The sequence below is a fragment of the Pseudomonas sp. UBA3153 genome, from assembly GCF_002364635.1.
Lineage (GTDB): Bacteria > Pseudomonadota > Gammaproteobacteria > Pseudomonadales > Pseudomonadaceae > Pseudomonas_O > Pseudomonas_O kuykendallii.
On record NZ_DEYR01000002.1, the window covers coordinates 1 to 56,145 of the forward strand.

The 56,145-nt window shown below is 64.5% G+C and carries 48 protein-coding genes and 6 pseudogenes (1 of these 54 only partly in view); 26 read left to right on the forward strand and 28 right to left on the reverse strand.

All coding sequences use genetic code 11. The features are described from left to right. Positions 1-488: 488 nt before the first annotated feature. Positions 489-2,534, forward strand: a complete 2,046-nt coding sequence (locus B2X67_RS00170; RefSeq protein ID WP_286784242.1) for an AsmA family protein — start codon at positions 489-491, stop codon at positions 2,532-2,534. 57 nt (positions 2,535-2,591) lie between these two features. Here B2X67_RS00170 and dbpA read toward each other — a convergent pair whose 3' ends face one another. The 4 genes from dbpA to yrfG form a co-directional block, all read right to left on the reverse strand. Further along, positions 2,592-3,971 carry an ATP-dependent RNA helicase DbpA gene (dbpA, locus tag B2X67_RS00175; RefSeq protein WP_286784243.1) on the reverse strand — a complete coding sequence of 460 codons (1,380 nt, stop codon included), beginning with the start codon at positions 3,969-3,971 and terminating at the stop codon, positions 2,592-2,594. 224 nt (positions 3,972-4,195) lie between these two features. Then, entirely contained in the window at positions 4,196-5,614 is a 1,419-nt protein-coding gene (mdtD, locus tag B2X67_RS00180; protein ID WP_286784244.1) for a multidrug transporter subunit MdtD, read from the reverse strand. 60 nt (positions 5,615-5,674) lie between these two features. Beyond that, positions 5,675-6,571, reverse strand: a complete 897-nt coding sequence (locus B2X67_RS00185; RefSeq protein WP_286784245.1) for a LysR family transcriptional regulator — start codon at positions 6,569-6,571, stop codon at positions 5,675-5,677. A 3-nt stretch (positions 6,572-6,574) separates the two neighbouring features. Next, positions 6,575-7,249 (reverse strand): GMP/IMP nucleotidase, encoded by a 675-nt coding sequence (gene yrfG, locus B2X67_RS00190; RefSeq protein WP_282343850.1) that lies wholly within the window; start codon positions 7,247-7,249, stop codon positions 6,575-6,577. A 100-nt stretch (positions 7,250-7,349) separates the two neighbouring features. Between yrfG and nudE the strand changes: the two genes are divergently transcribed. The 6 genes and pseudogenes from nudE to B2X67_RS00220 all read left to right on the forward strand — a co-directional run. Continuing rightward, complete coding sequence (nudE, locus tag B2X67_RS00195) at positions 7,350-7,916, forward strand: ADP compounds hydrolase NudE (protein WP_282343848.1); 567 nt, start codon at positions 7,350-7,352, stop codon at positions 7,914-7,916. Beyond that, positions 7,913-8,734: a 3'(2'),5'-bisphosphate nucleotidase CysQ gene (cysQ, locus tag B2X67_RS00200; RefSeq protein ID WP_286784246.1), complete on the forward strand. Its 822-nt coding sequence runs from the start codon at positions 7,913-7,915 to the stop codon at positions 8,732-8,734. The genes nudE and cysQ overlap by 4 nt, the downstream gene beginning before the upstream one ends. A gap of 62 nt (positions 8,735-8,796) precedes the next feature. After that, positions 8,797-9,312 (forward strand): sigma-70 family RNA polymerase sigma factor, encoded by a 516-nt coding sequence (locus B2X67_RS00205; protein ID WP_286784247.1) that lies wholly within the window; start codon positions 8,797-8,799, stop codon positions 9,310-9,312. Next, complete coding sequence (locus tag B2X67_RS00210; RefSeq protein WP_286784248.1) at positions 9,312-10,250, forward strand: FecR domain-containing protein; 939 nt, start codon at positions 9,312-9,314, stop codon at positions 10,248-10,250. Before B2X67_RS00205 ends, B2X67_RS00210 begins: the two co-directional genes overlap by 1 nt. Positions 10,251-10,350: 100 nt before the next feature. Then, a pseudogene (locus B2X67_RS00215) lies at positions 10,351-12,213 on the forward strand (TonB-dependent siderophore receptor); the annotation flags it as partial. Positions 12,214-12,215: 2 nt separating this feature from the next. Next, positions 12,216-12,776, forward strand: a pseudogene (locus tag B2X67_RS00220) (PepSY-associated TM helix domain-containing protein); the annotation flags it as partial. Here B2X67_RS00220 and B2X67_RS00225 read toward each other — a convergent pair. From B2X67_RS00225 to rfbB, 11 genes are all read right to left on the reverse strand, one after another. Then, positions 12,752-14,662 (reverse strand): beta-ketoacyl synthase, encoded by a 1,911-nt coding sequence (locus B2X67_RS00225; RefSeq protein WP_286784249.1) that lies wholly within the window; start codon positions 14,660-14,662, stop codon positions 12,752-12,754. The pseudogene B2X67_RS00220 and the gene B2X67_RS00225 sit on opposite strands and share 25 nt — an antisense overlap. Positions 14,663-14,891: 229 nt before the next feature. After that, positions 14,892-15,821 carry a carbamate kinase gene (gene arcC, locus B2X67_RS00230; RefSeq protein WP_090225493.1) on the reverse strand — a complete coding sequence of 310 codons (930 nt, stop codon included), beginning with the start codon at positions 15,819-15,821 and terminating at the stop codon, positions 14,892-14,894. A 55-nt stretch (positions 15,822-15,876) separates the two neighbouring features. Next, positions 15,877-16,887, reverse strand: coding sequence for an ornithine carbamoyltransferase (locus B2X67_RS00235; protein ID WP_090225495.1), 1,011 nt, complete (start codon positions 16,885-16,887; stop codon positions 15,877-15,879). A 53-nt stretch (positions 16,888-16,940) separates the two neighbouring features. Further along, positions 16,941-18,197, reverse strand: coding sequence for an arginine deiminase (gene arcA, locus B2X67_RS00240; protein ID WP_286784250.1), 1,257 nt, complete (start codon positions 18,195-18,197; stop codon positions 16,941-16,943). A gap of 25 nt (positions 18,198-18,222) precedes the next feature. Next, positions 18,223-19,653, reverse strand: a complete 1,431-nt coding sequence (arcD, locus tag B2X67_RS00245; protein WP_286784251.1) for an arginine-ornithine antiporter — start codon at positions 19,651-19,653, stop codon at positions 18,223-18,225. Between the two features lie 163 nt (positions 19,654-19,816). Further along, positions 19,817-21,190 carry a sigma-54-dependent transcriptional regulator gene (locus B2X67_RS00250; RefSeq protein ID WP_282344586.1) on the reverse strand — a complete coding sequence of 458 codons (1,374 nt, stop codon included), beginning with the start codon at positions 21,188-21,190 and terminating at the stop codon, positions 19,817-19,819. After that, positions 21,187-22,995 (reverse strand): sensor histidine kinase, encoded by a 1,809-nt coding sequence (locus tag B2X67_RS00255; RefSeq protein WP_286784252.1) that lies wholly within the window; start codon positions 22,993-22,995, stop codon positions 21,187-21,189. The genes B2X67_RS00250 and B2X67_RS00255 overlap by 4 nt, the downstream gene beginning before the upstream one ends. A 442-nt stretch (positions 22,996-23,437) precedes the next feature. Then, the gene (rfbD, locus tag B2X67_RS00260) at positions 23,438-24,310 is read right to left on the reverse strand and encodes a dTDP-4-dehydrorhamnose reductase (RefSeq protein WP_286784253.1); all 873 of its coding nucleotides are present in this window, start codon (positions 24,308-24,310) and stop codon (positions 23,438-23,440) included. After that, positions 24,307-24,852 (reverse strand): dTDP-4-dehydrorhamnose 3,5-epimerase, encoded by a 546-nt coding sequence (rfbC, locus tag B2X67_RS00265; protein WP_286784254.1) that lies wholly within the window; start codon positions 24,850-24,852, stop codon positions 24,307-24,309. The genes rfbD and rfbC (B2X67_RS00265) overlap by 4 nt, the downstream gene beginning before the upstream one ends. Then, on the reverse strand, positions 24,849-25,721 hold the full coding sequence (gene rfbA / locus B2X67_RS00270) for a glucose-1-phosphate thymidylyltransferase RfbA (RefSeq protein WP_286784255.1): 873 nt from the start codon (positions 25,719-25,721) through the stop codon (positions 24,849-24,851). The genes rfbC (B2X67_RS00265) and rfbA overlap by 4 nt, the downstream gene beginning before the upstream one ends. Then, positions 25,718-26,800: a dTDP-glucose 4,6-dehydratase gene (rfbB, locus tag B2X67_RS00275; RefSeq protein WP_286784256.1), complete on the reverse strand. Its 1,083-nt coding sequence runs from the start codon at positions 26,798-26,800 to the stop codon at positions 25,718-25,720. Before rfbB ends, rfbA begins: the two co-directional genes overlap by 4 nt. A gap of 514 nt (positions 26,801-27,314) precedes the next feature. Here rfbB and B2X67_RS00280 point away from each other — a divergent pair. After that, complete coding sequence (locus B2X67_RS00280) at positions 27,315-28,325, forward strand: glycosyltransferase family 2 protein (RefSeq protein ID WP_273230510.1); 1,011 nt, start codon at positions 27,315-27,317, stop codon at positions 28,323-28,325. A 106-nt stretch (positions 28,326-28,431) separates the two neighbouring features. Here the strand turns inward: B2X67_RS00280 and rfbC (B2X67_RS00285) are convergent, their stop codons facing one another. From rfbC (B2X67_RS00285) to B2X67_RS00300, 4 genes are all read right to left on the reverse strand, one after another. Next, positions 28,432-28,980 carry a dTDP-4-dehydrorhamnose 3,5-epimerase gene (rfbC, locus tag B2X67_RS00285; protein WP_273230512.1) on the reverse strand — a complete coding sequence of 183 codons (549 nt, stop codon included), beginning with the start codon at positions 28,978-28,980 and terminating at the stop codon, positions 28,432-28,434. A 30-nt stretch (positions 28,981-29,010) separates the two neighbouring features. Further along, positions 29,011-30,321 carry an NAD(P)H-dependent oxidoreductase gene (locus B2X67_RS00290; RefSeq protein WP_286784257.1) on the reverse strand — a complete coding sequence of 437 codons (1,311 nt, stop codon included), beginning with the start codon at positions 30,319-30,321 and terminating at the stop codon, positions 29,011-29,013. A gap of 115 nt (positions 30,322-30,436) precedes the next feature. Then, the gene (gene rfbF, locus B2X67_RS00295) at positions 30,437-31,213 is read right to left on the reverse strand and encodes a glucose-1-phosphate cytidylyltransferase (protein WP_090225516.1); all 777 of its coding nucleotides are present in this window, start codon (positions 31,211-31,213) and stop codon (positions 30,437-30,439) included. 46 nt (positions 31,214-31,259) lie between these two features. Next, the gene (locus B2X67_RS00300) at positions 31,260-32,309 is read right to left on the reverse strand and encodes an NAD-dependent epimerase/dehydratase family protein (RefSeq protein ID WP_090225517.1); all 1,050 of its coding nucleotides are present in this window, start codon (positions 32,307-32,309) and stop codon (positions 31,260-31,262) included. 334 nt (positions 32,310-32,643) lie between these two features. Between B2X67_RS00300 and B2X67_RS00305 the strand changes: the two genes are divergently transcribed. Then, positions 32,644-32,991, forward strand: a complete 348-nt coding sequence (locus B2X67_RS00305; protein ID WP_286784258.1) for a hypothetical protein — start codon at positions 32,644-32,646, stop codon at positions 32,989-32,991. 4 nt (positions 32,992-32,995) lie between these two features. On the opposite strand, the gene B2X67_RS00310 is transcribed toward B2X67_RS00305, so the two are convergent. From B2X67_RS00310 to B2X67_RS00320, 3 genes are read right to left on the reverse strand one after another with little or no spacing between them, the layout of a single operon-like run. Continuing rightward, positions 32,996-33,757: a molybdopterin-dependent oxidoreductase gene (locus tag B2X67_RS00310; RefSeq protein WP_286784259.1), complete on the reverse strand. Its 762-nt coding sequence runs from the start codon at positions 33,755-33,757 to the stop codon at positions 32,996-32,998. Continuing rightward, on the reverse strand, positions 33,750-34,358 hold the full coding sequence (locus tag B2X67_RS00315) for a cytochrome b/b6 domain-containing protein (protein ID WP_286784260.1): 609 nt from the start codon (positions 34,356-34,358) through the stop codon (positions 33,750-33,752). Before B2X67_RS00315 ends, B2X67_RS00310 begins: the two co-directional genes overlap by 8 nt. Positions 34,359-34,415: 57 nt before the next feature. After that, positions 34,416-35,024, reverse strand: coding sequence for a hypothetical protein (locus tag B2X67_RS00320; RefSeq protein WP_286784261.1), 609 nt, complete (start codon positions 35,022-35,024; stop codon positions 34,416-34,418). A gap of 202 nt (positions 35,025-35,226) precedes the next feature. On the opposite strand from B2X67_RS00320, the gene msrP reads away from it, so the two are divergent. Genes msrP through B2X67_RS00340 form a run of 4 tightly spaced genes read left to right on the forward strand, consistent with a single transcriptional unit; the run spans position 35,227 to position 38,916 of the window. After that, on the forward strand, positions 35,227-36,237 hold the full coding sequence (gene msrP, locus B2X67_RS00325) for a protein-methionine-sulfoxide reductase catalytic subunit MsrP (RefSeq protein ID WP_286784262.1): 1,011 nt from the start codon (positions 35,227-35,229) through the stop codon (positions 36,235-36,237). A 2-nt stretch (positions 36,238-36,239) separates the two neighbouring features. Continuing rightward, entirely contained in the window at positions 36,240-36,863 is a 624-nt protein-coding gene (gene msrQ / locus B2X67_RS00330) for a protein-methionine-sulfoxide reductase heme-binding subunit MsrQ (protein WP_286784335.1), read from the forward strand. Then, positions 36,863-37,552 (forward strand): heavy metal response regulator transcription factor, encoded by a 690-nt coding sequence (locus tag B2X67_RS00335; RefSeq protein ID WP_286784263.1) that lies wholly within the window; start codon positions 36,863-36,865, stop codon positions 37,550-37,552. Before msrQ ends, B2X67_RS00335 begins: the two co-directional genes overlap by 1 nt. Then, the gene (locus B2X67_RS00340) at positions 37,531-38,916 is read left to right on the forward strand and encodes a heavy metal sensor histidine kinase (RefSeq protein ID WP_286784264.1); all 1,386 of its coding nucleotides are present in this window, start codon (positions 37,531-37,533) and stop codon (positions 38,914-38,916) included. Before B2X67_RS00335 ends, B2X67_RS00340 begins: the two co-directional genes overlap by 22 nt. A 27-nt stretch (positions 38,917-38,943) precedes the next feature. Here B2X67_RS00340 and B2X67_RS00345 read toward each other — a convergent pair whose 3' ends face one another. Further along, entirely contained in the window at positions 38,944-39,366 is a 423-nt protein-coding gene (locus tag B2X67_RS00345) for a hypothetical protein (RefSeq protein WP_286784336.1), read from the reverse strand. Between the two features lie 228 nt (positions 39,367-39,594). Between B2X67_RS00345 and B2X67_RS00350 the strand changes: the two genes are divergently transcribed. From B2X67_RS00350 to B2X67_RS00365, 4 genes and pseudogenes are all read left to right on the forward strand, one after another. Next, positions 39,595-39,819, forward strand: a complete 225-nt coding sequence (locus B2X67_RS00350) for a DUF2188 domain-containing protein (protein WP_273230529.1) — start codon at positions 39,595-39,597, stop codon at positions 39,817-39,819. Between the two features lie 5 nt (positions 39,820-39,824). Next, on the forward strand, positions 39,825-40,070 hold the full coding sequence (locus tag B2X67_RS00355; RefSeq protein WP_282344715.1) for a DUF2188 domain-containing protein: 246 nt from the start codon (positions 39,825-39,827) through the stop codon (positions 40,068-40,070). A 19-nt stretch (positions 40,071-40,089) separates the two neighbouring features. Then, positions 40,090-41,147: pseudogene (locus B2X67_RS00360) on the forward strand (UV damage endonuclease UvsE). Positions 41,148-41,382: 235 nt separating this feature from the next. After that, positions 41,383-42,078 (forward strand): annotated as a pseudogene (locus B2X67_RS00365) (DDE-type integrase/transposase/recombinase); the annotation flags it as partial. A 78-nt stretch (positions 42,079-42,156) separates the two neighbouring features. Here the strand turns inward: B2X67_RS00365 and B2X67_RS00370 are convergent. Next, positions 42,157-42,577: pseudogene (locus B2X67_RS00370) on the reverse strand (transposase); the annotation flags it as partial. Positions 42,578-42,642: 65 nt separating this feature from the next. Continuing rightward, positions 42,643-43,761 (reverse strand): glycosyltransferase family 4 protein, encoded by a 1,119-nt coding sequence (locus B2X67_RS00375; protein ID WP_286784265.1) that lies wholly within the window; start codon positions 43,759-43,761, stop codon positions 42,643-42,645. A gap of 149 nt (positions 43,762-43,910) precedes the next feature. Between B2X67_RS00375 and B2X67_RS00380 the strand changes: the two genes are divergently transcribed. The 8 genes and pseudogenes from B2X67_RS00380 to B2X67_RS00415 all read left to right on the forward strand — a co-directional run. Further along, positions 43,911-44,342: a glycosyltransferase gene (locus B2X67_RS00380; RefSeq protein ID WP_286784266.1), complete on the forward strand. Its 432-nt coding sequence runs from the start codon at positions 43,911-43,913 to the stop codon at positions 44,340-44,342. A gap of 478 nt (positions 44,343-44,820) precedes the next feature. Then, positions 44,821-46,242 (forward strand): hypothetical protein, encoded by a 1,422-nt coding sequence (locus B2X67_RS00385; protein ID WP_286784267.1) that lies wholly within the window; start codon positions 44,821-44,823, stop codon positions 46,240-46,242. Further along, the gene (locus B2X67_RS00390; RefSeq protein WP_286784268.1) at positions 46,235-47,122 is read left to right on the forward strand and encodes an ABC transporter permease; all 888 of its coding nucleotides are present in this window, start codon (positions 46,235-46,237) and stop codon (positions 47,120-47,122) included. The genes B2X67_RS00385 and B2X67_RS00390 overlap by 8 nt, the downstream gene beginning before the upstream one ends. Next, positions 47,119-47,829: an ATP-binding cassette domain-containing protein gene (locus B2X67_RS00395; protein WP_273230544.1), complete on the forward strand. Its 711-nt coding sequence runs from the start codon at positions 47,119-47,121 to the stop codon at positions 47,827-47,829. The genes B2X67_RS00390 and B2X67_RS00395 overlap by 4 nt, the downstream gene beginning before the upstream one ends. Positions 47,830-47,833: 4 nt before the next feature. After that, the gene (locus B2X67_RS00400) at positions 47,834-48,796 is read left to right on the forward strand and encodes an FkbM family methyltransferase (RefSeq protein WP_286784269.1); all 963 of its coding nucleotides are present in this window, start codon (positions 47,834-47,836) and stop codon (positions 48,794-48,796) included. Positions 48,797-48,801: 5 nt separating this feature from the next. After that, entirely contained in the window at positions 48,802-50,082 is a 1,281-nt protein-coding gene (locus B2X67_RS00405; RefSeq protein WP_286784270.1) for a sulfotransferase family 2 domain-containing protein, read from the forward strand. Then, positions 50,082-51,362: a hypothetical protein gene (locus B2X67_RS00410; protein ID WP_286784271.1), complete on the forward strand. Its 1,281-nt coding sequence runs from the start codon at positions 50,082-50,084 to the stop codon at positions 51,360-51,362. Before B2X67_RS00405 ends, B2X67_RS00410 begins: the two co-directional genes overlap by 1 nt. A gap of 92 nt (positions 51,363-51,454) precedes the next feature. Continuing rightward, positions 51,455-51,732: pseudogene (locus B2X67_RS00415) on the forward strand (IS3 family transposase); the annotation flags it as partial. A gap of 159 nt (positions 51,733-51,891) precedes the next feature. On the opposite strand, the gene B2X67_RS00420 reads toward B2X67_RS00415, so the two are convergent. Beyond that, positions 51,892-52,395: a glycosyltransferase gene (locus B2X67_RS00420; protein WP_376747734.1), complete on the reverse strand. Its 504-nt coding sequence runs from the start codon at positions 52,393-52,395 to the stop codon at positions 51,892-51,894. Between the two features lie 191 nt (positions 52,396-52,586). Between B2X67_RS00420 and B2X67_RS00425 the strand changes: the two genes are divergently transcribed. After that, entirely contained in the window at positions 52,587-52,739 is a 153-nt protein-coding gene (locus B2X67_RS00425; RefSeq protein ID WP_286784273.1) for a hypothetical protein, read from the forward strand. A gap of 294 nt (positions 52,740-53,033) precedes the next feature. Here B2X67_RS00425 and cysN read toward each other — a convergent pair whose 3' ends face one another. After that, positions 53,034-54,944, reverse strand: coding sequence for a sulfate adenylyltransferase subunit CysN (cysN, locus tag B2X67_RS00430; protein WP_286784274.1), 1,911 nt, complete (start codon positions 54,942-54,944; stop codon positions 53,034-53,036). Then, a protein-coding gene (cysD, locus tag B2X67_RS00435; protein ID WP_286784275.1) for a sulfate adenylyltransferase subunit CysD crosses the window boundary here: on the reverse strand, positions 54,944-56,145 show its 3' portion. It continues 268 nt past the right edge of the window; the window shows 1,202 of its 1,470 coding nt (coding positions 269-1,470); the start codon falls outside the window, past its right edge; it ends in the stop codon at positions 54,944-54,946. Before cysD ends, cysN begins: the two co-directional genes overlap by 1 nt.

Below are 56,145 nucleotides of genomic sequence, written 5' to 3' on the forward strand. Positions count from 1 at the left end.
CTGTCGGCGACTTTGCCACCGATACGCTCGAAGCCGCTGTCGGCTTGGGGATTGACGATCTGATGGTAGGCGCTGGCGGCCTTGGCTTCGCCCAGGAACGGTTGGGGCGACTGCGGAAGGGCGAAAGCGGTGGAGGTCAGGGTGGCCAGAATCACGCTTGCAAGGATTTGAGTTTTCATTTGAGTGGCTCCTCATGGGGGGCAATAAGTGGGGTACGGAGCCAATACTACTCAGGAAAATTCGATCAAAAAGTCGTTCCAGGGAATAGTAAAGATCGACTTCATTGATGCTTGGTGAAAATCCAGCCATTTCAGTCAGTTAAGGCTGCACCAAAGCGATTCGCCGGCCCTTTCGGTGCCCTTTGGGCGTGCATTTTCGGCCGCCGTCCATGGGGTGTTGGCGAAGCTTCCGGGGAGTCATCGCCGGGGTTTTCCAGTCGATAGGTAGGAGCGCTGCATCCGTCCGCGGCGCCTGGCTGGAGGGAGCGCATGACGCGTGCAAAGAAGATTCTGATCTGGAGTGTTGCCGGGCTGCTGCTGTTGCTGGCCGCGCTGGTGGTGTTCGTCGCCACCTTCGACTGGAACCGCGCCAAGCCGACGATCAACGAGAAGGTGTCGGAGGCGCTCGGACGGCCGTTCGCCATCGACGGAAATCTCGCCGTGGAGTGGCGCCGCGAGCCCGACGAGAAAGGCTGGCGCGGGCAGGTGCCCTGGCCGCACGTGAGCGCCGAGAAGCTGCGCGTCGGCAACCCTGAATGGGCCAAGGGCGATCATCTGGTGGCGCTGGAGCGGGTCGAGGCGAGCCTGTCGCCGCTGGCCCTGCTGTCGAAGACCGTGCGCATTCCGCGCATCCAGCTGACCGCCGCCGGTGCCGAACTCGAACGCCTCGCCGATGGCCGCGACAACTGGACCTTCGATCTGGGCAGCGACGAGCCGAAGGACGAAGAGCCGTCGCCCTGGACGCTGGACATCGGCACCATCGGCTTCGACAAGGGCCAGGTGCGCTATGACGACCGAACCCTGCAGGCCAAGGTCCAGGTCGACGTGCAGCCGCTGGGCAAGCCGATCCCGTTCAGCGATATCGTCGGCAAGGCGCGGGCCGACGCCGGCACGCAACAGGGCGCCGCGGCGCAGGATTACGCGTTCGCCTGGCAGGCCAAGGGCAGCTATCGCGCACAGCCCGTGAGCGGCCAGGGCAAGGTCGGTGGCCTGCTGGCCCTGCAGGACGCCGCCCAGCCGTTCCCGGTGCAGGTGGATCTGCGCGCCGGCGCGACCCGCGTGCAGGTGGAAGGCACGCTCACCGATCCGAAGAACCTCGGCGCGCTCGACCTGCGCCTGCGGATGTCCGGTGACAGCCTCGGCAACCTGCAGCCGCTGATCGGCGTGGTCCTGCCGGACAGTCCGAAATACGCCACCGACGGGCGCCTGATCGCGCGGCTGCGGGACGCCGACGGCGCCAGCTACGAGTACCGAGAGTTCAACGGCCGCATCGGCGACAGCGACATCCATGGCAGCCTGACCTTCGTCGCGCGCCAGCCGCGGCCGAAGCTTTCCGGCACGCTGACCTCCAACCAGTTGCTGTTCAGCGACCTGGCCCCGTTGATCGGCGCCGACTCCAACGAAGAGAAGAAAGCCCGTGGCGAATCCAGTGTGCAGCCGGCGGACAAGGTGCTGCCCTACGAGCGGTTCGAGACCGAGGCCTGGCGCAGCATGGACGCCGACGTCAGCTTCACCGGCAGGAAGACCGTGCATGGCGAGACGCTACCGATCAGCGACCTGACCACCCATGTGCTCCTCAACGACGGCGCGCTGAGCCTGGAACCGCTGCGCTTCGGCATGGCCGGCGGCACGCTGGATACGCACATCGTCCTCGACGGCCGGCAGACGCCGTTGCGCGGCAGCGCGCAGCTCAAGGCGCGCCAGCTCAAGCTCAAGCAGCTGTTCCCGTCGGTGCAGGCGATGCAGAGCAGCCTCGGCGAGCTGAACGGCGACGCCAGCATCGCCGGCACCGGCAACTCGGTGGCGGCGCTGCTCGGCTCGGCCAACGGCGACCTGCGCCTGCTGATGAACGACGGCGTGGTCAGCCGCGGCCTGATGGAAATCGCCGGGTTGAACGTCGGCAACTATTTGGCGAGCCGGTTGTTCGGTGATGACGAGGTGCAGATCAACTGCGCCGCCGCCGACCTCGGCATCAAGGACGGCCTGGCCAGCAGCCGGGTGTTCCTGCTCGATACCGAGAACGCGGTGATCCGCATCGACGGCTGGGCGAATATGAAGACCGAGCAGATGGATTTCGACATCGTGCCCCAGTCCAAGGGCGTGCGGATCATCTCGCTGCGCTCGCCGCTCTATGTGCGCGGAACCTTCAAGGAGCCGAAGCCTGGCGTTCACGCCGGGCAGCTGGTGGCGCGCGGGGCGGGGCTGATCGCGCTGGGCGTGGCGGTTGCGCCGGTGGCCGGGCTGCTGGCGCTGGTGGCGCCCAGCGGTGGCCAGGCCGACCAGTGCGCGCCGGTGCTCCAGCAGATGAAGAAGTGAGCCGCAGCGCCGTCGGACGGACATGGCGGGCGCTCGACGGCCCGCCATGCGCCCCCCTCAGAGCATCCGCACCTTGAACGACTTGCCCTTGATCCTGCCCTCGGCGAGGCGCTTGAGCGCCTGACGGGCGATCCCGCGTTCGACGGCGACGAACGCCTGGAAGTCGAAGATCGCGATCTTGCCGACCTGGGCGCCGGGAATGCCGGCCTCGCCGGTGAGCGCGCCGAGGATGTCGCCGGGGCGGATCTTCTCCTTGCGTCCGCCATTGATGCACAAGGTTGTCATCGGCGCCTGCAGCGGCGCGCCATCGCGGGGTTTCAGGCTGTTCAGCGGGTGCCAGTTGAGCGGCGCCTTCTGCAGCGTCTCGATGGCCTGGGCGCGATGCGCCTCGGCGGGGGCGACCAGGCTCATCGCCAGGCCCTTGTTGCCGGCGCGCCCGGTGCGGCCGACCCGGTGGATGTGGATTTCCGGATCGCGCGCCAGTTCGACGTTGATCACCATGTCCAGCGCATCGATGTCCAGCCCGCGGGCCGCGACATCGGTGGCCACCAGCACCGACAGGCTGCGGTTGGCGAACATCGCCAGCACCTGGTCGCGGTCGCGCTGCTCCAGGTCGCCGTTCAGCGCCATCGCCGAAATGCCGTGGGCGCCGAGGTGCTCGACCAGCTCCTGGCACTGCTGCTTGGTGAAGCAGAAGGCCACGCAGGATTCCGGTCGGTAGGCCGCGAGCAGCTTGAGCACGGCATCCATGCGCTGCTCGGGCGCGATCTCGTAGAAGCGCTGCTCGATCTGCTCGCCATCGTGCAGGGCTTCGATGCGGACCTGCTGCGGGTCGCGCATGAACGCCGCGGAGAGCTGCTTGATCGCCGCCGGGTAGGTGGCGGAGAACAGCAGCGTCTGCCGCTTCGCCGGGGTCTGCCCGATGATCTCGGCGATGGCGTCGTAGAAGCCCATGTCGAGCATGCGGTCGGCTTCGTCGAGGATCAGCGTATTGAGCCCGTCGAGTTTCAGCGTGCCCTTCTTCAGGTGCTCCTGGATGCGTCCCGGCGTCCCGACGATGACGTGGGCGCCGTGCTCCAGCGAGCCGATCTGCGGGCCGATGGAGACGCCGCCGCAGAGCGTGAGGATCTTGATGTTGTCGGCGGCGCGAGCCAGCCGGCGCAGCTCCTTGGCGACCTGGTCGGCGAGTTCGCGGGTCGGGCAGAGCACCAGGGCCTGGCAGCCGAAGTAGCGCGGGTTGAGCGGGTTCAGCAGGCCGATGCCGAAGGCGGCGGTCTTGCCGCTGCCGGTCTTGGCCTGGGCGATCAGGTCCATGCCCTTGAGGATCACCGGCAGGCTCTGCGCCTGGATCGGCGTCATCGACGCATAGCCGAGCGCCTCCAGGTTGGCCAGCATGGCCGCGGAAAGCGGTAGGGAGGAAAAAGCGGTCGTGGTCACGGAAGCGGCCTGGGGTGCGGAAATGTCGCGCAGTGTAACAGGCGCGCCGCCCGCGGCTCAGGCCGCCAGGCGGCTCACGGGCGCGAGCCCGGGCCGGCAGCGTAGCAAGATCGTCGGTACTGCACCCCTCTCCCATTCATGGGAGAGGGGCTGGGGGAGAGGGAGGAGGCTGATCGGGTTCGACCACCGCTGACGTGAACGGCCTTACGGGCCTGAACCGCGCCTCAGCCTTCCACCTCGATCTTGCTGTCGATGTCCGTGCCGTTGCGGCCCTGGCGCTCATCGAGCTGGAGGAAGATGAACGCGGCCAGCATCGACAGCCCGCCGATGCACAGGAAGGTCATCTGGAAGGCGTGCAGCACCGAGCCGCCGTCGTCGAGGGTGAAGCCGCCGAGCAGCGCCGCGGCCGAGGCCACGCCGAGGCTCATCGCCAGTTGCACCACCACCGAGAGCAGGCTGTTGCCGCTGCTGGCTTCCTCGTCGCGCAGGCCGATCAGGGTGATGGTGTTCATCGCGGTGAACTGCAGCGAGTTGATCGCGCCGATGAAGGCCAGCTGCACCAGCAGCAGCGGGTACGGCATGCCCTCGCCGGCCAGCGCCAGGCTGGCGATCAGCATGCCGAGCAGCAGGGTGTTGCCGGTGAGGATGGTGCGGTAGCCGAGACGGTCGATCAGTGGCTTGGCCAGCGGCTTCATCGCCATCGCCGCGGCCGCCAGCGGGATCATGCTCATCCCGGCCTGGGCTGGCGAATAGCCCATCGCCACCTGCAGCAGCAGCGGCGTGAGGAACGGCAGGGCGCCACTGCCCAGGCGCGCGAACAGGTTGCCGAGGATGCCCACGGCGAAACTGCGGTTGGCGAACAGGCTGGGGCTGAACAGCGGTTTGTCGACCTTGCCGGCACGCAGCCAGTAGGCGGCGAGGCAGGCGAGGCCGCCGACCAGCAGGAGCATCACCCGCACGTGTGGCAGTTTCAGCTCGCCGAGGCCCTCCAGGGCGATGGTGATCAGCACCATCGCGGCGCCGAACAGGGCGAAGCCGACGCCGTCGAAGCGCGTGCGTTCGGCGCCGCGCAGGTCCGGCATGTAGCGCAGCGCGGCCCAGCAGCCGAGTGCGCCGACCGGCAGGTTGATCAGGAAGATCCAGTGCCAGGAGGCGTATTCCACCAGCCAGCCGCCGAGGGTCGGGCCTATCAGCGGGCCTACCAGGCCGGGCAGGGTGATGAAGCTCATGATCCGCACCAGGTCGCTGCGCGGGTAGGCGCGCAGCACCACCAGGCGTCCCACCGGCATCATCAGCGCGCCGCCAATGGCCTGCAGCACACGGGCGCAGACTAGTTGGCTGAAGTTGTGCGAGAGGGCGCAGAGCAGCGAACCGACGCTGAACAGCAGGATCGCGGCGAAGAAGATCCGCCGCGTGCCGAAGCGGTCGGCGATCCAGCCGGAGGCGGGAATCAGCAGCGCCACGGTGAGCATGTAGGCGATCACCACGCCCTGCATGCGCAGCGGGTTCTCGGCGAGGTCGGCGGCCATCGCCGGCAGCGCGGTGATGAGGATGGTCCCGTCCAGGGTCTGCATGAAGAAGGCGATGGCCACGATCCAGGGCAGGAAGCGGGCGGTGCGGGCGTCGAGCGTAGGCAGAGGCATGGCGATCCGGATCAGAAGGGCGTGCTGTTTAGATAGCGTGCGCAGGCGGGGTTCCGGCGGTCAACCGCTTCCGGCTGCCTCCAGAAGCTCGATCATCTGCGCGAAACAGGCATCGGCGAGCGCCGAGCGCGGCTCACTGTGACGCATGATCAGGCCCAGCGGCGCCAGCGTATGGGCGTCGTCGATCGGGTGCAGGCAAAGATTCTCCACCAGCCCGGCGAGCCCGCTGTCCAGCGGCATCACCGCGCAGCAGAGGCCACCGCGCACCGCCTGGAGCAACTGGTGCACCGCGTCGGTCTCCAGCAGCGGCTGTACTTTCAGCCCACGGGAACGGAACGCGTGGTCGATGGACTGGCGAAAGTGCATGCCGCCGGACAGCATTCCCAGCGGCAGCTTGATGAGCGCGTCCCAGCTCAGCGCGCCAGCACCGAACGTGAAGTGGGCCGGATCGTAGAGCAGGCCCATGCGCGTCTCGAGCAGCGCCAGGCTGTGGAAATGCCGCGCATCCAGCCCGTCCAGGTAGGAGAGGCCGAGGTCCAGCCGGTTGCTCGCGAGCTGTTCGAGGATTTGCTCCGAACTCAGTGCCGAGAGCTGGAAGCGCAGGCTCGGGTGGCGCTGGTTGAGGCGTCGCAGCAGCGGCAATGGGTCGAAGCTGGACAGCGGCACCATGCCCAGGCGCAGGGTGCCGACCAGGTTGCCGCGGCAGGCGGCGGCCTCCGCCTGCAGGCCGTCGACCGCCGCCAGGGTGGTCCGCGCCCAGGCCAGGATGCGTTCGCCCGGCTCGGTGAAACCCTCGAAACGCTGGCCGCGCCGCACCAGCTCCAGGCCGAGTTCCTCTTCCAGGCCGCGCAGGCGCATCGACAGGGTCGGCTGGGTGATATGGCAGCGCGCCGCGGCCTGGCCGAAATGGCGCGTCTCGTCGAGGGCGATGAGAAAGCGCAGCTGCTTGATGTCCACGGCTCAGGCCTCCGCCAGGGCGCCGGGCAGCACCTGGCGATAATCCTCGACGGCGGCGAACTCCTCGGTGTCGCGCAGCTGGCCGCGGCTGTCCGGCTGGCGCACGGCGAGCAACTGGGCGACGCCGAACTGTCGCGCGCTGCGCAGGATCGGCAGGCTGTCGTCGATGAACAGGCTGCGCGCCGGATCGAACCCGAAGTCCTCTTGCAGGGCGAACCAGAACTGCTGGTCTTCCTTGGGAAAGCCGTAGTCGTGGGAGCTGATGAGGCGGTCGAAATAGGGCGCCAGGGCGACCTTCTCCATCTTCAGCGACAGCGAATCGCGGTGTGCGTTGGTGATCAGCGCGACCCGCTTGCCGGCGGCGCGCACGGCGGCGAGGAAGGTGTCGGCGTCGGGCCGCAGGGCGATCAGGTGGGCCACTTCACGCTTGATCTCGCGGATCGACAGGCCCAGCTCGCGGCTCCAGAAATCCGTGCAGTACCAGTTCAGCGTGCCGGCATGCTCGCGGAACAACGGCAGCAGCTCCGCGCGGGCCCGTTCGGCGGACACGCCGTGATGCTCGGCGTAGCGCCGCGGCAGGTGCTCCAGCCAGAAGTGGTTGTCGAAATGCAGGTCGAGCAGGGTGCCGTCCATGTCGAGCAGCACGGTATCGATTTCGGACCAGGGCAGGGTGGTCATGGCGGGTTCCTCGCGGCCGGTCGCGCTGGGCGGTGAATCTCCGACGGGGATAATCGGGAAAGGCGCGGTATGATACCCGTTCGCGCCAAGGAGTCAGCCCATGCGTCAGAAACCCACCGTACTCGCCCGCGAGATCGTCGCCAAAAGTCGCCTGTTTTCCGTCGAGGAGCTGCAGTTGCGCTTCTCCAACGGCGTCGAGCGGACCTACGAACGGCTCGCCAGCAAGGGCGTCGGCTACGGCGCGGTGATGATCGTGGCGCTGGCCGACAGCGACCATGCGCTGCTGGTGGAGGAGTATTGCGCGGGCACCGACGACTACCAGTTGTCGCTGCCCAAGGGCCTCATCGAGCCGGGCGAGGACGTGCTGGTCGCCGCCGAGCGTGAGCTCAAGGAAGAGGCCGGCTTCGGCGCGCGGCGCCTGGAATACCTCACCGAGCTGTCGCTGTCGCCGGGCTACATGAGCCAGAAGATCCAGGTGGTGCTGGCGCGCGACCTCTACCCGGAAAGCCTGCCGGGCGACGAGCCCGAGCCGCTGGGCGTCAGCCAGGTCAACCTGCGCGAACTGTCGAGCCTGGTGCAGCACCCGCAGTTCAGCGAGGGCCGCGCCCTGGCGGCGTTGTACCTGGCGCGCGACCTGCTCGGCCAGCGCGGCGAGTTCGTTCTGTGAGCGCCGCCCTACTGGCAGAGGTGATCGAGCTGGTGCAGCGCGCCGGCGCGGCGATCATGCCCTACTGGCGCAGCGACCTGGCGGTGCGGGAAAAGTCCGACGCCTCGCCGGTCACCGCCGCCGACCTCGCCGCCCATCAGGTGCTGGCGGACGGCCTGCGCGCGCTCGATCCGACGATTCCGGTGCTGTCCGAGGAGGATTGCGAGATCGCCCTGGGCGAGCGCGAACGCTGGCAGCGCTGGTGGCTGGTCGACCCGCTGGACGGCACCAAGGAGTTCATCGCCGGCTCCGAGGAATTCACCGTCAACGTCGCCCTGATCGAGCGTGGCCGCGTGCTCTTCGGTGTGGTCGGGATTCCCTGTTCCGGGCGCTGCTATTACGGCGGCGCCGGCAGCGGTGCGTTCATGTGCGAGCGCGATGGCGCGCCCATGCCGATCGCCGTGCGCGCGCAGCCGGCGGAGCGTTTCACCGTAGTCGCCAGCCGTCGCCATTCCAGCCCGGCGCAGGAACGCCTGCTGCAGGGGCTGAGCGAGCGCTTCGGCGACCTGCAACTGGCCAGCGTCGGCAGCTCGTTGAAGTTCTGCCTGCTGGCCGAGGGCGCGGCCGACTGTTATCCGCGCCTGGCACCCACCTCGCAGTGGGACACCGCGGCGGCCCAGGGCGTGCTCGAAGGCGCGGGCGGCGAGGTGCTCGGCATCGCCGGCGAGCCGCTGACCTACGAACCACGCGAGTCCTACCTCAACCCGCATTTCCTCGCCCTGCCGAAGGCGGTGGACTGGCGCGACGACCTGGTGCGGCTGGCGCAACGGCTGGACTGATCGCCGCTGGAAGCCCTTTATGATATTAATTATCATTTGCCCGAAAGGGTCGGGGGATTTCTATGAACAGCGAAGGCATAGTCAGGCCGAACGACCTGCAGCGGCTCTATGCCGATCACCACGGCTGGCTGCAAGGCTGGCTGAGGCACCAGCTCGGATGCGCGCATAACGCCGCCGACCTCGCCCAGGACACCTTCCTCCGCGTGCTCGCCCGCGATCACGACGTCGCCACCATCCGCGAGCCACGTGCCTACCTGCACACCATCGCCAAAAGCCTGCTGGTCAACCACTGGCGGCGCCGGCAGATCGAGCAGGCGTATCTCGATGCGCTTGCGCTGCAACCGGAGACACTGGCGCCCTCGCCGGAAACCCGCGCGCTGATCGTCGAGACGCTGCTGCAGGTGGATACGCTGCTGGCGCGGCTGCCGGAAAAGGTCCGCCGCGCCTTTCTGCTCTCCCAGCTGCACGGCCTCACCTACGTGCAGATCGCCGGCGAGCTGGGCGTCTCCGAGCGGATGGTGAAGAAGTACATGGCGCAGGCGATGCTGCAGTGCCTGACGCTGATGGACGACGCCTGATGAGCCAGAATTTCCGCGTGTTGCAGGAAGCGGCGGACTGGTTCGCCGTGCTGCATTCCGGGCGCGTGGGCGAGGACGAGCGGCAGGCCTGGCAGGCCTGGCTGGCGCAACCGGATCACGCCCATGCCTGGCGCAAGGTTGAACGTCTCAGCGGCCAGCTGCAGCGTCTCTCCAGCGAGCCCGGCGGTCGCGCGGCCGCCAGTATGCTCGGCAGCCGCTGCGGTCGCCGGCAGGCGTTGAGGACCCTGAGCGTGCTCTGCGGCGGTGGCGCGCTGGCCTGGCTCGGCGTCGATCGCCTGGGCGCGCGCGGCTGGTTCGCCAGCCAGCGCAGCGCGGTTGGCGAAATCCGCGACCTGCGCCTGGCCGACGGCTCGCAGCTGTGGCTGAACACCGACAGCGCGGTCGACATCGCGTTCGACGATGCCGCGCGGACCCTGTCGCTGTACCGCGGCGAGATCCTCGTCGACGCCCCGACGGAACGCCGGCCGTTGCTGGTGCGCAGTGCCGAGGGCGTGCTGCGCAGCGAGCGGGGCGCGCACTTTTCGCTGCGCCAGCTCGACGGTGAAACCCAGCTCAGCCTGTATGCCGGCGACTTCATGCTGCGCGGCGCAGGGTCGGCGGCGACGCCGCTGTCGGCCGGCCGGCAATGGCGGTTTTCCTCCGCCGGGGCGGTCACCAGCGGACCGCTGCAACGCGCCGCGCAGGCCTGGTCCGGCGGCATGCTGCTGGCCGACGACATGCGCCTCGACGCGTTCCTCGCCGAACTGGGCCGCTACCGCCACGGCTACCTAGGCTGCGATCCGCGCATCGCCGGGCTGCGCGTGGTCGGCGCCTTCCCGCTGGCCGATACCGAGCGCGTGCTCGATGCGCTCGCCGGCACCCTGCCGGTGCGCGTGCAGCGTCGCTTGCCATGGTGGGTGAGCCTGGAGCCGGCCTGATGCGCGGCAGCAAAAAAAATCGTTCGGGCGGTTCCCCTTTTTCGTTCTCGCTTGGCTTTAGAGGCAATCACCGCCCTTCAACGAGAACAAAGGTCCTGCCATGCGCTCCCGCTCTCTGCCTTGCACACCGCGTCCGCTGACGCGCGCCGTCCGTGCCGCCGTCATCGCGCTGCCGCTGAGTATTCTCGCCGCACCGCCGGCGAGTGCCGCCGAAACCGACGCCCGCCGCTACGAGATCCCCGCCGGGCCGCTGTCCAGCGCGCTGAGCCGCTTCGCCGGCGACGCCGGGGTGCTGCTGTCGGTGGATGGCAACCTGGTGCAAGGCTTGAACTCCAGCGGGCTGCGCGGTGAATACGCGGTCGACCAGGGTTTCGCCGCGCTGCTTCGCGGCAGCGGCCTGCGCGCGGTACGCGATGCCCAGGGCAACTATTCGCTGGTGGCGGAAAGCGCACCGGTCGAGCTGCAGACGCTGCACGTGCAGGGCAGCCTGGGTAACGCGCTGGGTTCGATGGAGGGCTACAACGCCACCCACAGCAGCGTGGCGACCAAGACCAGCCTGCCGTTGCTGGAAACCTCGCAGAGCGTCTCGGTGGTCACCCGCCAGCAGATGGACGATCAGGGCTCGCAGACGGTCGCCCAGGCCCTGCGCTACACGCCGGGCCTGATGAGTACGCCCTACGGCGCCACGACCCGTTACGACTACGTGGCGCTGCGCGGGATCAACGACGGTTCGGTGGACAACCTGTTCCTCGACGGGCAGAAGATGCTCGGCGACAGCGGCACCTACAGCAGCCTGCAGGTCGACCCCTATTTCCTCGAGCGCATCGACGTGCTGAAGGGGCCGTCGTCGGTGCTCTATGGGCGCAGCAATCCGGGCGGGCTGGTGGCGTTGACCAGCAAGAAGCCGGAATACGAGGCGCACCGCCAGCTGCAGCTGACCCTGGGCAGCAACGACTTCAAGCAGGGCGCCTTCGACTTCACCGGCCCGCTGGGCGACGAGCAGCGCATGGCCTACCGGCTGGTCGGGGTGGTCAAGGACGCCGACAACCAGGTGGATGGCATCGAAGAGCAGCGTTACGCGCTGATGCCCTCGTTGAGCATCGATTTCACCGACGACACCCGCCTGACCCTGCTGGCGATGCTCCAGCACGACCCAAAAAGTGGCTATCACGGCGGCCTGCCGGCCGACGGAACTGTTTATCAGCACAACGGGCAACGCATCTCCACGCACTTCTTCGAGGGCGAGGACGACCGCGAGAAATTCGAGCGCGACCAGCAGATGCTCGGCTACCAGCTCGAACACCGCTTCAACGACCTGGTGTCCGCGCGGCAGAACTTCCAGTACCTGGATTCGCGCGTGGATTCCGAACAGGTCTACCAGTACGGCTACACGACCCAGTATGGCTACGGCGCCGATGGCGACCTCTATCGCGCCTACACCGGTGCCCAGGAGGCGTTGCACGCCTGGAGCGTGGATAACCAGATGCAGTTCGAGTTCGCCACCGGAGCGCTCGAGCACACCCTGGTCACCTGCCTCGACTACCAGCGGCGCAAGGCGCGGGTGAACTACGACGGTGGCACCGCCAGCGCGGTCAACCCCTATACCGGGGTGCGGCCCGAGGTGACCTACAGCTTCTACCACCAGTACGACGAGAGCCGCCGCCTGGAGCAGACTGGCCTCTACCTGCAGGACCTGATCGCCCTCGACCGCTGGCGCTTCTCCCTCGGCCTGCGCCAGGACTGGGTGGAGACCTCGTTCGAGCAGACCAATTCGATCTACGGCGACCAATCGGACAGCGACAAGGAGAGCAAGCTCACCGGGCGTATCGGCGTGCTCTACGCCTTCGACAACGGCCTTTCGCCCTATGTCAGCTACTCGGATTCGTTCAACCCCAACACCTCGCCGGCCTACAACGGCACCACCGGCAACTTCGACGTGACGCTGCTCAAACCCACCGAGGGCGGCTGCTGCTGACGCCGGTGGCGCTGAGCAGCGTAGCGATGAACCTCGCCGAACCGGTGTTCAAGCCCGTGGTTTCGCTGCTTTCACCGGTCGCTCCGAGCGTCTACGAAGCCCGCGCGCGGCTGCCGAAGGAGCAATTGGGCGCCACCACCTACGGCTACGATCAGGCCTATGGCTACGCCGAGGCGCATGGCCGGCGGCTCAGCCTGAGCGCGCCGATCACCGAGCTGTACTACAGCTTCGAATACCACTTCTACGGTGCCGGTTTCGGCGACCACGCCAGCGACCAAGGCAACGCCTGGCTGTTCTTCGACGGCAGCGACGGACGCCTGCTCGGCCAGGAGATTCCCGGCCAGGGCAGTTGGGGCGAACGCTTCTATCGGTTGCAGCTGCCGATCCACGGCGGACGCATCTTTGGCTTCGCGGGACGGGTGCTGATCGCCGTGCTCGGCCTGGCGATCGCCGTGCTGGCGCTGACCGGGCTGGTGATCTGGTGGCGTAAGCGCCGCGCGCGCCTACATGCGCGCGGCCGGACGCGTCAGTCCTCGAGCATGTCGCGGTAGCGCGCGTCCTGCTTGTAGGCGAGCGGCTTGGCGAAGCCCGGCACCTTGACGCCGTCGGCACTGATGTCGATCTCGCTGTCGTCGATGAGGTCCTGGCCGAAGTTGTAGATGACGTCGAACTGGCCGTTCAGCGCGCGGCTCTCGTAGGCGGCGGCCGCCGCGCGGGTCTGCTCGCGGCGCTCGCTGTAGGCGGCGAAGGCCGCTTCGCCGTGGCGTTTGCGCAGCATCTTCTCGACCAACCGCGGGGCCAGCACGTAGGCGCTGGCGTTGTTGCCGCCGAAGCCCTTGGAGTTGATGAAGCAGACGTCCAGCGCCTGTTCGCCCACCGCGGCGTCCTCGGTGAGGATGCGCAGGTGCTCGCGGTGCACATCGTCGGCCACCGCGTCGATGGTCTTGATGCCGGGAATGATCCCGTACTTGAAGCTGCCCAGGGCTGAGATCAACTGGTCGCCGCTGGCCGGCGCCAGGGAATGCCCGACGAACGCCTTCACCGCGGTCACCGGCCAGTCCTCGATGCCGAACGCCGCGGCGACGCGGTCGAGCAGCTGCGACTCGGTGACCCGGTTGGCCGGCGTGCTGGAGCCGTGGGCGTGGATGAAGCTGCGCTGGCGCACGCCGTCGAGGCCGACCAGCTGGCTGGCGGCGGCCACGGCCTGGGCCATGGTCAGGTAGTTGCCGGGACCGGGGGCGGAGATCGACTTCTTGAAGCCGTCGGCGTTGATGAACACGTCCGGCACAGCGCCGTGGATGTCGGCGCCCAGCTCCAGCGCCAGCTCGTCGTCCATCAGCACCACGTACTGGCTGGATTCGGCCAGGGTGAAGCCGCAGTTCTGCCCGAACGGGCGGCTGGAGCGGCGGAAGTCGACGTCGTCGCGGCCTTCGATCAGGCGCAGGTTTTCCTCGGTGGCCAGCGCGCCCATGGCCGCGTAGCCTTCGATGCATTCGGGAAGGATCGGGGCTTCGCTGTTGCCCACCACGACGACCCGCGAGCGGCCCGAGGCAATGCCTTCGATGCCTTTCTGCAGGTTGTAGAGGAAGGTCGCGCAGGCGCCGGTGATGGTCCCGGTTTCGCCGACGCTGCCCAGCACGTAGGCGTTGATGAAGTCGGTGGGCATGCTGTTGAAACCGAGTGGCAGCTGCTTGGCGCTGACCCGGTGCCCGCGCAGGCGCGACTGCAGCAGCCCGCCGTTGCCGTACTCGTCCATCTGGGTCATCAGGCTGCCGGAGAACACGGCAATTTCGCCGGGCGCGACGCGTTCGACGATGCGCGCCCAGTCGATGCCCACCGAGCGCAGCGCGTCGGTGACGCCGACCACGGTCATCTGCAGGCCGCGGGGGTGGAAGCGCGAGTTGTACAGTTCGCCGGGCTCGAAGCCGGTGGGCAACTGGCCGGCGGATTTAACCGGCAGCTCGCGGTAGCTGTCGACCTTGATCTCGCAGCGCTCGTGCAGGGTGACGCAGACCTCGGTGTCGCTGATCGGCTCCACCGACCAGTTCGCCGGCAGCGGCTCCGGCAATTGCTTGGCGGCCACCGTGAAGCTCAGTGGCTGGCCGTTGGCGCCGCCGATCTCGAGGTTCTTGTGCCAGTGCGCGGCGTTCACGTCGAGGTGCTGCTTCTCGATCCGGCGGATCAGCGTGGAGGCGAGAATCTGCCCGCCGAAGCGCTCTTCGATCTGCGCCGGCGTCAGCGCGGCGCCGTCGGCGTCGCGGTATTCGCCGTCGACCACGCTGACCAGCTTCATCATCACGGCCAGGCCGGTCAGTGTCTGCTGGCGCGCCTGGGCGTCCAGCGATTCGATGACGGTGCGGCGGAAGCCGTGGTGAAACGAGCTGCGGCCCGCGGAGTTGTAACCACCGAAGCCGACGATGACGGGTAGGCGAGACATGACTCGAATAGCTCCTCACGCAAGGAAGACAGTGCCGGGAAACCCCGGTCTGTCGATTATTGGCGTTGAATCGGGCGTCTGCCGCCCCGTTCATGGGGCGGTCGGATCAAGCGAATGTACATGCTGACGAATTCGGTGACCGTCGAGTCACTGAATCCGTCGGCAAGTCGCGTGGCGGGGCGCGGCGAAAAGGCCGCGAAGGCCGGGCGGCCTTCGCGCGGTGGCGGGATCAGCGGTAGGTGAGGGCGGCGGCGCCGAGGTCGACGCGGGTCCCGGCGCTTCCGGCGACGATGGCTTCGATATCGGCCAGCGAGCCGATCACCGCCGGCTTGCCGGTCTGCCGGGCGAACTCGCAGGCGGCCTGCACTTTCGGCCCCATGGAGCCGGCGGCGAAGTCCAGAGCGTCGAGATCGTCCGGGCGCGCCTGGGCGATGGCGCGCTTGTCGGGCGTGCCCCAGTCCAGGTAGACGCCGTCGACGTCGGTGGCGATCACCAGCAGGTCGCACTCCAGTTGCCGGGCCAGCAACGCGGAGCAGAGGTCCTTGTCGATCACCGCCTCGACGCCTTCGAGCTTGCCCTCGGCGTCGTAGCGCACCGGGATGCCGCCGCCGCCGGCGCAGATCACCACGCAGCCCTTCTCCAGCAGCCAGCTCAGCGGGCGCAGCTCGAAGATCCGCTTGGGCCTGGGGCTGGCGACCACGCGGCGGAAGTGCTCGCCGTCGGCGGCGATGCTCCAGCCCTTTTCGGCGGCCAGGCGTTCGGCGTCGGCGCGCGTATACACCGGGCCGATCGGTTTGCTCGGCGCGGCGAACGCCGGGTCCGCGGCGTCCACCTCGACCTGGGTGAGGAGGGTGGCGAAGGGCACCTCGAGGGGCAGCAGGTTGCCCAGTTCCTGTTCGATCATGTAGCCGATCATGCCCTCGGTTTCGGCGCCGAGGACGTCCAGCGGATAGCTGGCGACGTCCTTGTAGGCGGCGCCCTGCAGGGCCAGCAGGCCGACCTGCGGGCCGTTGCCGTGGGCGATGACCAACTGGTTGCCGGCCGCCACCTTGGCGATCTGCGTGCAGGCGAGGCGCACGTTGCCGCGCTGGTTTTCCGCGCTCAGGGGTTCGCCGCGGCGAAGCAGGGCGTTGCCGCCCAGGGCGATGGCGATGCGCATGGGGTTCTCCTTGTCAGGCCCGCCGCGCACCCGTCGGGCGTAGCGGGCGCGGGGGTCAGATTTCGGCGAGGGTCGAGACGAGGATCGCCTTGATCGTGTGCATGCGGTTTTCCGCCTGCTCGAAGGCGATGTTGGCCGGCGACTCGAAGACGTCCTCGGTCACTTCGATGCCGTTGGCGAGGTTCGGATACTGCGCGGCGATCTGCTGGCCGACCTTGGTTTCCGAGTTGTGGAACGCCGGCAGGCAGTGCATGAACTTCACCCGCGGGTTGCCCGCCGCCTTCATCAGCGCGGCGTTGACCTGGTACGGCAGCAGCTGGCCGATGCGCTCGGCCCAGGCTTCCACCGGTTCACCCATGGAGACCCAGACGTCGGTGTGGATGAAATCGACGCCCTTGACCGCCTCCAACGGGTCCTCGGTGAGCGTCAGGGTGGCGCCGCTGGCGTCGGCGAAGGCCTGGCAGGCGTCGATGTGTTCCTGGCTCGGCCACAGCGCCTTGGGCGCGCCGATACGCACGTCCATGCCGAGCTTGGCACCGATCAGCAACAGCGACTTGCCCATGTTGAACCGCGCGTCGCCCAGGTAGGCGTAGCTGATCGAATGCATCGGCTTGTCGCTGTGTTCGCGCATGGTCATCACGTCGGCGATCATCTGCGTCGGGTGGTATTCGTCGGTCAGGCCGTTGAACACCGGCACCCCGGCGTATTTCGCCAGTTCCTCGACGATGGCCTGCTTGAAGCCGCGGTACTCGATGGCGTCGTACATCCGCCCGAGCACGCGGGCGGTGTCCTTCATGCTCTCCTTGTGGCCAATCTGCGAGGAGTTCGGGTCGATGTAGGTGACGTTGGCGCCCTGGTCGTAGGCCGCCACCTCGAAGGCGCAGCGGGTGCGCGTGGAGGTCTTCTCGAAGATCAGCGCGATGTTCTTGCCTTTCAGGTGCTGGCGTTCGGTGCCGGTGTACTTGGCGCGCTTGAGGTCCCGCGACAGGTCGAGCAGGTAGCAGAGTTCGCGTTCGCTGTGGTGCATCAGGCTGAGCAGGCTGCGGTTGTGGATGTTGAAGGCCATGGTCGCTGTTCCTTGTGTCGAGCGGCGCGCGGCCGGGACCGCGCGCTGTCGTATCAGTAGTCGATGGGGTCGCGGACGATCGGGCAGGTCATGCAGTGGCCGCCACCACGGCCGCGGCCCAGCTCGCTGGCGTCGATGGTGATGACCTCCACCCCGGCCTTGCGCAGGCGGGTGTTGGTGAAGGTGTTGCGGTCGTAGGCGATGACGACGCCGGGCTCCAGGGCGACCACGTTGTTGCCGTCGTCCCACTGTTCGCGTTCGGCCTCGAAGCTGTCGCCGCCGGTCTCGATGGTGCGCAGCTGCGGCAGGCCGAGTGCCCCGGCCACCACGTCGACGAAGCCTTTCTCCTCGCGGCGGATGTCGATGCCGCCGGGCTTGCTTTCGTCCGGGCGCAGGCTGAAGGGCACGATGGCGTTCACCGCGGCGGGGAAGACCGTGACCAGGTCGCGGTCGCAGAAGCTGAACACCGTGTCCAGGTGCATGGAGGCGCGCGACTTCGGCAGCCCGGCGACGATCACCCGCTCGGCCGCGCCGTTGCGGAACAGCGACTGCGCGAGCTGGCCGATGGCCTGGCGCGAACTGCGCTCGCCCATGCCGATCAGCACCACGCCGTTGCCAATCGGCATCACGTCGCCGCCTTCCAGGGTCGCCTGGCCGTGGTCGACTTCAGGGTCGCCGTACCAGACCTGGAAGTCGGCGCCGGCGAATTCCGGGTGGAAGCGATAGATCGCCGCGGCGAGCAGGGTTTCCTGGCGGCGCGCCGGCCAGTACATCGGGTTTAGCGTGACCCCGCCGTAGATCCAGCAGGTGGTGTCGCGGGTGAACACGGTGTTGGGCAGCGGCGGCAGCAGGAAGCTGCTGTGGCCGAGGTAGTCGCGGAACAGGCGGATCATCTCGCCGCCGTGGCTGCCCTTCAGGTCGGTGGCCGACACCCCGCCGATGAGGAACTCCGCCAGCGTGCGCGGCTCCAGGCCTTCCATCCAGCTGCGCAGCTCGTCCTGCAGGCCGACGCCGACCAGGTCGACGGCGAGCTTGTGATCGAGAATCCATTTCAGCGCCTGCGGGTTCTTCACCGTCTCGGTGAGCAGGTTGTGCATCTCCAGCACCTCGACGCCGCGCTCGCGCATCTTGGTGACGAAGTCGAAGTGGTCGCGCTTGGCCTGGCTGACCCAGATGACATCGTCGAAGAGCAGTTCGTCGGCGTTGTCCGGCGTGAGCCTCAGGTGCGCGAGGCCGGGCGCGCAGACCATCACCTTGCGCAGCTTGCCGGCTTCGGAGTGCACGCCGAGTTTTTCTGTGGGGTTGGACATGGAGGTTCTCCTTGAACCGGGTGGATCAAAGGCTGAGGAAGCCGTCGTAGAGGCCGTAGGCGGCGACGGCCGCGCCGACCAGCACCGCGGCGAGGATGACTTTTTCCACGCCGGTGAAGACTGGCTGGCCCTGTTCGCGCTTGGCCTTGGCGAAGAACAGCGCGCCGGGTGCGTACAGCAGGGCCGACAGCAGCACGTACTTGAGGCCGCCGGCGTAGAGCAGCCAGACCGCGTAGAGCACCGCCACCGCGCCGATCGCCAGGTCGCGGCGGCGTGCGCCGGCGGCCTGCTCGTAGGTCTCACCACGCAGGGCGAGCAGTGCGGCGTAGGCGGCCGACCAGAAGTACGGCACCAGGATCATCGAGGTGGCGAGGTAGAGCAGGTTGAGGTAGGTCGCCGAGTTGAACAGGGTGATGATCAGGAACAGCTGGATCAGCCCGTTGGACAGCCACAGCGCATTCGCCGGGACACCGTTGGCGTTCTCCTTCTTGAGGAAGTTCGGCATGGTGTGGTCGCGTGCGCCGGCGAAGAGGATCTCCGCGCAGAGCAGCGTCCAGGACAGCAGCGCGCCGGTCAGCGAGACCACCAGCCCGACGCTGATCAGCACCGCGCCCCAGTGGCCGACCACATGTTCCAGTACGCCTGCCATCGACGGATTCTTCAGCGCCGCCAGCTCGGCCTGCCCGAGCACGCCCATGGACAGTACGTTCACCAGTACCAGCAGCAGGAGCACGCTGTAGAAGCCGATCGCGGTGGCCTTTGCCACCTCGCTGCGGTGTTCGGCGCGCGCCGAGTAGATGCTGGCGCCCTCGATGCCGATGAACACCCAGACGGTGACCAGCATCATCCCGCGCACCTGGTTCAGCACGCTGCCCAGGTCGGGGTTGCCTTTACCCCAGAAGTCCGCGGTAAACAGGTCGACGTTGAAGGCCAGGGCGGTGATGACGATGAAGATCAGCAGCGGGACGATCTTCGCCACGGTGGTGATCAGGTTGACCAGCGCCGCCTCGTGGATTCCGCGCAGGACCAGGAAGTGCACGCCCCAGAGCAGCAGCGAGGCGCCGATGATCGAGGCCGGCGTGTTGCCTTCGCCGAAGACCGGGAAGAAGTAGCCCAAGGTGGCGAACAGCAGCACGAAGTAGCTGACGTTGCCGATCCAGGCGCTGATCCAGTAGCCCCAGGCGGACGAGAAACCCATGTAGTCGCCGAAGCCCGCTTTCGCGTAGGCGTAGACCCCGGTGTCCAGCTCGGGCTTGCGCACCGCGAGGTTCTGGAACACCAGCGCCAGGGTGAGCATGCCCACCGCGGTGATCGCCCAGCCGATCAGTACCGCGCCGGCGCCGGCGCTGGCCGCCATGTTCTGTGGCAGTGAGAAGATGCCGCCGCCGACCATCGAGCCGATGACCAGTGCGGTGAGTGCGCCGAGGCGCAGCTTGCGCGTCGTTTGTCGTTCCATGATGCCCTCCGGAATCGGTTAGCTGATTCCATTGGGCGCGCACTACCTTGGCGCAGGATGATCTGAGTCAAGGCGACGAGCGGCGCCGTGGCGGGGTGTCGCAGGAAGAACAGTAAATGGCGCGCCGCCGATCAAGGTGGCGAAACGCTATTCGGCTGACCGCTCAGTCACTTTCATCGCTGCCTTCGCCGAAATGCAGACCGTGCTTGCGCAGTTTGTCGTGCAGGGTCTTGCGCGGCAGGCCGAGGGCTTCGGCGAGGCTGCGCATCGACCCGTGCGGTCGGCTCAACTCGGCGGCGATCAACGCCCGCTCGAAGGCCTCGACCTGTTCGCCGAGGCCGCCCTGCACCGCCGGCAGGCTCGGCGCATGGTTGTCCAGCGCCAGTTCCAGGCCGAGGGCGAAACGCTCGGCGGCGTTCTGCAGTTCGCGCACGTTGCCCGGCCAGGCATGCCGCAGCAGCATCGCCCTTTGCAGCGGCTGCAACTCGCGCCGCGGCAGCTTGTGCCGCGCGCTGGCGGCTTCGGCGAAATGCTCGAACAGCAGCAGCGCGTCCTCGCCGCGCTCGCGCAACGGCGGAATGCGCAGCGGCGCGACGTTCAGCCGGTAGTACAGATCGGCGCGAAAGCGGCCCTGGTCGGCGGCCTGGCGCAGGTCTTCCTTGGTCGCGGCGATGACGCGGATATCCAGCGGGATCAGCTGGTTCGAGCCCATCCGTTCGACGATGCGCTCCTGCAGCAGGCGCAGCAGCTTGACCTGCACGTCGAGGCTCATGCTCTCGATCTCGTCGAGGAACAGGGTGCCGCCGTTGGCGTGCTCGAACTTGCCGATGCGGCGTTTCTGCGCCCCGGTGAAGGCGCCGGCCTCATGGCCGAACAGCTCGCTTTCCACCACCGACTCGGCCAGCGCGCCGGCATTGATCGCGACGAAGGGGCCATTGCGTCGTGCCGAGAGCTCGTGCAGGGCGCGCGCCACGACCTCCTTGCCGGAACCGGTTTCGCCCAGGATCAGCACGTCGGCGTTGGTCGCCGCCAGCGCGCCGATCTGCTCGCGCAGGCGACGGGTCGGCGCCGACTGGCCGAGCAGCCGGCCGGACAGTTCATGGCGGTCGGCCAGGGCCAGGCGCAGGCTGCGGTTGTCCAGTTGCAGGCGGCGCAGGTCGAGGGCGCGGCGCACGCTGTCCAGCAGGTTCTCGCTGGGGAAGGGTTTCTCGAGGAAATCGTAGGCGCCGGCGCGCATCGCCTGCACCGCCAGCGGTACGTCGCCGTGCCCGGTGATCAGCAGCACCGGTAGGCCGGGGTCCTTGGCGTGCAGCGCTTCGAGCAGCTGCAGGCCATCGACGCCGGGCATGCGGATATCGCTGACCACCACGCCCGGCCAGTCGGCGTCCAGGCGATCGCCGACGCCGTCGGCGCTGTCCAGTGCGAGTACCTTGAGCCCGGCCAGGTCCAGGGTCTGGCTGAGGGCCTGGCGCAGGTGCGGGTCGTCGTCGATCAGCAGGACCTCGACGCGGCCATCGATCGGCGAATCGGTACTCATGCAAAGTCCTCCGGCGGGTGCGGGTTGACGCCGGGCGCGGCGGCGCGCAGGCGCAGGGTGAGCAGGGCACCGCCCTCGGGATGGTTGGCAAGCAGCAGCTCGCCCCCCAGGGCGCGCATCAGGGTATCGCAGATCGCCAGCCCGAGGCCGAGGCCCTGTGTGCTGGTCTTGGTGGTGAAGAACGGCTCGCGGGCGCGCTGCAGGGCCTCCTCAGTGAAGCCCGGGCCGTTGTCGCGAATACGCAGCTCGACGCCGTCGGTGGTCTGCTCGGCGTTCAGCCACAGGCGCCGCGGCGGGGCCTTGGCGGTCAGTGCGTCGAGGGCGTTGGCGAGCAGGTTGCCGAGTACCTGGCGCAGGCGGGTTTCACCGGCCTGCACCCACAGCGGCGCATCCGGCAGATCGCGGATCAGCTCCACCTCCATCGCCCGCCGACGCTGCGCCAGCAGGGCCAGGGCATCGTCCAGGGCCGGCTGCAGGGCGACGCTTTCCGGCGCGTGCCGGTCGCGCCGGGCGAAAGCGCGCAGGTGGGCGATGATCGAAGCCATGCGCCCGGTCAGTTCGCCGATCAGCTTGAGGTTGCCGCGCGCGTCATCGATGCGCTGGTGGTCGAGCAGCACGGCGGCGTTCTCGGCGTAGCTGCGGATCGCCGCCAGTGGCTGGTTGAGCTCGTGGCTGATGCTCGCGCTCATGGTGCCGAGCACCGAGAGCTTGCCGGCCTGCACCAGCTCATCCTGGGCGCGGGCGGCTTCCTGCTGGGCGTGCTCGCGTTCGAGCACCTCGTCCTTCAGCCGGCTGTTGAGGGTTTCCAGGTCATGGGTCCGCTCCAGCACGCGGCTCTCCAGTTCCTGGCGCGCGCGGCTGTCGAAGGCGATCCGTTCCAGGTAGTGACGGCGGCGCTGCATCATCAGACCGAGCATCAGCATCAGCAGGAGCAGGGCGCCGCCGCCGATCGCCACGCTGGTCTGCACGCGTCGCTCGATCATCGAGCGCGGCGCGAGGATATTCACCGTCCAGCCGGTTTCCTGCAGCACCCGGCTCTGCGCCATCCAGGCGTCGCTCTTCAATTGCAGGGGGACGGGTTCGCGGGTCGGGTAGGGCTGGTTGTCGGCGATCTCGTCGCGCTCGCGCACCGACAACGGACGGCTGGCCCGGTAACGCCACTGCGCCCGCGAGGTGAGGATCACCACGCCGTGGTGGTCGGTCACCAGCAATTGCTCGGGGGTGTTTCCCCAGGGCACTTCGGTGATGTCCAGGTCGACCTTGACCACCAGCGCCCCGAGCACCCGCTCGCCTTCCCTCACCGCCGAGGCGAAGTAGTAGCCACGCTTGCCGGACGTGGTGCCGAGGCCGAAGAAGCGCCCCTGCTGGCCGGCAATGGCCTCGCGGAAGTACGGCCGGAAGGCGAAGTTGCGACCGATGAAGCTGTCCGGCTGGTCCCAGTTGGACGCCGCCAGGGTGTTGCCGGCGGCATCCATCAGGTAGATCACCTCGGCACCGGTCTGCTCGCGCAACTGCGACAGCAGGCGATTGGCGGCCTCGTGGGTCGGCCCGCTGGCGGGCTGGTCGAGCACGGCGCGCAGTGGCGGCAGGTCGCCAAGAATCGGCGGCAGCACCTCGTAGCGGCGCAGGGTGCCGAGCAAGTTGGCGACATAGAGGTCGAGCGTCTGGCGATTCTGCTCGGCCAGTTCGCTGCGGTAATAGCGCTCGGCGAGGTGATGCAGCGGCCACAGCAGGGGGGCCAGCAGCACGGCGAGCAGCGCCAGACTGCGCCAGCGCGGGCGGCGGGGATGGGGGTGGTCGGTCATGGGCGGCATTCTAGCAGGGCGCCGGACCCGAATATCCGTAGGCTGCGCTGCGCGCACCGGGGAAGCAGGGGCTTGTGGTGCGCATGGCGCACCCTACGCGTCGGCGGCAGGCCCGGATATCCGTTGGGTGCGCCGCGCGCACCGGGGGGCAGGAGGCCTGTGGTGCGCATGGCGCACCCTACGCGCCGGCGGCAGGCCCGAATATCCGTTGGGTGCGCCGCGCGCACCGGGGGAAGCAGGGAGCTTGTGGTGCGCATGGCGCACCCTACGTGCCGGCGGCAGGCTCGAATATCCGTAGGGTGCGCCGCGCGCACCGGGGAAGCAGGGGCTTGTGGTGCGCATGGCGCACCCTACGCGCCGGCGGCAGGCCCGAATATCCGTAGGGTGCGCCGCGCGCACCGGGGAGGCAGGAAACTTGTGGTGCGCATGGCGCACCCTGCGCTCAGGTGGGGCTGTCGGCCAGGCACTGCGCCAGCGCTGCGCGCCAGTCGGGCAGCGAGACGCCCCATTCGCGCTGCAGCCGCGTGCAGTCGAGCCGCGAGTTCAACGGCCGCGGCGCCGGGGTCGGGTAGTCGCTCGACGGGATCGGCAGCAGCATCGCGCGCAGGCGATTCTGCGTGGCGAGGTGCGCGGCGATGGCTTGGGCGAAGCCGAACCAGGAGGTCTCGCCGCCGGCGCTGAAGTGATACAGGCCCCAGGCGCCGGGCGTGCCCGCCTGCCAGCGGCGGACCAGCGCCGCGGTGGCCTCGGCGATGGAATCGGCCCAGGTCGGCGCGCCGATCTGGTCGTCCACCACCTTGAGTTCGTCGCGCTCGGCCAGCAGCTTCTGCATGGTCAGCAGGAAGTTGCGCCCCTGGGTCGAGTAGACCCAGCTGGTGCGCAGGATCAGGTGCTCGCCGCCCGCCGCCTGGACCGCCCGTTCGCCGGCCAGCTTGCTCTGGCCGTAGACGCCGAGCGGATTGGGCGCGTCGCTTTCCAGGTAGGGCGCGGGCTTGCGGCCGTCGAACACGTAGTCGGTGGAATAGTGGATCAACGCCGCGCCCAGCGCCGCGGCTTCCTCGGCGAGCACGCCGGGCGCCGTGGCGTTGATCGCGAAGGCCTTGTCCGGCTCGCTCTGCGCCAGGTCCACCGCAGTGTGCGCGGCTGCGTTGACGATCAGTGCCGGTCGCAGGGCGCGCACTTCGCGGCGAAGCGCGTCGACGTCCTGCAGGTCCAGTTGCTCGCTGCCGAGCACGCTCAGCTCGCCCAGTGGCGCGAGGCTGCGCTGCAGCGCCCGGGCGACCTGGCCGTGGCGGCCGATCAGCAGAATCCTCACGGGAACAGCTCGGCGTCGGCGAACGAGGCGCCGTTGCGGTCCTTGGCGGACAATTGCGGCGCCTCCTGCAGCGGCCAGTCGATGGCCAGCTGCGGATCGTCCCAGCGGATGCAGCGCTCGTGCTCCGGGGCGTAGTAGTCGGTGGTCTTGTAGAGGAACTCGGCGCTCTCGCTGAGCACCAGGAAACCGTGGGCGAAGCCTTCCGGCACCCACATCATCCGCTTGTTGTCGGCGCTCAGGTGCACGCCGGTCCAGCGGCCGAAGGTCGGCGAGCCGCGTCGCAGGTCGACCGCGACGTCGAACACTTCGCCGGCGACCACGCGCACCAGTTTTCCTTGTGCCTGGCTGATCTGGTAATGCAGCCCGCGCAGCACGCCCCGCGCCGAGCGCGAGTGGTTGTCCTGGACGAACTCGGGCGTCAGCCCGGTGGCCTGGGCGAAGGCGCGGGCGTTGAAGCTCTCGAAGAAGAACCCGCGCTCGTCGCCGAAGACCCGGGGTTCGAGCACCAGCACATCGGGCAGCTCGGTGGGGATGACGTTCATCGGCTCTCCTTCTCCAGCTTGTACAGGTATTCGCCGTAACCGGTCTTGCCGAAAATCCGCGCCTGATCGAGGAGGCGCTCGCGGTCGATCCAGCCCTGCTGGAAGGCGATTTCCTCGAGGCAGGCCACCTTCAGGCCCTGGCGATGTTCGATGGTCTGCACGTATTGCGAGGCTTCCAGCAGGCTGTCGTGGGTGCCGGTGTCGAGCCAGGCGAAGCCGCGGCCGAAGCGTTCGACGCGCAGGTCGCCGCGCTGCAGGTAGGCATTGTTGATGTCGGTGATCTCCAGCTCGCCACGCGGCGACGGCTTGACCGCCTTGGCGATCTCGATCACGTCGTTGTCGTAGAAATACAGCCCGGTCACCGCGTAGCTGGACTTCGGCTCGGCTGGCTTCTCCTCGATGGACAGCGCGCGACCCTGCTCATCGAACTCGACCACGCCGAAACGCTGCGGGTCCTTCACCCAGTAGCCGAACACCGTCGCGCCGCTCGGGTGGGCGGCGGCGCGCAGCAACTGCTCGGTGAAACGGTGCCCGTGGAAAATGTTGTCGCCGAGGATCAGGCACACCGAGTCGTCGCCGATGAAGTCCTCGCCGATCAGGAAGGCCTGCGCCAGGCCATCCGGCGACGGCTGCTCGGCGTACTGGAACCTCACCCCGAACTGCGCGCCGTCGCCGAGCATCTTGCGGAAGTTCGGCAGGTCCTGCGGCGTTGAGATGATCAGGATGTCGCGGATGCCGGCGAGCATCAGCACCGAGATCGGGTAGTAGATCATCGGCTTGTCGTAGATCGGCAGCAGTTGCTTGGACACACCGAGGGTGATGGGGTGCAGCCGGCTGCCGGAGCCGCCGGCGAGGATGATTCCTTTCATGGGTGTTCCTTGATTGGGTCGATGGCGCCGAGGCGCTCGCGCTGGTAGCTGCCGTCCTGCACGCGCCGGCACCAGTCCAGGTTGTCCAGATACCACTGCACGGTCTTGCGCAGGCCGCTGGCGAAGGTTTCCTGTGGCACCCAGCCCAGCTCGCGCTGGATCTTGCCGGCGTCGATGGCGTAGCGCAGGTCGTGGCCCGGACGGTCGCTGACGTAGGTGATCAGGTCTTCGTAGCGTGCGAGCCCCGCCGGTTTGCTCGGCGCCAGCTCTTCCAGCAGCGCGCAGATGGCACGCACCACGTCGAGGTTCTTCTGCTCGTTGTGGCCGCCGACGTTGTAGGTCTCGCCGACCTTGCCCTGGCTCACCACGGTGAGCAGCGCGCGGGCGTGATCCTCGACGAACAGCCAGTCGCGCACCTGCTGGCCGTTGCCATACACCGGCAGCGGCTTGCCTTCCAGCGCGTTGAGGATCACCAGCGGGATCAGCTTCTCGGGGAAGTGATAGGGCCCGTAGTTGTTCGAGCAGTTGGTGATCAGCACCGGCAACCCGTAGGTGCGCTGCCAGGCGCGCACCAGGTGGTCCGAGGCGGCTTTGCTCGCCGAGTAGGGCGAACTCGGCGCGTAGGGCGTGGTTTCACGGAACAGGTCGTTCGCGCCGTGCAGGTCGCCGTACACCTCGTCCGTGGAGATATGGTGGAAGCGGAAGGCCGACTTGCGCGGCTCGGGCAGCGTCTGCCAGTAAGCGCGGCAGGCGTCGAGCAGGACGTAGCTGCCGACGATGTTGGTCTGGATGAAGGCGGTCGGGCCGTCGATGGAACGGTCGACATGGGATTCGGCGGCGAGGTGCATCACCGCATCGGGCGCGAAGTCCGCGAGGGCGCTCGCCATCGCGGCGGCATCGCCGATGTCCGCGTGGAGGAAGGCGTAGCGCGGGTTGCCGTCGATTTCCCTGAGCGACTCGAGGTTGCCGGCGTAGGTCAGCTTGTCGACGTTGAGTACCTGATGCCCGGTGTGCTGCATGAGGTGGCGAATCAGCGCCGAGCCGATGAAACCCGCGCCGCCGGTAACCAGAATCCGCATGGATGAGTCCTGTCGTTCTAGCCCTATAGAGTGTCGGCAGTACGGTACGGGCGCAAGTTCGGCAACGGCGGCAGCCGTCTACCGCGCTCCGCACCGTCTGTCGGAACCTGGGCGTTTTTACGGGGATTACCGATTCGATTTTCCGATGCCGTTCGACTTTTTTCTGGCGTGGATTATCCGACTTGGGTGATTAGTGGCCAAAAGCCGCCTTTCGTCGCCACCGCTCTAATTCACCAATTTTCGAGGGATCGTTTGGGTGAACCGAAAGGTCACAGTTAACAGATTGCCATCATGGCGATATTCATGTCGTTTCAATTGATCCGCGAGTGACGAAAAGTTTTAAGCCGTCAAAAAACTCGCATCTTGAAGTATAAGCCTGAAGGATTTCACCGCAGAGTGATCGATAGTTTCGATTCTCGCTCGCTGTGTAGGCGAAATTGCTCATGAGAAGATACTTCAGGACAGATAGAGATTGTTCGACAATTAAAGATGCATCTAAGGAAGGAGAAATGTCATGCGTGTATACGCCGTCGTCCTCACTTATAACCGTCAAACCTTGCTCAAGCAGTGCCTCGAGGCGGTTTACCGTCAGTCGCGGCCGTGCGATGGCGTGATCGTCATCGACAACGCCAGCACCGATGGCACCGAGCGCATGCTGATGGACGGCAGTTTTCCCGGAATGGAAGTCCATATCCTGTCGAACAACATCGGCGCGGCAGGCGGCTTCAGCGCCGGTTTCCGCATTGCCTACCAGGCCGGCGCCGACTTCGTCTGGATGATGGATGACGACGTGATTCCCGACGATGACGCCCTGGAGCGCCTGATGGACGCGGAGTCGCTGCTCGACGCCAAGCGCGTGGATCACGCCTTCCTGCTCTCCACCGCGCGCACCGAAACCGGTCTGATGACCAATACCCCGAGCATCGATCAGCGCCTTAATGCCATCGCCTACGAAGGCTGGCCGATGCTCCTCGAGCATGGTCTGGCGCCGGTTTCCCGCGCCACCTTCGTGTCGATCCTCGTGCCGCGGGCGACCATCGAAAAACATGGCCTGCCGATCGCGCAGATGTTCATCTGGGGCGAAGACACCGAATATACCCTGCGCATGACCCGCGATGTTCCGGGTTACATGGTGGGCAACAGCAAAGTTCAGCACCTGCGCCAGACCAGTGGTGCGCTGAGCATTCGCACCGAAACTAATGCAACCCGCCTCAATTATCATCGGCACTTCATTCGCAACGAGCTTTATGTCGCTGCGAAGTATCGCGGTGCCCGCGCATTGTTGAAGTGTCGCTTGCGCCAGCTTCGTTTGATCCGGCAGTTCGTCTTCTCCGGACAATTGAACAAGGCCTACATCGTGTTCCAGGGATTGATGGAAAGTTTCAACTTTTCCCCGGTCGTGGAAGCGGCGGATTCTCCATTGGAGAACCTGGGCGTGACTTCGCGGCTGATGGGACGCTCGACGTCGGTGGCACGTCCGGAGAGCGTCGTCTACGAAAGCGGCGAGGTCGCGGCGGTGCCGTAACGGGCGATTCGCAGATACGAAAAAAGCGGCCTTCGGGCCGCTTTTTTCGTTTGTCGATTGCCGCCTGGGACAACCGGGCGCCGGAAGCTCCGGCGCCTCGTCGCACTCAGTAGAGTGGATCGGTCCTTTCCGCGATCAACGGCCAGGCCGCGTCCTTCTCGGAGAGGGTGGTGACCGGGATCGGCCAGCTGATGCCCAGGCGCTCGTCGTCGTAACGCAGGCCGCGCTCGGCACTCGGCGTATAGGGCGACGACACCAGGTAGGTCACTTCCACGTTGTCGGTGAGCGTCAGGAACGCGTGGGCGAAGCCCGGCGGCACGTACAGCTCGTGCTTGTTGTCTTCGTTCAGCTCGAACGCCTGATGCTGCAGGTAGGTGGAGGATTCGGCGCGGATGTCGACGATGATGTCGACGATCGCCCCGCGTACGCAGCGGATCAGCTTGGCTTCGCCCACCGGTTTCATCTGGTAGTGCATGCCGCGCAACGTGCCGCGGTCGGCGGATACCGACATGTTCTGCTGCACGTATTCGGTCTGCATGCCGTGGGCGGCGAACTCTTCCTTGCACATGGTGCGGGCGAAGAAGCCACGCTCGTCGCCGCGCCGCTGCAGTTCGATGAGGAAGGCGTCGTTCAGTTTGGTTTCGTGAAAGATCATGCGTGCGTCCTGTGCATTCAATTCGGGGAATCAGCGGCCGAAGAGGAGTTCCTGCTCGGCGTAGAGGTGATCGATCAGGCGACCTTCCGGAATGACCACGTCGTCGAAGGTCAGCGGAGTGTCCTTCGCCACCGGGCGGGCCAGCGTGCAGCCGAGCGCCAGGCCGATCGGCAGCAGGTTCTCGCGGCGGACGACATCGATGTTCTCGGCCACGCCGTAGACTTCGTAACCGCCGAAATCCTCGATGCGTTCGCCGGCGGCCAGGTCCTTCTTCGCCAGGGCGATCACGCCGACGCTCGGGCCGCCGCGCGGGGTCAGCACCGGGTCATCGAACAGCACCGCGCGCGCCACCGAGGTCGGCACTTCGAAGTGGCACAGGTGGTACGGCGTATAGAAGCAGTAGTAGGGGCCCGGGCCCAGCTTGTAGAGCTCCAGGTAGTGCTTCTGCCGCGGGTCGTCGAGGGTGCCAAGAACGAAAACGCCCGGGCCGGGGCGCGCGCCGACGACGTAGTCGACGATGCCGGGACCGTTCGGGTCCAGGTGCGGCTCGAAGGCGGCGACGGTCTGCTCGATCGGCGTCAGCGGGGCACCCGGATCGCCACCCGAGAAATCCGGGCCGAGCATGCCGCGGCGTGCCACCGTCATGCCGGTGGCGTTGGCGACGATGGCCTGCTCGAAGGAAATCTTGGTGCCGTCGGCGAAGGAGGCGACCATCGCCGGCTTCTGGCCCCAGCGCTTGGCGAAGCTTTCCTGGGTGGTGGGGTTGCGGTAGGGGTCATGCAGGCCCTTGATGTTGCCGCACAGCACCGGCTTCACGCCGATGCCGGCGACGAAGCGGTGCAGGTTCATCTGCACGCCCGGCTGGTCGCCGTCGGAGAAGGTGTAGATCACCCCGGCCTGGTCGGCCTTGACCTTGAGGATCGGGCCGATGGTGCCGTCCAGCTCGGCGTTCATCTGCACCACGTGCTTGCCGGTTTCCAGCGCGGCGAGCACTGCGTGGGCGGCGAACTCGACCGAGCCGGTGACTTCGATGATGGCGTCCAGGCCTTCGGCCCGGGCCAGCGCCACCGCGTCCTCGGTGATTGCCGGGCGGCCGGCGGCGATCATGCTCTCGAGCGCGTGCTGGCTGTCGCAGGGGGTCGCCACCAGGCCGGCCTGGCCGAACACGCCCGCGGCTTTTTCCAGGTTGCGGTTGGCGACCGCGCACAGCTGCATGCCGGGCGTGGTCTTGAGGATCTGCAGGCCGATGCCCATGGCCTGGAAACCGGCCCCGATCATGCCCACACGGATAGGTTTGCCCGCGGCCTCGCGTTTGGCCAGGGCAGTGTCAACGATAATCATCGGGTATCTCCAAACGGTTGGAAGGGAAGTTCGGTCTCGAAAACCGGCTCAGGATCCGTGGCGTGCCGGGCTGCTGCAAAAGCGGCAGGCCGGCACGCCGGATCGCGGCCCGACTTCAGTTGGACCAGGTCTTCCACGGGGCGCCCTTCGCCCAGGTATCCTCGAGCACCTGCTTGTCGCGCAGGGAATCCATGCTCTGCCAGTAACCGCTGTGGTGATAGCTGCCGAGCTTGTCCTGGGCGACCAGGCGATCCATCGGCTCGTTCTCCCAGACGGTCTGGTCGTCGTCGATCAGGTCGAAGACTTCCGGCTCGCAGACGAAGAAACCGCCGTTGATCAGGCCGCCGTCGGCCGCGCCCTTCTCGCGGAAGGCCTCGACGTTGCTCAGGTCTTCGCTCAGGCGCAGGGCGCCGTAGCGGCCCGGCTGGGTGACCGCGGTGAGGGTGCACCACTTGTTCGACTCGCGGTGCGCCTTGATCAGCTTGGTGATGTCGACATCGCTGACGCCGTCGCCGTAGGTCAGGCAGAAGGTGTCGTCGCCGAGCAGGTGGCGGGCGCGCTTGAGGCGGCCGCCGGTCATGCTGTCGGCACCGGTGTCGAGCACGGTGACGCGCCAGTCTTCGGTGGTCGCCTGCAGCCATTCGACGCCACCGCTCTTCAGGTCGATGGTGAAGTCGGTGCGCGAGCCGCGGTAGTTGAGGAAATAGTCGCGGATGTACTCGACCTTGTAGCCGCCCAGCACGACGAAGTCGCGCATGCCGTGGGCGGCGTACATTTTCATGATGTGCCAGAGGATCGGGCGACCGCCGATCTCGACCATCGGCTTGGGCCTGACGCTGGTTTCTTCGCTCAATCGGGTACCGAAACCGCCTGCAAAAAGTGCGACCTTCATAGCCGGAACTCCTTTTCTGTATACGTGGGTGGAATGACGCTATGGGTCAGCTATTGGCCTGCCAGCGCAGGTCCTCGGACAGACGCTTCTCGGCAATGTGACCCTGCAGCACGTGCAGGCGCACCAGCGGCGAGGTGCGGAAGTCGGCATCGGCGAACTTCATCCGGGTCAGGCCTTCGATCAGCCCGGCGATGGAACGCTCCAGCGTCATCACCGGCTGGTGGTTGGGGGCCAGGGACTCGAACAGGCCGAAGTCCACCTGGTAGGAACGGCTGTCGGCCGGCGCATCGGTGTTGATGCTGACGGTGGTGCCCGGCACGGCGGCGGCGACGGCGTGGGCGAAGTCGCGAACCTGCTGGTTGCGCGCGTTCGAGCCGACGTTGACGTTGAGGATGCGGCCGCCGTTGTCGGCCGGGCGCTGGATGGCCCAGTCGATGGCGCGGCCCATGTCGACCACGTCGATCAGCGGGCGCCACGGCGAGCCGTCGCTGAGCACGGTGATCTTGCCCTGGCTCAGCGCGCAGGCGACGAAGTCGTTGAGCACCAGGTCCAGGCGCAGGCGATCGGACATGCCGCAGGCGGTGGCGAAACGCAGGCAGGTGATGACCATTTCGCCGTCGAGGTCGGCCAGCTCGCGCTCGGTGCCGATCTTCGACTTGGCGTAGGCGGTGATCGGCGAAACCGGGTCGGTTTCCTTGCGCGGGCCGCCTTCGGCGATGCCGTAGACGCTGCAGCTGGAGGCGAACACGAAGTTGCGCACGCCGGCGCGGCTGGCTGCCTTGGCGACGGTGACGCTGGCTTCCTGGTTGATCGCGTGGGTCACCGCGGCGAAGCGGTCGCCCATGGGGTCGTTGGAAACGGCCGCGAGCTGCACGACGGCGTCGTAGCCCTCGAGCTGTTCGACGCCGATCGCGCGAACGTCGCCGTAGAACTGTTGGTCGAGAAGGTGTTCAGGAAGGGTTTGCGCGCCGGTCAGGCAATGGGCGAAATACCCATTGTCGAAGCCGTTGATGATGGCGTCCGGGTGTTGCGATCTGAGTTCGCGTACGACGGCCGGTCCGACATATCCCATGTTGCCGATGATTAGAATCTTCATGCGCTATTCCCTGCATTCGAAGTCGGTCCAGGTATCTGGAGAGAGGTTTATTGAGTAGGGGTTGTTACCGTCAAGCGAAGTCGCAGGCTGGCTGCGTCAATGTGACTAGCGGTCGGTTTTAATGACCTCAGGCGCGGAAACAAGGTTCCTATAGAGCGGGCACTTTTATGGCCAAAGGCCTGCAATGCTAGCTATACGATCGCAAAAAGCCACATCGTGGCCCAGTAATGGCGCGGTCTTGAGCACCGTCGGTCAGCCGCTCGCCGTTTGTCGGCACCTGTTTGCGGCGCAGCTGCCCAATGCAGGGCAAGCCTGTTTTTCGTGGAGGTGCCCGATGAAGAATTCGATGCTGCTGTCCCTCGGTCTGGCGACCACGCTCGCCTGTATCGGCTCGGTCCAGGCCCGCGAGTCGGGCGCCGCGCCCGTGCTCTACGCGCAGGTCGCCGCCAGCGACCCCGGTTCGGTCGGCTCCGGTGCGATGGGCACCGGCAAGGACGGCGAACCGCAGGTGGAGAGTCCGCGCAGCGGCTCCAGCAGCGGCACGCCTTCGGTGCCCGCCAGCGGCTCGGAAATGAACGGCGAAACCACCTCGAACGACGGCGCCGGCGGGCCGATCGCCGACGGCGAGCCGAAGGACCCGAAGACCTCCTACGACCCGCCGGTCAAGTCCAAGGACAAGTGATTCTTCAGATGCCGCTGAAGCCGTTGTAGCCCTGGTCTTCCCAGTAGCCGCCGGGGTTCTGGTTGCTGACGAACAGCTCGACGATGTGCTTGGGGTTCTTGAAGCCGAGCTTCGTCGGTACCCGCACGCGCAGCGGGTAGCCGTAGTCCGGCGGCAGCGCGACCTGGCCGAAGTCCAGCGCCAGCAGCGTTTGCGGATGTAGCGCGGTGGGCATGTCCAGGTAGGAGTAGTAACGGTCGGCGCACTTGAATCCGACGTACTTCGCCGTGGTGTCCGCGCCGATCCGTTCCAGGAAGGTGCGCAGCGGCACGCCACCCCACTGGCCAATGGCGCTCCAGCCCTCGATGCAGATCAGCCGGGTGATGTCGCTGCGTTGCGGCAACTGGCGCAGCGCCTGCAGCGTCCAGGGCTGCTTGCGCTCGACCAGCCCGGAAACCTCCAGGCGATAGCCGTCCAGGTCGATCTCCGGCACGTTGTATTCGGCGTAGAAGGCGTTGAACGGGAAGGGCTCGGTGATCTGCGTCGCCGCGTAGGTCGGCGCCAGGCGCTGGCCGCTGAACAGCCAGGCCTGCACCCGGTCGTTCCAGCGCGACATGCTCCAGAGCAGTTTGTCGACCTGGTCGCCATCCTGCAGGTTGCAGCCGCCCAGCATCGCCAGCGCGCCGAGGCTCAGGCCCGAGCGCAGCAGCAGGCGGCGTTGCAGGTTCACGACTTGCGTCTGTTGTGCCGGCTCCAGCTTCGGCGGGGCGTTCTTGCGTTCACTCATGGGAATTCTCCCTCCGGCCGCCGGTGATCATCGGCGGCAAGGTGCTCGGCACCAACATCACCAGGGTCAGGTGCAGGACGATGAAGGCGGCGATGCCGGCCATGGCGAAGAAATGCACGTAGCGCGCGCTGTCGAAGCCGCCGAACAGGCTGGCCAGCCCGTGCAGCTGTACCGGCTTCCAGATCGCCAGGCCGGAAAGCACCACCAGCACGCCGAGCGCCAGCACCAGCCAGTAGGACAGTCGCTGCACGGCGTTGTAGTGACCGAGGCGATGGTGAAGTTTCAGGCGCAGCGCGGCGAACAGGTCGCGGCGCACCGCGCCGACGCTCAGCGGTAGCAGGTCGCGGGCGAAGTGCCGGCTCAACGCGCCATACAGCAGGTAGGCGAAGGCGTTGATCACCAGCAGCCACATCACCGCCAGGTGCCAGGCGATGGAGCCGCCGAGCCAGCCGCCGAGGGTCGACCAGGCGGGAAAATGGAAGCCGAACAGCGGCGAGGCGTTATAGATGCCCCAGCCGCTGCTGATCATGCAGAACATGCCGAAGGCGTTCAGCCAGTGCGTCAGGCGCACCGGCCAGGCGTGGATGCGTCGGGTGCTCATGGGCGTCTCCCGTGGCGGGGGCGGCCACGCGCAAGGCGTGGCCGCGCGGGCGGCGGATTACATCGGCGGGGTGAAACCGTCCTTGCCGATGGCAATGGCGGCGGCGTTCTTGCCGTCCGGGGTGGGGAACAGCACGATCTTCGCGCCGGGCACCAGTTGGCTGCGCTCGCCCGGCTCGACGTAGGCGATCGGCACGTCTTCGGGCACCACCAGCTGCTTCTCGCCGCCCTTGTACTGCACGGTGAGGGTGCGGCCGTTGGCCTTCTTCAGCGCGCCGACGGTGCCGTTGGTCATGGTGCCGGTGCTGCCGTCGGCGTTCTCCCAGCCGTAGTGGCCTTCGCCGGAGCCCTTGAGGCTGGCCTCGAATACCGTGACCTCCAACGCCTTCAGCGTGCCGTCGGGCTGCGGCGTGGCGGCGGAGCCGACGAAGCTGTCGGCGGCGATGTCGTCCAGCTTGGCCTTGGAGACGGCGCGCAGGGCGGTCTTCTCGGTGAGCGCGATGCTCTGCTTCTGGCCGCTGCGGCTGGTGAAGTTCAGGGTGTCGGCTTGCACGCTGTCGATGGTGCCGCGCATCGGCTTGACCACTTTCATGTCGGCGGCCTGGACTAGTACGGCGGCGCCGAAGAGCAGGCCGAAGGCGGAACCGAGCAGGAGTTTCTTGTGCATGGGATGTCCTCATGGCGTCGGATTGACCCTGCCATCCTCGGTCGCGGCAAGGGTCGCGAAGATGACCCGCGGATGACAAAAATGTAACCGACGCGGCAGACCCGCCCGGCTAGAATCGGCCCACGGGACAGCGCGCCGAACCCTCGCGCGGCGCTGTCGTCCGATTGATTCCGAGACCCGGTTTTTCACCGAGGAGGCCTGCATGCTGATCCGAATTCCACCGCGTTCGCGCTGCGATTCCTCGGAGATCACTCCGGAGTCGGTCTACCTGTCGCGGCGCCGTTTCATGGGCGCCGGTGCCGCGCTGCTCGGCAGTGCCGCGCTGCCGGCCTGGGCGCAGGCGCCGGCTTCCGGCTACGAGGGCGTCGAGCCCGGCAATCCGCCGGGCTGGTTCGCGCAGAAACTCGACGGCGCGCGCTGGAAGGCGATGGAGGTGGCGGGCGAGAGCATCACGCCGTTCCAGGATGCCAGCCACTACAACAACTTCTACGAGTTCGGCCCGGACAAGGGCGACCCCGCCGCCAATGCCGGCGGCCTGCCGACCGAGCCCTGGACGGTGAAGATCGACGGCGCGGTCGGCAAGCCGGGGCAGTACAGCCTGGAAGTCCTGGTCCAGCCGCACACGCTGGAGGAGCGCATCTACCGCATGCGCTGCGTCGAGGCCTGGTCGATGGTGATCCCCTGGCTCGGCTTCCCGCTGGGCGATCTGCTCAAGCGCGCCGAGCCGAGCAGCAAGGCGAAGTACGTGTCCTTCGAGACGCTTAGTGACCCGGAACACATGCCCGGGCAAAAATCCCGCTTCGGCCTGATCGACTGGCCGTACCGCGAGGGCCTGCGCATGGACGAGGCGATGAACCCGCTGACGATCCTCGCGGTGGGCATGTACGGCCGTGTGCTGCCGAACCAGAACGGCGCGCCGCTGCGCCTGGTGGTGCCGTGGAAGTACGGCTTCAAGGGCATCAAGTCGATCGTGCGCATCAGCCTCGTCGAGGAGCAGCCCTACACCACCTGGCAGAACCTGGCCCCCAACGAGTACGGCTTCTACGCCAACGTCAATCCGCAGGTCGACCACCCGCGCTGGACCCAGGCCCGCGAGCGCCGGCTGCCCAGCGGGCTGTTCAGCCCCAATGTGCGCGACACGCTGATGTTCAACGGCTACGGCGACGAGGTCGCGAGCCTTTACCAGGGCATGGACCTGGCGAAGTACTACTGATGATCCGCCAACCCCTGTTGCGCGGCGGGGTGTTCCTCGCCGCGCTGATCCCGCCGCTGGTCTGGTTCTATCAGGCGCTGAGCAACACCCTCGGCCCGGACCCGGGCAAGGTGCTGCTCGACCGTCTCGGCCAGGGCGCGCTGATCCTGCTGCTGCTGACGCTCTGCCTGTCGCCGCTGCAATGGGCCACACGCTGGTCCGGCTGGGCGCACATCCGCCGCCAGCTCGGCCTCTGGACCTTCGCCTACGCCTGCCTGCACCTGGTCGCCTACCTGCTGTTCGTCCTCGGCCTGGACTTCACCCAGCTCGCCGTCGAATTGCGCAAGCGGCCATACATCATCGTCGGCGCGCTGGCCTGGAGCGGTCTGCTAGCGCTGGCGCTGACTTCCAATCGGGCGAGCATGCGGCGCCTCGGCGCGCGCTGGAAGAAACTCCATCGGCTGGTCTACGCGGTGCTCGGCCTGGCGCTGTTGCACATGCTCTGGATCGTCCGCTCGGACATCGGCCTGTGGCTGGTCTACTTCAGCTGCGGCGCCTTGCTGCTGGCGCTGCGCCTGCCGCCGGCGAGCCGCCTGCTGAAGAAACTGCGCGGCACCCGCCCGGCCCCGGCACAGGTGTCGCGCTGATGCGCATCCTCCTGGTGGAAGACGACACCCGCACCGGTGAGTACCTGAAGAAGGGCCTCGGCGAATCCGGCTATCAGGTGGACTGGGCGCAGCACGGCGCCGACGGCCTGCACCTGGCGCTGGAGCAGCGCTACGACCTGATCGTCCTCGACGTGATGCTGCCCGGCATCGACGGCTGGCAGATCATCGAGGTGCTGCGCAAGAAGCAGGACGTGCCGATACTCTTCCTCACCGCGCGCGACCAGTTGCAGGACCGCATCCGCGGCCTGGAACTGGGCGCCGACGACTACCTGGTCAAGCCGTTCTCCTTCACCGAGCTGCTGCTGCGCATCCGCACCGTGCTGCGCCGCGGCGTGGTGCGCGAGGCCGACCACTTCCACCTCGCCGACCTGGAACTGGACCTGCTGCGCCGCCGCGTGACCCGCCAGGGCCAACCGATCACCCTGACCAACAAGGAGTTCGCCCTGCTGCATCTGCTGCTGCGCCGCGAGGGCGAAGTGCTGTCGCGCGCGCAGATCGCCTCCGAGGTCTGGGACATGAATTTCGACAGCGACACCAACGTCGTCGACGTCGCCATCAAGCGCCTGCGCGCCAAGGTCGACCACCCTTACGAAAGCAAACTGATCCACACCGTGCGCGGCATCGGCTACCTCTGCGAGGTGCGCCCGTGCGACGCCAGCCCTCGCTGACCCTGCGCGCCAGCCTGGCCTTCGCCGTGGTGGCGATGCTCACCGTCGGCGGTGCCGGCATGTACCTCTACCACTCGCTGCAGGCGACCCTGCTGCAGCGCAGCGACTACGGGGTGCTCGCCCGTCTCGATCATTTCCGCAAGCTGCTGCACTACGACCTCAGCCTTGAACAGTTGCAGGCCAGCCCGCAGCTGGTGGAGAACATGCTTGGCGCGGAAGACGACATCTTCCTCATCGGCGAGGCCGGCCAGCCGCCGCTGATCAACGTGAACCCGCGGGGCGCCGCGCTGCCGGCGTTGCAGGCGGTGGCCGATGGCGAGCCGCTGGGCCTCGCCGACGTACGCAGCGGCGTGGCCCCCGGCGATGTTCCGCTGCGCGCCGCCCAGGCGCGGGTGCAACTGGACGGGCGCGACGTGCGGATCACCGCCGCGCACCTGCTGGTCAAGGAAATGGCCATGCTGGAAACCTTCCGCTGGCGCATCGGCGCGGCGGTGGTGCTGGCCTTCCTGCTCACCGCGGCGCTCGGCTTCCTGCTGCTGCGCCGCGGCCTGCGCCCGCTGCGGCGGATCGCCGAACAGGCTGCGGCTATAACCCCGGCGCGCCTGCACAGCCGCCTGCAACTGGCCGACACGCCGGTGGAGCTGAGCCAACTGAGCCAGGCCTTCAACGCCATGCTCGAGCGCCTGGACGACGGCTATCGACGGCTGACCCAGTTCTCCGCCGATCTCGCCCATGAGATCCGCACGCCGGTCGGCTCCTTGATGGGCACCGCCCAGGTCACCCTGCAGCAGCCACGCAGCGTCGACGAATATCAGGGCGTGCTGGCCTCCAGCCTCGACGAGCTGGAGCGCATCGCGCGGATGGTCGAAAGCATCCTGTTCCTCGCTCGCGCCGACGACGCCCAGGCGGTTCTCGACCTGCGCGAGCTGGAGCTGGAGGAGGAAATCCAGCGCATCGTCGCCTACTTCGAGGGCCTCGCCGACGAACGCCAGTTGCAGCTGCGCCACGAAGGCGGTGGCCGCCTGCGCGCCGATCCGATGCTGCTGCGCCGCGCCCTGAGCAACCTGGTGGCCAACGCGATCCGCTATGCCGACGCCGGCAGCGAAATCCTCATCCGCGTGCGGGAAGAGAAGGGCGCCTGCCTGATCCAGGTGGAGAACGGCTGTTCGCCGCTGCATCCCGGCCAACTGGAGCGGCTGTTCGATCGCTTCTACCGCGCCGACCTGGCGCGCCAGGGCGGTGAGTCCAACGGCCTCGGCCTGGCCATCGTCGCGGCGATCATGCGCCTGCACGGCGGCTCGGTGAGCGTCAGCCAGGACGGCACGCGGCGCATCCGCTTCGAGCTGCGCTTCAACGTCGCCTGACCGGCGCGCCGCCCGTCACCGCCGGTCTCAGGCGTCCAGCTCGTCGTCGCGCAGCAGCACGCAGCGCAGCCCTTCGTCGGTTTCTTCGGATTCCAGCAGGTAATACATCTGCACCTTTCCGGCCGGCGACATCACCGCGGCGTAGTCGCCAGCCTCGGCGATGAAGAACGCCTTCGACGCCGGCTTGGCTTCGCACTCGATCAGCGCCTCGAAGAATGCCTGCGGGTCGGCGTCGTCGTAGAACTCCGCCCGCTCGGCGGCGCTCCAGTCGGCCGGCGCCTCGAAGGCACCGAGCAAAAGGATGCGCGCATCGCCGAGGTCTTCCTCCTCGGCATCGAGGTCGTTCTGATCCGGGCGATAGACCGTGCAGTCCAGCGCCTGCGGGCTGTCGAGGATCGCGTTGCGCGCGTCCAGGCGCTTCTGCGGATCGAGGCCGGCGGCCTCGCACATTTGCACCCAGAGGGCGTCCGGGGTTGCTGCCTGTTTGCCGTTGCTCATCTGCGCTCCGTGGTCCGGTGGAAGGGCGCTCGCGGTCGCTCGCCCAGGTCGGGCTAGTGTCCGGGAGCGCGGCATGCCTGGCAAATGCCACGCCGGATGGCCTGTCGTCGGCGTTGCACGACAGCAACGAAACCTGTGGCGCATCGGGACGTTCTACTCATAAACCCCCGGAGGCTCGCCATGACCACCTATCACATCACCCCGACCCCCATGGGCTGGCAAATGGCCACGGAAGGCTCCGACGACGCAGTGCTGCGCACCCTGACAAAGGAAGAAATGCTCGCCGAGCTGCCGGCCTACCTGGACGGCAAGACCGCTTCGGTGAAGATCTTCACCCGCGACGACACCCTCGAGGAGGCGCGTGAGTACCCCGAATACGCCCACTCGAATCCCGTGCTGAGTTGACGAGCATGGATCGCTATTCGGTAAGACGCGCGGCCAATGGCTGGGAACTGGTCCGCGACGGCGAGGAACGCGCCTGCCGGTTCTCCGGCAGCAAGGTGGAGATCCTGCGCATCGTCGGCCGCTTCCTCGAAGGCCAGACCGCCTCGGTGGCCATCTACAACGCGGACGGCTCCTACGCCGGCGAGCGGGTCTACCCGATGGTCGCCGAGCGCCGGAAGAGCGCATCCGTACAGAAGGCGCGCGGGTCGTGAGCCTCATCGCGGGTTCGACATGACTCACCCGCGAATCGGCTTCGCCTGCCAGTTCCGACATCCCGTCCGCGAGCTTTCGGCCGCCGAGCTGAAGGTGATCGAAGCGGGCTTCAACCCGCGCACCACGACCTTGCGCTGGATGGACGGAGTTTCGCCGCAGGTGGCCCGCGACAAGCTGCTGGACATCGTCGCCCATAACCTCCAGGCGCAGCTGCGCCTGCTGGAATATGTGGCCGGGCTACCCGCGACCCTGCACATGTTGCGCCTGAGCAGCGATCTGCTGCCGTTCTACAGCCATCCGCGCGGCCAGGCGTTCTACCGGGACCCCGCCGTCGTGCGCATTCTGGAGGAAGGCTTCGCCGCCATCGGCGCGCTGGCGCGGCAGGCGGACATTCGTCTGTCCTTCCATCCCGGTCAGTACTGCGTACTGGGTTCGGACAAACCGACCGTAGTGGAAAACAGCCTCGCCGAATTCGAGTACCACGTCGACATGATCCGCATGATGGGCTACGGCGTTCGCTTCCAGGACTTCAAATGCAACGTGCACATCGCCGGCCGCCTCGGCGGGGAGGGCATCCGTGCGGTCTGGCCGCGGCTGTCGACCGAGGCGCGCCACTGCATCACCTTCGAGAACGAGGAGAAGACCTACGGCGTCGATGACTGCCTGCAACTGGCCGACCTCGCCCCCGTCGTGCTGGACATCCATCACTGCTGGATCAACGAAGGCGACTACATCGCCTCGGACGACCCACGCATCGCGCGCATCCTCGACAGCTGGCGCGGCGTGCGCCCGACCATGCACTGCTCGCAGCCGACGGAGCGCCTGCAGGAAGTGGGCTTCGACGCCAACCGCAAGCTGGAAATGGACACGCTGCTGGAGGTCATGCCCCGGCGCGACCTCTACGGCCATAGCCTGCAGATGTGGAACCGCTGGACCAACGCCTATGCACTCGGCTTCCTGCCGCGCTTCGACACGACATCATGATCGAGGCCAAGGACAAGAACCTGGCCGCCCTAGGTTTCTACGAGGAATACCTCGCGTCCCTAGGGCAGGCGGCCGCGCCGGGCGAGTTCTGATGCTCAGCTAGCTGTGATCTCTCAGTAGGTTGTTCATCCCGGGCTTACCCGGAAAACTGGAAGTGCGACCAGCCAAGCATTCCAGGAGCCTCGAATGAGCCTGCTAAACATGCCCGTCACACCCCTCGCGGTCGAGCCTTCCTGATGCAGCGCATGCTCAACGGCCTGCAGGTCGAGGAGGCGGCGCAAGCCGCCCGGAGTCAGTGTCCGCACCGCTTACAAGTGGCTCAGGCGCTTTCGTGAGGAGGGCGCAGCCGGCTTGGTGGATCGCTCCTCGCGCCCGCACTCATGTCCGCATGCCACGGCAACCGTCATGATCGAGCAACTGATCGCGCTACGCCGCTCGCGCAAGACCTACCGGCAGATCGCCCAGCTGCTCGGCCTCGCCATCAGTACCGTCGCCCGCCATCTCAAACAGGCCGGCTTTCATCGGTTGGCCGAGCTGGAACCGGCTCATATGGTGGTGCGCTACAAATACGCCACCCCGGCGATCTTCTGCACCTGGACATCAAGAAGCTCGGCCGCTTCTGGAGGCCTGGTCACCGGCGACCGCCAGCAGTGCTCCGATGGTGCCGGCTGGGAGTTCGTGCATGTGGCCATCGACGACGCGTCCCGGCTGGCCTTCACCAGCCTGCACCCGGACGAGCGCGGCACCAGCGCCTGTCAGGCCTTGTTGCAGGCCCTGCGTTACTACCATGGTCTGGGCACCCGTTTCCGGCGGGTCATGACAGACAACGGGGCCTGCCACTGTTCCCGGGCGTTCCGCCGCTTATGTGCTCGCCTTGGGCTACGGCATATCCGTACCAGACCCTATACGCCCCGCACCAACGGCAAGGCCGAGCGCTTCATCCAGACGACGTTGCGTGAGTGGGCCTACGCCCGCAGCTGCGACAGCTCCGAGCAGAGAGCCGCGGACTTGCCAGGCTGGCCGCATCACTGCAACTGGCACAGGCCGCATGCCAGCCTCGACTACAAACCACCGATCAGTCGTGCTTTGCTTCCACTGAATATCGACGATGGTGCCTTGACGCAGCAGGAGCCCGCGGTTGTCGAGGTGGTCATTGAACGCCCAGAATCCCCGCCGCCAGGTCGTGCTTCTCCCGCAGCCGAGGGAAATTGAGGATAGTGGTTTCATCCGGGATATGCTCCGGTCCCAGCCCCGCAAACTGGCGCAAAATGGTGGTCTCGTAGAGCGACTCTTTCATCGCCGGATCGCTGTAGCCGAACCAGTTCTGCATCAGGTGCAAACGGAAGATGGCCATCAACCGTTATGACGGCCGGCCGCCTTCACCCTTCGGTTAATGCGGCACGACCAAGGCAATCAAGCCCTTTCGCGGCGCCACCCGATCCATCTCGATCAGAAAACGCTCATGTCGGGTTTGTTTACGCTTGCAGGCATACTCAGCATCGGCGAAGGAGATCTGCTTCATCGGAAAACTAGGCGGGTGGCGTCCGGGTATTTTTCCAAAATCTGGAGGTCTTTTTCAGAGTTTTCTTAGTTACTGGGGAAACCGCAGGCTTTGGTCTTCATAAACACCTCCATCAAAGCTGATGAAACGGCGTCAATGTGAAAACACGAGGCTTGGACTTGAAGCCCAAGCGGGTCAACTCGGCCAAATCTCCGCATACACGCCTCGAAACCCGCCGCAATAGACCCTTCGTCCAGAGGGTCGACCAGAACGGTGCCGGGGCCGGCAAGGTCGGCCATGGGCGAGTCATGCGAAGTAAGTAACAGCTTGCCAAACTGTTTAGCCTCAATAGCAGGGTAGCCGAACCCCTCGTACAGTGAGGGCATCACTACAAAACTGCAATGGGCGTAAAGCGTCGCAAGGCGCTGCTCGCTGACATTGCCGAGCCATAGCATCTCTTCGCGATGGAGTACCTGTAACTGCTGCAGCTCCTCGCTTTTCCAGCCTGTGCCACCGGCAATGACAAGGCGAAACCGCTGCCTAAGTCCGTCCGGCAAGCTGAGATAAGCGCGGATGGCACGCGGCAAATTCTTGCGTGGCTCGATGGTGCCCACAAAGAGGCAGAACGCCCTATCGATTCCCAATGCAGCAAGACTGGCTTTGCTCTCTGGCACAGGAAGCGGGCGAACGATATTCGGTACTACTATGGTTTTGCCCCGGGTTTTCGGAAATGTGGCGTTCAGATCGGCCGCCGTGCGCACGGACACCGCGATGATCTGAGCAGCATGCATAATGGCCCGGCCAGTCATGATCCTATCCCCCAGCCGGCGGTGCAATGGCATAGTTTCAGGTGCGAATTTCCACACAAGGTCATGGATGGTCAACACACTTGGCGCGACCACCGCTGCGGCCGCAGACAGCTTGTGCGCCGGCCCCCAGAAGACGCAAGGCTGGATCTTGCGCAATAACTCCGGCAGATCGAAACTGCTCCACCAGACACGGCCAAGAATGGAAGGACGGCGAATCACATGGATATGGATGTTGGATAGCCTACTCAGATGCGCGAAATCCACATGAAGCTCATCCGGCAAACACAGATGAATTTCGCGCACACGACCGGACAGCGCCACAACCGCATTCTCGATGGAGCGAGCGATACCGGAGCGCGCGCGAATCAAATTTCTGGCGTCAACTGCAATCCGCATCGCCGCATTCCCTGCCACCGCGGGTCCTTGAAAGTCGCCAACCTCATAATGCAGGTTAGCGCCCAAAACTGTTGAAGAAACCCTTTGTGTTCCGGCCCCGGCCATTTCAGTCCAAGTGGCTCACCACAATACCAAGTTAGCTTAATTCCATGCCCACGGAACAGGAAGCAAACCATAGCGAAGCTGATACGGCTTCATATCCACATGTCCCACCAGTCGAACTCGCCAGCGCTGAAAGTGCAGTGCTGCGACCTCTCTGCTTGGCCGAGGTGTTTACTAGGGGTGCCGATACGGACGCTCCCGGCTCAACTCATAATCTGTATTGGCGGGAGAAAGTTGGCTCCCGTTTCTTCTTCTTCATTGGCGTTCTTCGCTACTACAAGGGCTTGCATATCCTTCTCGAAGCCGCGCGGTACGTCAGTTTCCCAGTGGTTATAGCAGGGGCAGGTCCTATTGAGCGGCAATTGAAGGTACAGGCAGAGCAGCTTGGTTTAACAAATGTGCATTTTCTCGGCCACATCTCGGACATGGGTAAGATGTATCTTCTGCGTCTTTGTCAAGGTATCGTCTTTCCTTCCTAACTGCGTTCCCAGGCCTTGGTATGTCGCTGCTGGAAGGGCCATGCACGGAAAACCAATGATATCGAGTGAGATCGGAACGGGCACGACTTATATCAATATTGCCGGGGAAACCGGGCTCGTGGTTCCGCCTGGAGATTTGGTCGCGCTGCCTGAGGCGATACAGTTTCCCTAGGAGAACCCTGCGGTGGCTGCCAAGATGGGGCGGCAGGCGGAGGAACGATTTCGGCAGCATTTCACATTGGAGAGGATGGTGGATGCCCATATGGATTTGTATAGAAGCTTGTTATCCTCAAGGACGGCTCTGCATTAGAATGAGTTGCTCCTAGCAAACAGTTCTCGCCGGGAGCGGCTGCTGAGGGTTTATCTCACAATGGGCGCTGACTGAGTTCTGAAAATCCTGCGGTATGGACCGACCTAGCGTGGCTTGAGTGAGGATTTTTGCTAGTCAGCGGCTTGAAATGCGTACAGTACTGGATTGGTGAATTTGCTATTTGTTGCGCTGGAGTTCAAGCTCTGTAGCCAAGCAAAAGCTGACAAGATCAAGGATGGAGTGATTTTCTTGCAGAAGTTGGCGATTATATCGACATATGATGATCTTTGCGGGATCGCCGGATACACGAAGGCTCTCGTCAGGCAGCTACAGCAGGATTATGACGTTACCGTTTTTGATCTTGACCAGTACCTCTTGCGCTCCACCATGCGATCGATCCGTAGACTTGGCGATGAGTTGATTGCGGAGATTGTCAGCAAGCTTCCGGCGTTTGATGTCGTGAACATTCAGCTGGAACACGGCACTCTGGGCGCGACGCCTGCGGATATCTTCCGTCGTTTCGAGAGTTTGGTTCGGCATGGCAAACCACTGACTGTTACCTTCCACACCGTGCTGCCAGTAGGCGGGCGCGGCGCGCGCGATCTGGCTAGGGCCGTGCGTCATCTTGACCGTCGAGGCTTCTTTGAAATTCTCCACGAGATGCGTGTTGGCCGGGAGCTGGGGCATCCGGTCATGAGAAGCCTTGCCAGGCGACAGAAACGGGCGAAAACCTCTGTAATCTTCCACACGCGGCGAGATGCCCGCAGTCACAAGCTGATCTATGGCCTTGACCGTGTGTTCGACCATCCCCTCGCCTTCTATGGTGGCACCGGCAAACTCATACCGCCGCGCACCAGGGTCAATCTACCGGCTGCGCTCAAGGCAGAGGTGAGGCCGGTGGTGTTGGGTATTTTTGGCTTCATCAGCCCCTACAAAGGTATCCATACAGCGATCCAGGCGCTCCGCCGCCTTCCCGGCAACTACCATCTGATGGTGTTCGGCGGGCTGCACCCCAATGACATTCGTAAGGGATATTCTGTTCATCCCTATCTGGAGAAGGTCATGGATCTGGTCACTGATGACTTCGGGGCGATGGCTGCGAGCAAGAAGAAGGGTGTGTTCGAGGGGCAGGTAAATCTCCACATCGACAGCTCCGCGACCTTGCAACGGTTGATGTCCGGGATGTGTGATATTTCGCAGAGGGTGCATTTCATGGGTGCCGTGCGCGACGATGAGTTTGCGTCTGCCATCCAGCTTTGCGATATCGTGGTGTTGCCGTATGAGGAAGTTGGCCAGAGTTCATCCGGCCCTCTGGCTATTGCTAATGATGTCGGAGCAAGGATTGTCTGTGCGCGCAATAAGGCCTTTCTGCAGTATGAAAGGTACAATCCGGGGCGGCTAAACTTCTTTGATATTGGTAATTATCTAGAGCTGGCGCAGCGGATTATCAGTGTGGCAGAGTCGCCGCCGCCGGGCTTGCCGCAGTCCTATACCGTCGAGACGAACCGGGCTGTCTACAAGGCCAGCTTCGAGATGCCGAGTGACAGTATCGAGCCATTTATACGTAAACTGGCGGGGAAAGATGACTGATCGCGTGCCTGCTGCTAATGACGGTGGAGGGGGTGGCTGTCCGGCCGCGATAGTACCTGAGCAGTCCCGTCGCCGTTCGCTCTGGATCGAGCGCAGCTTGGCCGAGGACATTGTGCTGGCGTTCCGCCAGCGCCGCGTGGCGCGCATGCTTTATATGGCTGAAATGGCCGACGCCCGACGCTCGACCGGGCTGGGGCTTGCAGGACCGTTTATTTCTACAGCGTTGCATATGGCTGTCCTTGGAACGGTCATGTCCATCGTCTTTGGCGAGCCGGTCGAGGATTTCATTCCCTATTTTGGCGTGTCCTTCGCCATCTGGCAGACCCTGTCCACCAGCATCGGCCGGATGGCCAATGCCAGCGAAAGGGCCACTCGCTATCTGGCCTTTCCAAAGCTGTCGAGCCTGATCATTTACATGGTGGACGCTTATGACCTTGTGCTGGGCCTCTGCGCACGCATGCTTTCGGCATTTTGTATCATCGCGATCGTCAATCCTGTAATCCTGGCAAAGGTCAGTATTCCGGCTTTTCTTACAGGCATGATCCTGGCTGTTCTGGTCGTTATCGTCTGGTCGCCGATCTTCACAGTCGTGTTCAACACCTTCCGGATCCTGAGAGGTTTTCTTCCCCAGATCCTGTTGCTGATCTTCCTCGTGACACCGGTGTTCTACACGGTGGACCGTTTTTCGGACCACCGTTGGGTGGCTGACTTCAACCCGGTGTTCCATCTGTTGGAACTGGTGCGTGTGCCGGTGCTTCAGGGCACCTGGCCGCTGACGCCGCTGGCTGTCTGTGCAGGACTTGTCGTGGCGGGACTTGTCTTTCTCCGTGTCGTGCACCGACGTCAGCGTCTGGCAATGGTCTATGGGTGGCTTGCATGAATGCCGGAGTGGCGCCTGTCCAGCCTGTTGTGGTGCGGCTTGTGGAGGCAACGGTCGAGATCCCTTTGCGTGGCTTCCGCCAGCACGGGCCATCCTCCGGTGATCCGCGGATCTTCCGGGCGAGGAATGGCGAATGGAGGTTGCGGGCGCTGGATCGGGTATCGCTGGAGATCCGGCGGGGTGACCGGATTGGCGTGTCGGGTTCAAATGGCAGTGGCAAGACGACGCTTCTCCGGCTGCTAGGTGGCCTGCTGCCCCTGGCCTCCGGCACTATCGAGCATTACGGCAGCGTGCGCCCTCTGATCAATATAGGCGCCGGGCTGTCACAGACCCTGACAGGACGGCAGAACGCCAGGCTGCAGCATGGCCTTCTAGATATCAAGAGCATGTCCCCCTCCTCATTTGAAGACAATGTCAACGAGTTCGCCGGGATTGGTGACTTCTTCGATATGCCGGTTTCGACCTATTCTCCCGGAATGATCACAAGGCTGCAATTTGCGATCAATACGGTTGAGCCCTCGGATCTTCTGCTTCTGGACGAGTGGATCGGTGTGGCGGATCAAGACTTCTATCAAAAGGCGCAGGAGCGGTTGCAGAGTTTTATTGCCCGAAACGAGGCATTTGTATGTGCCTCGCACAATCAGGTTCTTCTCAACACTCTGACCAGCAAGAGACTGCTAATACAGAGCGGGCTTGTGGAGATCTGATGTCTTGAAATATTTGCAAAAAATATTCGTCTGCATGAGAAAGCAAGTGGAAAATCCGGTGAAGCAATCAACGTATCTGGGCAATGGTCTGATCCTTGCGCGAACCAACTGGGATGGCCATGTGGTCGTGCCGGGTTACAATGTCGATGTATCGATCGGTATTGTCCGTGACGGTATTCACGAGCCCTGGACGACGCGGTTGGTGCAGGAACTGCTGCGGCCGGGCGAGACCTATGTGAATGTCGGGGCGAACTTTGGCTATTTCACCTGCCTCGGTGCCCGGATCGTGGGTTCAGGCGGCAAAGTGGTGTCGGTTGAGGCCAATCCGCATGTCTTCAGCATTCTGATGAAGACCATTCTGTGGGCAGGCATCGTCGACCGCGTGACGGCCTATAACCGCGCGGCCTATCTGCATTCCGGTGCCGAGTTCGATTTCACCTTTGACTATCAGTACATTGGTGGAGGCCACATCCGTCACGACGTGGAAGCCTCTGCTGTCCAGACCGGCACTCCTTTCTGGACGCCTGATGCCCTGCCGCATCTGCTTGAAGCGGATGGCCGCTGGAATCCCTCGCGCGGGCTGCTCAATTTCTTCAAGGTGCAGTCGCTGGCGCTGGATGACATCACTGCCGGCATGACGGCAGACCTCATTCACTGCGATGTAGAACAGGCCGAGCCCTTTGTACTCGTGGGTGCCAGAAATCTGATCAGCCGCTCTCCGCGATGCAAGATCATCTTCGAGTGGTCCGGTTATGCCTATGACCATGGCAACGAGGACTACAAGGCCGCCGTCAGGGACATGTGGGACTTGCTGGTCAAAGAGAATTTCGTGGTGCGTTATCTGAAGCCCATGCTGCATGACAACGGCGCCATCGAGGTTTCTGCGCCGCTGAGCTTTGAGGAACTGCTCACCTGTCCGCACGGCGACTATGTCGCCCTGCGCAAGGGGCAGGACCCCTGGGGATGACGCACATGCAGGATGATCATCTCATCTTTTTTCATATCATGAAGACTGGTGGAACGTCTTTCTATCGTTTTCTTGAGAATGCCTATGCTGAAAGTGATCAGATCCCTGTGGAGATGGTGGAAAGCTACAGGCATATCGACGGTTTCTCAGCACAATCTCCGCGAAGCACAAGGCGCCTTGAAAAGGAGTATTTGAACTTGCTGGCGGAGGTTGGAAAGCACCGGCTCATTTCGAAACTGCATGCGTCGTTCAATTTCGTTGATGATTTTCTGTACTTTTACCCAGGTGCGAAGACCATAACAATTCTGCGCGATCCTCTAGACAGAGCGCTGTCGCACATCGAGAATTTGCGCCGCACACCTGAGGTTAATTTCAACAAGCTGGATTCTGACATGCGCTCTTTGATTGAAGAGCTCAGAACTGCTCCTCTTGAAAAGATGCAGAATTTTGCCACTGACCATTATTGCAGGAAGATCTTTTCAAATCATCAGGCTCGGACTCTCGCAGGATATGCTTTTCATGACTTGGAAGATGATGTTCTGCTCGAGTTGGCTCTGAAAAATTTGGAAAGGATCAACTTCGTTGGTCTGACGGACAGAATGGAAAAGTTTGCTGGGGTCGTCTCTTACAATCTTGGTTTTTACAACAGTTACTCCCAAGAGCGTCTGAACGTGATGCCGAAAGAGAACAAGATTGATCCAGAGGAGCGTGCACGGATCAGGGATATTCTGGCTGAAAAGAACAAGGTAGATGCGATCCTCTTCGAGGAAGCGAAGAAGCGTTTTGCCCGGCACGTGCAGGATTATCACGATGCGTTGTTCCAGCTTCGCGGCGGGCAGAAGCTGCGGACGCTAGTGCCAGGGGAAGAGGCCACACTAGGCATGGAAAGCGCGCTGGTGGGCGAGGGCTGGCTCGAGCGTGAGGCTGGGCTTAGCGGCGGCTGCGCCAGATGGGGCGGGCCGGGACCATCTTCGGTGCTTTATCTCGCCATTGCGCTTCAGGGCGAGACCTGTCTCAATTTCAACATCGTGTCGGTAATCAATGACGAAATCTATGCGTCGATGCAGATATTCATCAACGATTCCTATGCACCGCACGAAACCTCGATCCGCGACGGTTTCCTCGTGGCCTCGGTGAAGACACGCAGCCGGCAGGAGAGCACATCCGGCGCGCGCATCGAGTTCCGCTTCTGCGGCGTGAAGTCGGCTTTCGAGGCGCATGGCGTGCCGGACCACCGGCGTAAGACTATTGCCCTGCAAAGTCTTCAGATGCGACGGATATCCTGATGCATGACCATCATCTTTTTTTCCTGCATTTGATGAAGACGGGCGGAACGTCGTTCTACCGTTTTCTTGAGAACAATTACGCCGCTGGCGAGTATATCGCGGATGACAAGGTTAGCCCTGTCCGCTCGGCCGAAATTTACTTTGCAGACTTCTCTTGTGAAACCCGGCGCAGGCATGCTGAGCGGATCCGGATGTGTGCGGAGCTTGCCCAGTACAAACTGATAGCAAAGTTCCATTTTTCGCATCTGGTGATCGATGACTTCCGCCAGCTCTATCCGTTTCTCAAGGTCATTTCAGTGTTCAGGGACCCGGTTGAGCGCGTTTTCTCGCAGATCGAACACTGGCGCCGCATCCCGGATGTTCACATGAAAACTGTCGCGCCCGAATTGGTCAGCGTGATCAATGATGTGAGGCGGGGTGACCTAGACGCGCTGCTTCACGGTGAACGTGACAGCCATCATGCCTCCTTTATGGAAAATTATCAGGCAAAGCAGCTTGCAGGCTATGTGGGCAGTGTTCCCGCTGATGACATCCTGCTGGAGACGGCACTGAAGAATCTGGAAAATATTGATCTCGTGGGCGTGACGGACCGGCTGGACATGTTTGCCGAAATCATTTCCTTTAATCTTGATTTCTACAACACTTACTCCGATGAAAAACTGAATGTTACACCGCAGAGCGCCAGGCTGGATCCGGTTGAGCGGGAAAGACTCAAGGATATTCTGAGCGAGAAGAACAAGATTGATGCGATCGTGTTCGAGGAAGCGAAGAAGCGTTTTGACCGGCACGTGCAGGATTATCACGATGCGCTGTTCCAGCTTCGCGGCGGGCAGAAGCTGCGGACGCTGGTGCCAGGGGAAGAGGCCACATTCGGCATGGAAAGCGCGCTGGTGGGCGAAGGCTGGCTTGAGCGTGAGGCCGGGCTTGGCGGCGGCTGCGCCAGATGGGGCGGGCCGGGGCCATCCTCGGTGCTTTATCCCGCCATTGCGCTTCAGGGCGAGATCTGTCTCGATTTCAACATCGTGTCGGTGATTGATGACGAAATCTATGCGTCGATGCAGATCTTCATCAACGGGTCCTATGCGCCGCACCAAAACTCGATCCGCGACGGTTTCCTCGTGGCTTCGGTGAAGATGCGGTCAGCAGAGCAGGGCTTCAGCGGAGCGCGGGTTGAGTTCCGGTTTGCTGGAGTAAAATCTGCATTCGAGGTCCAGGGTGTTGCCGACCACCGGCGTAAGACGATTGCCCTGCAGAATGTGCAGGTGCGGCGGGTGTCTTGAGTTTTACGTGCCCCAGCGTTATGCAAGTTAGTTGTCGCGTCAGTCGTGTTTCTTATGCTGCCATTTTCAGAGCTGGTTGTTTCCTCTCTGGGTTGAGCATCGCCCTATCGCGCGGACGACCACGGGTGAGCAACGACAATCCGTACTCAGAATCGTTGTTTGGAACCCTGAATGATGCCCGCCTTGGCCCAAGGATGGCTTTGGGGATTTGGACGCCGCACGCAACTGGGTGCGCGATGTTATTCACGAGCATCGCCACAGCCGCATCCGCTTCGTGACCCCGGCGCAGCGTCATCATGGCGAGGATCAAGAGGTGCTGATCGAGCGTCATGCGCTGTACCAGCAAGCGCGTAATCAACACCCGTATCGCTGATCGGGAGCGACGCGTAATTGGCAGCCTATCGGCGCCTTCACACTCAGATCGTACAGTTTGCTCAGCAGCGTCACCGATTTCATCGGCGCGGACCATTGTCCGGGTGCAGCACCAAGGGTTGGCCCGTGCAGCGCTCGCGGAGTACGGTGCGTTGCATCAGCTCGGCCGGCCGCTCACCGCTCTCGCACGCGAAGACAGTACCAGGATACCCCTCAGGTATTTTAAGGCTATTCCGCTCTGAGCACCTCGAGTGTGTTCTGCGCCGCCTTCTTCCAGCCGAAGCGAGCGAGCTGCCCGGGAATCCGCGCGTCGCTCGATCCCGGCGCGGATACTCTCGACTTGCAGCGGGTCGACCAAGCGGCCTGCGGCGCCGGCGACTTCTGGCATGGAACTGCAGTTAGCAGTGACGACCGGCACGCCGAACTGGAAGGCTTCAAGGATCGGTAGGCCGAAGCCTTCATACATTGAGGGCATCAGCAGCAATCTGGCTTTCGAGTATAGATAGCCTAGCTCCGCTCCTGAAACCGCTCCAAGCGCCACAACATCCGTGTGGATGCCCAGCCGATCCACTAGTTGATCAATGTCGACCATCCAGCCATGCCCGCCAGCCAGCCAGCACCAACGGGTAGGCAGAGCGTAGCTCTGGCGCAAGTTGCGCATATGCCTCAAGCAAACGCTGGACGTTTTTTGCGCGGCTCCGGCGTGCAGACGAACAGCGGGTACTGCAGAGCAGCACCCGTTCACATGCCCTGGCCTCAAGGTAGGTGACATCACTGGGTACAATGCAACCTTGGCCTGGATTGCAGGGAAATAGCGCGCAAGGCCATTGCGGTTGGACGCGGGAAATAGTGATGGTCCGTGCGGCCTCGCGCGGCGAGTGCGGCATCTGCAGGCGCTCGGACCAGTACTGCAAAGGCTTCATCGTCTCGGGGAAGCGCTTCCATGTCAGGTCATGGATGGTCACCATGGAACGCACGGACGACGGCATGAGCAGCGGCAAGTGATGCCGCTTAGACCACAACGCGTCGAGACCATCGCGCTTGAACTGGCGCGGCAGAAGGACCTGATACCACAGATGCTCGGCCAGCCTTCCTGCCCTGAAAGACGCAGAGTGACGTTGGTTGGCGAGCGGAGCCTCGAAGGCTAATCGCAGTAGAGAAACCAGTGCACGTTCTGCACCTCGGTCAGCAGGCTCAGCAACTCACGAGTATAACGACCTACCCCCGACAGCGGCCTGTAATCGACGCCCACGTTCAGCATCTTTATGTCATCTTTTGCTGATGAGGTTCGTTCAGGCATCACCATGCCTCAATAATGTTCTGAATCGATTTCACTTCTTCATCTACCTCAATCTGTTTTTTTCCAACGGTCAGAGCGGGCCTTAGTGGCTGCTCATACGGGCTGCTGACGCCAGTCATGTTGGGTAATTGTCCGCTTCTTGCTTTCTTATAAAGTCCCTTCGGATCGCGCTGCTCGCAAACGGCTAGTGGCGTGTCTACGAACACTTCGATAAAGTTATCTTCTCCTATCAGCTCCCTGGCCATCTGGCGTTCTGCCCGGAAGGGGCTGATAAACGCGGTCATCACGATCAGCCCTGCATCCATCATCAGTTTGGCTACTTCAGCCACGCGTCGAATATTTTCCACCCGGTCGGCATCGGTGAAGCCAAGGTCCTTGTTCAGGCCCTGGCGAACGTTGTCGCCATCGAGGATATAGGTGCGTTTGCCCTGGGCGTGGAGTTCTTTCTCCAGGGCGTTGGCGATGGTCGACTTTCCCGAGCCGGAAAGACCGGTGAACCAGATGACTTTGCCTTTATGGCCATTTAGGCGCTCGCGGTCCTCACGGGTAATGCTTAGTGCTTGCCGATGTACGTTCTGTGCGCGGCGCAGGTTGTGGCGGATCATGCCTGCGGCGATCGTGCTGTGGGTGTATTTGTCGACCAGCAGGAATCCGCCCAGGGTATGTGATTGAGCGTAGGTATCGAAAACCAGTGGCTTGCTCAGTGCAAGGTTGGCTACTGCGATGTCGTTGAGCTGCAGCTGGCGGCACGATTCGTGAGCTTGTGTGTTGACGTCTATGCGGTGCTTCAGTGCGGTAACGCTGGCGCTGGCCCATTGGTTCGCCAGTTTGATCTCGTAGGAGCGGCCTATCAGGCCAGGGTCGTCGTGCATCCAGACCAGGGTGGCTTCGAACTGGTCGGTCATTTCCAGCGGTTGCTCGGCGCGTGCCAGTATGTCGCCTCTTGAGGAATCGACTTCGTGGTCCAGTACCAGCGTGATGGCATCGCCCGGGTTGGCGCAGTCGAGATCACCGTTGGCAGTGACGATGCGTGCGATTTTTGCCGTTTGCCCGGAAGCCGTTACGCGCACTTCGTTGCCAACGGCTAGCTGACCGGAGGCCAGTGTGCCGCTGAAGCCTCGGAAGCTGGCATCCGGACGGTTGACCCATTGAACGGGAAAGACCGTTTTTAATTCCTTGGGGGGGCGAGGGTCGATGGTTTCCAGGCACGCCATCAGGGTAGGTCCTTGATACCAGGGCGTATGTGCCGAGCGTGTGGTGATGTTGTCGCCTTTGAGAGCCGACAAAGGGATGGCGGTGATGCTGTCGAACCCCAATTGCTCGGCCGCTGTGTTGAACGCAGCCAGCGTATCGGCGAACTTCTGAGGGTCATACGCCACCAGATCCATCTTGTTGATGGCCAGGATAATGTGCTTTATGCCCACCAGTGCTGCCAGATAGGCGTGCCTGCGGGTTTGCGTCATCACGCCTTGGCGCGCATCGACCAGCAATACCGCAACGTCTGCGGTGGAGGCTCCTGTGATCATGTTGCGCGTATATTGCTCGTGGCCAGGGGTGTCGGCCACGATGAATTTGCGACGCGGCGTGGAGAAGAAGCGGTAGGCCACATCGATGGTGATGCCTTGTTCTCGCTCGGCTGCCAGGCCATCTACGAGCAGGGCAAAGTCTATGTCGTTACCTTGCGTGCCATGGCGTTTGCAGTCGGCCTGCAGCGCACTCAACTGATCGTCGAAGACTTGCTGGGCTTCCCAGAGCAGGCGGCCGATGAGCGTGCTTTTGCCATCATCGACGCTGCCGCAGGTGATAAAGCGCAACAGGTCCTGATGGGCTTGCTGCTCGAGCCATTCGCTTAGTGTTGCGGTCTTGTGTGGGGGCTGTGTTGGCGAGCTGGTTTTTTTGAGGCGTGCCATCAGAAGTAGCCCTCTTGTTTTTTCTTCTCCATGGAGCCTGCGCTATCCGTATCGATTCGACGGCCCTGCCGTTCGGATTGTCGTGTGTTGATGATTTCCAGAAGGATGTCTTCCGGCGTTTGTGCCTCTGACTCCACTGCCCCTGTCAGCGGGTAACAGCCTAGTGTGCGAAAACGTACTTGGCGCATTTGAATGTCTTCGCCGGGCAGCAGTTTGCAGCGTTCGTCGTCGACCAGCATGATCATCTCGGGCCGCACGACAACAGGCCGCAGCTTGGCGAAGTACAAGGGCACCATGGGGATGTTTTCCAAGTAGATGTAGTGCCATATATCGAGTTCGGTCCAGTTCGACAGGGGGAATACTCGAATGCTGGCATCCTGGCTTTTGCGGGTGTTGTAGAGGTTCCAGAGTTCCGGGCGCTGGCTTTTCGGATCCCAGCGATGGGTTGCGCTGCGAAACGAGAAGATGCGCTCCTTGGCGCGGGACTTTTCTTCGTCGCGGCGCGCGCCACCGAGCACGAGATCAAATTTGTACGTGTCCAGCGCCTGTTTGAGCCCTTCGGTTTTGGTGATGTCGGTATGCAGCGAGGAGCCATGATCGAAGGGGTTGATATTCTTTTCGATGGCTTCCGGGTTGGTGTGTACCAGCAAGTCCATGCCGCTTTCACGTGCCATGAAATCACGGAACAGGTACATCTCTTTGAACTTCCAGCGCGTGTCTACGTGCAGTAGCGGAAAGGGCGGCGGTGAGGGGAAGAACGCTTTGCGGGCAAGGTGGACCATTACGCCACTGTCTTTGCCGATGGAGTAGAGCATCGCCGGGTTCTGCGCCTCGGCCACCGCCTCACGGATGATGTGGATGCTCTCTGCTTCCAGGCGCCTGAGGTGCGGGGATAGTTCGGATGCTGCCTCGGCGGGCATTGAATCGAACCGGGGGAGCTTGAGATTGGCCGGTAGCACCGGTTGGTAGACATGCACGCAGAAGTGGATGTCATGCATCTCGACCGCGTTGCGCATCGAGGCTACCAACGAGCCATGCGGAAACAGCGCGACGGGCTTGCCGATGTGTTGTTGCAACGCGACACAGGCCGTGCGGACTGTCTCCCACTCGACATTTGCCAATGGCACCCAGAAGCGCGCACCCCTGGCATCGCTCGCGTGCAGGCAGGGTTTTCCGCTGGGTAATGGGCTCAGTTGAACGA

What these genes read in the sequence shown, in the direction of transcription:
- mdtD (WP_286784244.1), bottom strand. Translation starts at nt 5,614, where the DNA reads ATGCCTCTGCCTACGCTCGACGCCCGCACCGCCCGCTTCCTGCCCTGG.
- B2X67_RS00345 (WP_286784336.1), bottom strand. Translation starts at nt 39,366, where the DNA reads ATGTGCGAGGCCGCCGGCCTCGATCCGCAGAAGCGCCTGGACGCGCGC.
- B2X67_RS00425 (WP_286784273.1), top strand. Translation starts at nt 52,587, where the DNA reads ATGGTCCGTGCGGCCTCGCGCGGCGAGTGCGGCATCTGCAGGCGCTCG.
- cysN (WP_286784274.1), bottom strand. Translation starts at nt 54,944, where the DNA reads ATGGCACGCCTCAAAAAAACCAGCTCGCCAACACAGCCCCCACACAAG.
- B2X67_RS00255 (WP_286784252.1), bottom strand. Translation starts at nt 22,995, where the DNA reads ATGACCGACCACCCCCATCCCCGCCGCCCGCGCTGGCGCAGTCTGGCG.
- B2X67_RS00390 (WP_286784268.1), top strand. Translation starts at nt 46,235, where the DNA reads ATGACTGATCGCGTGCCTGCTGCTAATGACGGTGGAGGGGGTGGCTGT.
- B2X67_RS00335 (WP_286784263.1), top strand. Translation starts at nt 36,863, where the DNA reads ATGCGCATCCTCCTGGTGGAAGACGACACCCGCACCGGTGAGTACCTG.
- B2X67_RS00315 (WP_286784260.1), bottom strand. Translation starts at nt 34,358, where the DNA reads ATGAGCACCCGACGCATCCACGCCTGGCCGGTGCGCCTGACGCACTGG.
- arcA (WP_286784250.1), bottom strand. Translation starts at nt 18,197, where the DNA reads ATGTCCAACCCCACAGAAAAACTCGGCGTGCACTCCGAAGCCGGCAAG.
- B2X67_RS00410 (WP_286784271.1), top strand. Translation starts at nt 50,082, where the DNA reads ATGCATGACCATCATCTTTTTTTCCTGCATTTGATGAAGACGGGCGGA.
- arcD (WP_286784251.1), bottom strand. Translation starts at nt 19,653, where the DNA reads ATGGAACGACAAACGACGCGCAAGCTGCGCCTCGGCGCACTCACCGCA.
- B2X67_RS00205 (WP_286784247.1), top strand. Translation starts at nt 8,797, where the DNA reads ATGAACAGCGAAGGCATAGTCAGGCCGAACGACCTGCAGCGGCTCTAT.
- B2X67_RS00395 (WP_273230544.1), top strand. Translation starts at nt 47,119, where the DNA reads ATGAATGCCGGAGTGGCGCCTGTCCAGCCTGTTGTGGTGCGGCTTGTG.
- B2X67_RS00290 (WP_286784257.1), bottom strand. Translation starts at nt 30,321, where the DNA reads ATGATTATCGTTGACACTGCCCTGGCCAAACGCGAGGCCGCGGGCAAA.
- B2X67_RS00405 (WP_286784270.1), top strand. Translation starts at nt 48,802, where the DNA reads ATGCAGGATGATCATCTCATCTTTTTTCATATCATGAAGACTGGTGGA.
- B2X67_RS00235 (WP_090225495.1), bottom strand. Translation starts at nt 16,887, where the DNA reads ATGGCCTTCAACATCCACAACCGCAGCCTGCTCAGCCTGATGCACCAC.
- rfbC (WP_273230512.1), bottom strand. Translation starts at nt 28,980, where the DNA reads ATGATCTTTCACGAAACCAAACTGAACGACGCCTTCCTCATCGAACTG.
- B2X67_RS00250 (WP_282344586.1), bottom strand. Translation starts at nt 21,190, where the DNA reads ATGAGTACCGATTCGCCGATCGATGGCCGCGTCGAGGTCCTGCTGATC.
- rfbA (WP_286784255.1), bottom strand. Translation starts at nt 25,721, where the DNA reads ATGAAAGGAATCATCCTCGCCGGCGGCTCCGGCAGCCGGCTGCACCCC.
- B2X67_RS00310 (WP_286784259.1), bottom strand. Translation starts at nt 33,757, where the DNA reads ATGAGTGAACGCAAGAACGCCCCGCCGAAGCTGGAGCCGGCACAACAG.
- nudE (WP_282343848.1), top strand. Translation starts at nt 7,350, where the DNA reads ATGCGTCAGAAACCCACCGTACTCGCCCGCGAGATCGTCGCCAAAAGT.
- yrfG (WP_282343850.1), bottom strand. Translation starts at nt 7,249, where the DNA reads ATGACCACCCTGCCCTGGTCCGAAATCGATACCGTGCTGCTCGACATG.
- B2X67_RS00420 (WP_376747734.1), bottom strand. Translation starts at nt 52,395, where the DNA reads ATGCGCAACTTGCGCCAGAGCTACGCTCTGCCTACCCGTTGGTGCTGG.
- B2X67_RS00210 (WP_286784248.1), top strand. Translation starts at nt 9,312, where the DNA reads ATGAGCCAGAATTTCCGCGTGTTGCAGGAAGCGGCGGACTGGTTCGCC.
- arcC (WP_090225493.1), bottom strand. Translation starts at nt 15,821, where the DNA reads ATGCGCATCGCCATCGCCCTGGGCGGCAACGCCCTGCTTCGCCGCGGC.
- B2X67_RS00170 (WP_286784242.1), top strand. Translation starts at nt 489, where the DNA reads ATGACGCGTGCAAAGAAGATTCTGATCTGGAGTGTTGCCGGGCTGCTG.
- B2X67_RS00375 (WP_286784265.1), bottom strand. Translation starts at nt 43,761, where the DNA reads ATGCGGATTGCAGTTGACGCCAGAAATTTGATTCGCGCGCGCTCCGGT.
- B2X67_RS00225 (WP_286784249.1), bottom strand. Translation starts at nt 14,662, where the DNA reads ATGTCTCGCCTACCCGTCATCGTCGGCTTCGGTGGTTACAACTCCGCG.
- B2X67_RS00350 (WP_273230529.1), top strand. Translation starts at nt 39,595, where the DNA reads ATGACCACCTATCACATCACCCCGACCCCCATGGGCTGGCAAATGGCC.
- B2X67_RS00280 (WP_273230510.1), top strand. Translation starts at nt 27,315, where the DNA reads ATGCGTGTATACGCCGTCGTCCTCACTTATAACCGTCAAACCTTGCTC.
- B2X67_RS00305 (WP_286784258.1), top strand. Translation starts at nt 32,644, where the DNA reads ATGAAGAATTCGATGCTGCTGTCCCTCGGTCTGGCGACCACGCTCGCC.
- B2X67_RS00355 (WP_282344715.1), top strand. Translation starts at nt 39,825, where the DNA reads ATGGATCGCTATTCGGTAAGACGCGCGGCCAATGGCTGGGAACTGGTC.
- rfbC (WP_286784254.1), bottom strand. Translation starts at nt 24,852, where the DNA reads ATGAACGTCATCCCCACCGAGCTGCCCGATGTGCTGGTGCTCGAACCC.
- rfbF (WP_090225516.1), bottom strand. Translation starts at nt 31,213, where the DNA reads ATGAAGGTCGCACTTTTTGCAGGCGGTTTCGGTACCCGATTGAGCGAA.
- msrP (WP_286784262.1), top strand. Translation starts at nt 35,227, where the DNA reads ATGCTGATCCGAATTCCACCGCGTTCGCGCTGCGATTCCTCGGAGATC.
- B2X67_RS00380 (WP_286784266.1), top strand. Translation starts at nt 43,911, where the DNA reads ATGCCCACGGAACAGGAAGCAAACCATAGCGAAGCTGATACGGCTTCA.
- B2X67_RS00320 (WP_286784261.1), bottom strand. Translation starts at nt 35,024, where the DNA reads ATGCACAAGAAACTCCTGCTCGGTTCCGCCTTCGGCCTGCTCTTCGGC.
- rfbB (WP_286784256.1), bottom strand. Translation starts at nt 26,800, where the DNA reads ATGCGGATTCTGGTTACCGGCGGCGCGGGTTTCATCGGCTCGGCGCTG.
- B2X67_RS00300 (WP_090225517.1), bottom strand. Translation starts at nt 32,309, where the DNA reads ATGAAGATTCTAATCATCGGCAACATGGGATATGTCGGACCGGCCGTC.